Raw genomic sequence first — 57,671 nt, forward strand, 5'->3', positions numbered from 1 at the left:
GACATTGGCCGATCCGGACATCATTCCGCTTCCGACGGGGAGTTCAGCCATCCCAGGAGGCGCGACAGGAACTCCTCCCGGCTGGGCTCGAACTCCAGTGTATGCTCGGCCCCCCGGATGACGGCGAGTTCTTTTCGAATGGCCGGCAGGCGGTGGAACCAGTTGCGGGCCGCCGTATTGTCCACGATCCGGTCGTTCTGCGACAGAAGCATCAGGGTCGGGAACGGGATCGCTTCGGCGGAGTTCTCGGCCTCCCCGGCCAGTGACTCGCTGGCGGCGAGGAAGCGGAGCGTCAGGTCGTGCAGGGCCAGGAAGTCCTTGTGGATGAACTCCTGCCACTGCGGATCCGAGGTGAAGAGGGAGGGGTCCCGAAGCGGAATGGGCACGGTTCGCAGCCCCAGGCTGGAAAGCAGGGCCAGCCGCAGTCCCAGTCTCTGCCACCGCGTCGGGCGGATATGGGTGTGGATCCCCGGGTAGAGGAGCACGAGACGGTTGAAAAGGTCCGGGTGGCGCGCGGCTGCGACGGCGGCGAGACGGGCCCCCCAGCTCAGCCCCAGGAGGACGCAGGGGAGTTCCACCTCATGGATCTCGCGGGCCAGCTCGGCGACGTCGTCGATCAGCCGCTGGACGGAGGGGGCGTCGCCGCGCCGCTCACTGCTCCGGCCCGATCCGCGCCGATCAGGGAAGTGGACCGACCAGCCGGCCTCGGCCAGGCGGCCGCACGACCAGCGATACCAGCCGGAATGGCTCTGGATCCCGTGCAGGCAGAGGATCGTTCCCCGCCGCGAAACGAGCTCCGGGCCGCTCCACTTGCGGACCGGGTGCTCGACCCCGTCCGTCGTGCGGAACAGATACCGGTCTTCGACGACCATGCTGCGTCCGGGCCTCCGAAGGCCTGCCGTGCGGAAGCCCGCGACACTCCGTCCCGGCAGGTGACGGACCGCGTCAGTCTCGAACGTTCGGGGCGAGAGGCGCCCGCAGTAGCCCGCTCATACCGACCGGCGCCGATCGGCTCGGGCTGTTCTCAGCGTGTGCTGAGCTTCGCGTCGTACAGCCGGGCCACGTCGTCCGCGCCGACCTGGATCTCGCGGATGAAACCGGTGTGGGTCCGCTCGTAGGAGATCTTGCGGGCGAGCGCCGGCGTCTTGTGGATCGCCGCCGCCAGCCAGTGCCGGTCCTCCGGAGAGAGCCCCTGGACATCGTCGGCGAAGACCGTCCGGGTTTCGACGACGAGGGAATCGACACGCGGATCAAACTTGTTGTAGTCAGCCATGAAACGCCGGATTCCAGAAAAGTCGAGAAAATCTTCGTCGAGTGTACCGGCCGATTTCGCCGGAAACCATCCTCGGCCGGCTGCGTGTAACCTCTTTCTGTTAAGACGCTTGCGGAATTGTGTCGCATCCCGGCGCTGGTCCAGGGAATTGACTTGACTTTTTTTCTGAAAAGTCACTCGTTGACGGTCGGGAGGGGCAGGTCTACTATTTTGGTGTGTGGATGCACACTTGTAGAAAAACGCTGCATGGGGTAGTTGGCTGGGGTGGCTTCCACAGGATGAGGTAGAGCCATGTTGGTGCTGTCGAGGAAGAAGAACGAGAGCATTGTCATCAACGAGAACATTGTCATCACGGTCGTGGAAGTCCGTGGAGACAAAGTTCGCCTGGGGATTCAGGCCCCGCGCGACGTTTCGATTCATCGCAACGAAGTTTACGAAGCGATGAAGCACGAGCCGAGCACGGCCCCGCCGCCGGACAACGTTCCGGCCCAGTAATTTCTGATGCGTGTACTGCCGATCTTCAAAAGCTCTCCGTCAGGAGAGCTTTTTTCATGCGCCGGGTTTCTCGCTTCCGTTCTCTGCATCCTGGCCTCTTCCCGGGTGATCGCGTTCAGCGAAGCGACTCTAGGAAGGCGATCAGATCGAGGAACTCCCGGCGGGTCATCCGCTCCGCCAGCTTTTCGGGCATGACCGAGGTCTTCTGCGGGACCCGCTCCTCCACGTCGGCCGTCTTCACCGTCGTCGTCTTGCCGGTCGAATCCCCCAGGACCGTCGTCCCTTCGTTCTCGTGAACGATCATCCCCGTCAGGACCTGGCCGTCGATGCTGACGAGCGTCCATGACGTGAACTGCGGGGAGACCTCGCGGCTCGGATCGAGGATCGACTCGATCAGTTTCTCGAGAGTCATCGCCCCGCCGATGCGGGAGAGGTTCGGGCCGACCGCGCCTCCGCGTCCGTCCACGACATGACACTTCACGCATCCTGGTCCTTCCGGGTGGAAGAAGACCCGGCGGCCCCGCGCGGCGTCGCCCGCGGGAAGATCCTTTGGGGCGCCAGCGGTCTTGAGCCAGGCGGCCGCGGTCGGAATCTCGGTTGGCTTCTCCCTGGCGGCGAGCGAAAGCGTGAGCTGCTCCTGATCCCGAAGGGCCTTCGAGGGAGCGGCAATCGTCTTGAACCACGCTTCGATGGCCGCAGCAATCCCGGGCGTAACAACCGCGGGGCGGAGCGTCCGCAGGATCTCGACCTGCTCCTCCTCGTCGCCGCTCTTGGAGAGGCGGGCGAGCAGCGCTTCCTGTACGGCACTCGACGCCAAAGCCCGGGAAGCCAATCCGAGAATCGCTTCGAGCCGCAGCGGTTTGGGGCGGGCCTCTTCCTGTGCGATCCGCAGCAGAGCCGCTTCCGCCGCGGGATTGGGAACGGTCGCGAGCGAACGGACCGCTTCCACCGCCAGAGCGTCGTTCTGCGATTCCGCCCACTTCGTCAGCGCCTCGACCGGAACGCCGCCGGTTTCGGAGCCGAGGAGCTTCAGCGCCTGGGTGCGGACGGCGTCCGTCGTCTCGGGCTTCTGAAGCAGCGGCAGGACGTACTTTCCGGGAGGAGTCTTGTCGAAGTCCTGAGGCGACCGGCCGTCGAGCATCTCCAGCGCGGCGAGCGTCGCGAGGAACAGGTCGGCGGTCATCGAATCGGACTCAAGGATCTTTGCAACGCCCGGCCGCAGTTCGGTGAGCTTCTCTTCGGCAGCCCATTGCACGGCGAACCGTCGGACCGGCGGGGACTCGTTCGCCAGCAGATCCTGGATCGTCTTGGCGTCGCGGGGAGACTTTCGGCGGTGAAGAAGGCCGCGGTGGATGATCTCGTGCGGGCCAAGGGGTGTCTCTTCGCCCAGGGAAAACCCCGTTCGGATCATCTCGTCGATGGCGGTGGCCGTCACGAAGGGATCTTCGCCATACATCCCAAATTGATAGCACTCGGGACCGTCTTTCCAATCGCCTGTCCGCTGGCGGATGAGTTGTGCCGCCCCCAGGACGAGTGACCGCATCTGGTGCAAGGCCATGTTTTCGTCGGTCGAAAGTTCCTTCATCAGGGAGTTGAAGCGAACCTTTGCGTCGTCCGGGAACCCGAACTGCGGCACTTCCGCCAGAGCGACCACTTCCTGGTAGACCGGATCGTCGAAATGCTGGCGGATCTCGGTCATCGCCTCAGGGGTTCGGGTGAAGGGGAAATCGGCTGCCGCCTGCGGACTGCTGGCCAGCGCCCACACCGCCTCCATTCGCAGGCGGGTAGGCGACCGGCGGTCGAGAATGCGGGTCACGAGTTGCTTGCGGTCTTCTGCGGTTTCGACGAGCGACCGGGCCTGGCGGCGTCGGGCGCTGACGGGGAAGACCGCCTTCGGATCAGGTGCCGATGCGGCGACAGCCGCTTTCTTGGCGCGGTCCTTCGTGTGGACCCGCCAGATCCGGCCGTGGCCGTGGAGCTGGTAGTCGCGCTTCACCCAGTCGGTGCAGTACAGTGACCCGTCGGGAGCGAGCGCGATCCCGACAGGCCGAAATGTCTCTCCGCCGACGATGAACGGCTCCGCGACCGACTCGACCGAGGCCCCCTTGGGCTTCAGCCGGAACCGGTCGATGCGGTGGTCACCCCAGCTCGTCGCCATCAGATTTCCGAGGTATTCCTCGGGAAACGCGTCGTTCTCATACGCCAGGACGCCGGAGGGGGCTTCGCCCGTTCCCGCGACCATCGGCAGCGTTCCCGGGAGCTCGCCGTTCCAGGCTGTGAAGGGGTGCAGCCCCTTGCGGCCGTTGCGGAACCGGTAGCCGTAGTCGCCGCCGCGGATCACGTGCAGCAGGCGGCAGGGGGGGCGGCTGTCGGGATCGTTGTCGACGGTGAACAGCTGGCCGAAGGCATCGATGCACGACGCGTGCGGGTTCCAGAAGCCGGTGGCCCAGAACGTCATCTCCGTTCCGTCGGGGTTCATCCGGTAGATGTTGCCCCCCTCGCCGCCCCCTTTGATTGGCTGGTCCGGTGCCCCGCGGAAATGGATGGCGTACGGTTCCCCCAGGTTTTCGCCGAAGCCGAAGAAGAGTTTTCCCAGGGGATCGAAGGCGAATCCCGCCAGGCCGTTGTGCGGGTAGTCCCCCTTGGTGTCGAGCCAGACGAGCCGCGTCTGGCGGTCGCACCGGTCGTCGCCGTCGACATCCTCAAGCAGCAGGATCTCCCGGCGGGTCGCAACGAACACCTGGCGGTCGGCGGGCTTCGTTCCGGCTTCGACGACGATCGGGTCGAGCCAGGCGGGCCGGACCGCCACGCTCATGGTGTGCTTGAGGCCGTCCAGGAACACCTTGGGAGACTCTGCGCGGCCGTCGCCGTCGGTGTCCCGGAAGACGAGGAGCCGGTCGCTGGGGTGCCCTTTGTAGTCTTTGGGGGGGAAGTGGGTGTTGCTTTCGATGGCCCAGACGGTTCCCTGCTCATCGACATCGAGCCCGGTGGGGGTGACGATCTGCGGATTCTCGGCAAAGAGCGTGATGGCGAGCCGCGGATCGAGGGATCGGGGCGGGGCCTCCTCCGCGAAGAGGGATGGGGAGAGGCAGAGCAGGGACAGAAGGAGAATCGGCCGCATCAGATTTTCGCCAGCGGGATGTTGGGACATCGCTCGGGCGAAGCATCGCGGACGTGGTAGTGAGTGGCAACCGTAGGGATCTTAGGACCGAGTCCAGGGGCTACTCTGGTGGGGAGTGCAGAGGGGCAACGCCCCTTTGCCCGCCGGAGGCCTGGCTCGTCGGACATCGTCGAAAGGAGTGTGTGTCCAAGCGCGGACACCGTGCCGTATGCCCCCCTCAACTAACCCGCGGGAATTGCAAAGCAAGCGGTGTGGATTGAGCGAGTCCTCAACGCCGGTCCCACAAGGCGGACGCCCGTTGCTGCCAACGGTTCCTCACAGGAGTGCCTCCGGCGGCAAGGGGGTGAGACCCCCTTGACCCCAGCGGCCGTCGCACGTTGGGTTTGAGCGAACAGAGTCGTGCCGGCAAGCGCGGTTTGCTACTCGCGAACTTCGACTTCGTCTTCCAGAAACGTCGTCACTTCCGGGGCCGACGGAGACTTCTCATAAAGAGCCGGCTGCACAGCACCCGGTGCATCCCCCCGACGCGGCGTCGGAGAAAGCGGGACCGGCCCCAGCGAGGCCGAAGGCTGCAGCGTCGGCTCAATCACCGGAATCTCGGCGGACGCCGGGAGAATCTTGTCGTGATTGGCGTGGTACTGCCGCTGCATCGACGCGGCGATCTCATTGCGGAACGTTCGCAGTAGATGGACCTGCGCCGCTCCCGTGGTGTCCTCGTGGAACGTGATATCGTGTACGAGGTACCGATCCGCTTCCTTGACCAGCTTGACGTCGACGGTCTCCCTGCCGCGGCCGATCCGGACGACCGACCACGCGTCGACGGTCCGCATCGCTTCGACCGGTGCGGTCAGCCGCTTGACGACGTCGCTGTGGAACAGGTCGTTGAAGTCCGGAACGCTCCGGAGCTGGATCCAGACGATCTTGTTGAGCCCGTCATCGGAAGACTGCCGGAGAGCCTTCATGCTTCCGTGATGCACGCCGAGAGCGAACTGGTAGATCGGGATGAGCTGCTCGGCGTTGGCCTTGAGCGAACTCGGGCGGTCGAGGACCGGCATCAGGACGTCGTCGACGAGCAGTCCGGACTTGGTGCTGTGGAGCACATAGGTCAGGGCCCGCGAGCCCTGGGTGACGGTGACTTCGGTGACGTCCCCCTGGAAGACCGTGGCGGTCACTTCCGGGCGGGCCGCCTCGACCTCGGGGAACGGCAGCGACTTGAGCACCGACTCGTCCGCCCGGCCCCAGACGCGGCGACGGAAATCTTCCGTCGACATCTTTTCGAGCCGGATCTTGTCCCGGTTCGACAGGGCGTCCGCATAGACGTGCAGGAGTTGTTGCGAGAGGAACATCGAGGAAAGCCGCTTCACCTGGCTTCCCCCCTTCTCGAAGATCGTGACTTCGGCCACCTTGGGAGAGCTGTTCTCCGAGCCCGCCGGCGTTGAATCGCGCGGGGCCAGGTCTCCGGTTACCAGCGTGAACATGTAGATCCCGCCCGGGCCGTCCAGCAGGATCTCGGTCCGGTTCTTCTGCTGGCGGGCATCGTACTTGAGCCCCAGGAGTGCCTGAACGGGGAGCGGAACGGCGTCGAGGTCCGCCTCGGCGAGACAGGTCCCGTGGAAGTCCGGAGTCGTCACCTCTTCGAGCGTCGTCTTGATCTGGCTGCCGTACGCGGTGAGGAACGTCTGCGTCTGGACGAGGCAGCCGGCCAGCTTGCGGACGGAGCGGACTGTTTCATCCTTGGCGTCGGTCGCCGCGTCCTGGAGCTGCCACCGGCCGTCGATGTGGCGGAACTCGACCACCAGCTTGCCGAGCATCAGGAACGCGCGGTCCTTGTCGACGCGGGCGTCCGGCTGGAGCGACTTGTGCTTGGGCGCGTCGGCGACCACCTGGGAGCAGAGCTGCTTGAGCCACGGATCGGGGAGCCCTTCCAGCTCCTTCCGGAGGTCTGGACCGCACAGGCCCAGGATCTGTTCCCGTTCGCCTTTGTCCCACGCATTGAGGAATTCACGGAGCGAGAGGAGCAGGTCCATCTGCTCCGCCACGGAGCGGCTGACCGGAGCGGTCTTGGCGCTCGTCGACTTGGGAGGAAGGATGACGTCGTCCACCACCCACTGGTGCGTCTCTTCGCTGCGGACGAGCCGGTATTCGAGCTTCTGGGCCGCCTTGCCGACTTCGACGTAGACCTTCCGCTCGTCCTTGTTGACGTCCTGGACCTTGACGATCTTCGCCTTGTCGGTCGGGATCTTAAGGACCTTGAGGTCCTGCGTGGCGTCGGAAAGCCGCAGGGCCCGCTGTTCGAACTCGGGCGAGGAGGACGCGCGGAGCGAGTCGAGGTCCTTCTCCTGGATGCCGGCGGCAAAGCGGTCGATCGCCTGCTGGGTGAGGATCTTGGCGCAGCCGGTCAAGCTCATGCCGAACAAGGCGCAGGCCCACAGGTATCGAGAGCGGCGTCGCATGAGAGGTCCTGAAGGGCGGGACAGTGAAGGGAAGTGAGAGGCGAGGCGGCGGACAGTGCGGTGGGAACGGGGTTGGCCGGGAGGGCCCGAGGCGGACGTTCTCCACGAAGGGAGTGCCGTTCTCCTCCATCCACGGGGAACCGGTCAAGGCGGGGGAGAGAGCCGGCCGGAGCGACCGGCAAAAGCGGCAGTTGGAGCGGTCCGCCCGGAGGTCCTCACAGCGGCAGGAGCTGCCGAAGGAACGGTACGGCGCCGGGCGCCTGCCTGCGGGCAGGCTCGTGGCGGATCGCTGACAGTCCTTAACTCAGCAGCATTTGCAGATCGTCCGCCGTCAGTTTCCGGATCAGGCTCTCGTTCTCCGAGATGATCGCCTCCGCGAGATCACGTTTCTGCTTCTGCAGTTCGAGGACTTTTTCCTCGACGGTGTCGCGGGCGATGATTCGATACGCGAACACGCTCCGCGTCTGCCCCATCCGGTGGGCGCGGTCGATCGCCTGGGCCTCGACCGCCGGGTTCCACCACGGATCGAGGATGAAGACGTAGTCCGCGGCGGTCAGGTTCAGGCCGTGTCCGCCGGCCTTCAGGCTGATCAGGAACACCCGGCACTCCTCTTCCGACTGGAACCGGGAGACGCGGGCCTTGCGATTCGCCGTCTTTCCGTCGAGATACTCGTACGGGATCTTGCGGGTCTTGAGAGCCCTTTCCACGAGCGCCAGCAGCGTCGTGAACTGGGAAAAGACGAGGATCTTGTGCCCCTCCGCGGCCGCCTCCTCGACCTGCTCCAGCAGGGCCTCCAGTTTGGCGCTGCCGTCTTTCCCGCGGGCCGCGTCGATCAGGCCCGGGTGGCACGCCGCCTGACGCAGTCGGAGCAGGGCTTCGAGAACGTGGATCTTGGACTTCGCCAGACCCTCGGTCTCAATCGTGTCGGAGAGCGAGGCCCGGTAGTGGTTCCGGAGTTCGTTGTAGAGCTTCCGCTCCTTGGGGGAGAGATCGACGTAGAGCGTCTGTTCCGTCTTCTCGGGGAGCTCGGTCAGCACCTGGGCCTTGGTCCGCCGCAGGATGTATGGCCCGATCGCCCGTGCCAGGAGCGTGAGGGCAGTCGGGTCGCCGTCGGTCGAGCGGGAAAGGGCGTGGAACGCCGTTGACCGCCCCAGCATGCCGGGGTTGAGGAACTCGAACAGCGACCACAGCTCGCCGAGATGGTTTTCGATGGGTGTTCCGGTCATGGCGAGCCGGTGGTCCGACTTCAGCAGGAGACACGCCTTGGCGCTGTTGGAGTTGGCGTTCTTGATCGCCTGGGCTTCGTCCAGGATCACCGTGTCTAAGTCGACCTCTTTGAGCTTTTCGATATCCCTTCGGAGTGTCCCGTAGGTCGTGACGATCAGGTCCGCCTCCGCCATCGCCTCGAACCCTTCGTGCCGCTCGATGCCGTGGTAAGCCACGACTTTGAGGTGTGGCGTGAAGCGGGCCGCCTCGTCCTGCCAGTTGAAGACGAGGCTCTTCGGAACGACTGCCAGCGACGGCTTCCGGGGCTCCGACTCCTTCCGTGAGACGCGAATCGATTCGAGGTGGGCCAGGACCTGGATCGTCTTGCCGAGGCCCATGTCGTCGGCGAGACAGCCGCCGACCCGGAACTCCCGCAGGAACCTCAGCCAGCCGAGCCCCTGCTTCTGGTAATCGCGAAGCGTCCCCTGAAAGGACTTGGGAGCCGACTTGGACCGGACCCCATCAAACGCGCGAAGCCGCTTGCGGTAGGCGCGGAACGCTTTGTCGAGATCGGCCTCCGGCTGGGCGGAGAGCAGGGCGTCGAGGAGCATGGCCTGCGATGAGCGGAATCGGATGGCGCCGTCGGACGTCTCTCCCAGCCGGGAGAGCCCACCGTACTTCTTGAGCCACTCCTCGGGCAGGAGGCCCTGGCTTCCGTCATCCAGCAGAACGTACTTGCTTCCGGACTCGACGGCCCGGAGCAGCGCCGGCAGCCGGGCCGTGACTCCGTCGAAGTCGAAGGTCCCCTCCAGATCGAACCAGTCGACGCCGCTGCGGACGGAGAGCTGGAACGAGCCGGGCCGCCGGATCGCCCGTCCGTCGGCGACGACCGTCCATCCGCTTTCGGCCAGATGCAGGACGTGGCCCGCAACGTCGCGGCGGGGCATCGAAACATGGGGGTCGTCATCGGCGGAGCGCCGTGTCAGCTCCATCCCCAGGGTCAGCAGGTCCCGCAGGTGGCCCCGTTCCGCCGACGGTTCGCGGTCATAGGCCGTCTGTTCGGTCCGGGAGACGCACGCGGGGGCGGGGTCCGTCAGAGAGACGCTCCCCTCCCCGTAGTCGAAGCGGACCGCCGCCGTCACCTTCTGAGAGGCGGTGACGGGGCCGAGGACCAGCCGCGGCCTGGGCGCCACGGACCCGCGGGTCAGCACAAGCTCCGGGGGAAAATCGAGGTCCGGGAGTTCCTTTCCGGACCAGAGCAGGTCGAGGAAGCTGTCCCGGTCCGCAAAGGGAACGGCGAACTGGCCGTCGCGGCGGAGCAGTTTGACCCATCCCGCCTGCGAGCCGATGTCGATCTCGGCCACGCGGTCCTCAAAGATGACGATCCGGTCCATGATCAGGACCGGCGTCTTGAGATCAATCGCCGCTTCATCCTTGTTGCCGTCCCCCGTCGTCGGAGCGGCGTCACCCCGGGCCCGGACGAGTTGCCCCTGGATGGTCCACTCCTGGCGGGCGGTCTTGTTTCGCGGACCGCTGGCCGAGAGCCGCAGCCGGTACTGAGCTCCGGAATCCCAGCGGAGCAGCGGGGCGGTCAGGACCGGGACGCCGGTGTTGAGGATCCAGTGGAGCCGGCCGGTCTCGCACAGATCTCTCGCGAAGCTCGGCTCCGGGGAGAGGATCTGGGCGGTGTTCTGGGGAGTATTGTAGCTGTAGAAGTTGTATCCGGATTGCTGATAGGGATTGCGATCCAGCGACGGATCGAGTGCCCGAAAGCGGGACACGAAGCGTCGATCGACTTCCTCCAGTCCGTTCAGGCCGGCCGCGCCGTTCAGCGAGGCTGGCGCGACCATCACCGTTCCGTTCGCGTGCGTCTGGCGCCTGTAGGCCTCGACGACGAGGGCGGACGTCGAGACGCTCCGGCCGATGTTGATCACGTATTCCAGCGGACTCGTCTCCCGCTCGTGGGGCAAAGCGGGATCGCCGGCGGGGGAGCGCAGGAAAGAGAGCTGCGACTTCCAGTCGGCTCGGGCTGGCGGCGTGGACCTCAAATCGGCCGAGGAGAGATACCGCGGCTGCGGTCCGCTGACTCCAGGCTCGTCATCGTCGAAGTCGATCCTCTGGCCGAAGCTGTCCTCATCGCCATCCTCCTCGTCGAAGCGATCGTCTCCCATGAACTCCGCGAGATTGGCTGCCGTGATGACTTCGTGGTCGAAGTCGACGACACCTTTCGTGAACTGTTGGGTGCGGATGTATCCGCGTTGTTCGGCTTTGACGATCGAGGCCCAGATGTGTTTGCAGAGGGAGCCGTCGAGGTAGTGGGGGCAGTCGCAGGCGACTTCCAGGGATTTGCCGCTCAGCTTGAGGAACACGTTGTAAGGCTCATCGAGGCTCCCCTGGACCTCGCAGCCGATCCGCGGCAGCTTGACCGAAGTGAACGTAACGAGTCCGTCGCGGGCGTAGCTGTCCCCCTTGGATCGGACTGCCGCCGAGAACTGGCGGGTCAGATTCGCGGCGACAGGCATGGAGCATCCTTGCGGAGAGGCGGGAAACGGGGGCGCAGCCAATCATGTGGGATGGCGGCGGGGTGTCAATTGCTGGACGGGGGACTGGCCCTACGATTCCTGCGGGCGCGATCGATCTCGGATGACGTTGGGGAACCGTGCGCCTCCCAGCCGGGTCCAGGGGGACCCTGGTGGGGGATGCAAGGGGGCCACGCCCCCTTGCCCGCCGGAGGCCTGGCCGTCGAGAGATGTCTGAAGGCGTGAGTGTCCAAACGCGGACACCATGTCGGATGCCCCCTCACCAACCCGCGGGGATAGCAAAGCCAGCGGCGTGGGGTAGGGGAGTCCTCATCGCCGGTTCCACAAAGGGACACCCGTGACTTACCACGGTTCCTCACCGGAGCGCCTCCGGCGGCAAGGGGGTGAGACCCCCTTGACCCCAGGCTGCCGTGGCACGTTGGGTTTGAGCGGGCATCGTCGTGCCGGCAAGGGACGTGATCTGAGCCGGTGACGTATGACACGTCGCCTCACTGACCACCACTCGGTGAACACACCCGCACCATTCCCGACAAATCATTTCGCCAAAGCCCGCTTCAGCACGTTGGCCGTAATCTTCTGCACACGCTCATCCGGCCCGTGCGGCCGACTCCAGTGCGACCACGGCAACACGTGGCCCGGCGGAGTCGAGAGCCCCTGGACCCAGAAGATCGTTGAGGCGTTGAACACCACGTTCCCCTTCGGCCCGGTATAGACCGTGGCGGTCCACTGCTGCGGCTGCACGCCGCCGACCCACGCCGTTCCGCCGCCGACAACTTCCAGTCCAGGGATGTCCGCCGGCTGCCCGTGGTACTCCCAGCCGATGAGGCCGGGGATCCGGTCCCCCTTCTTCATCCCGGTCCCTTCGAAGATCCAGTGCTCGGGCTTCGTGCAGATCCAGTCGCCGCCGCCGTTGACCGGCTCAATGTTCCGGGCCCCCATCAGGAGCCCCTCGTCGGGACCGCGCTCGGGGAAGGGGCCGTTGTCCTTCTCCCGCCCGACGGCGTAATCGTTGTCCGCTCCGTAGGGGCCGCCGCGGAACATGATCCGGTGCGGCCGGCCATCGGCACTGTCGCGGTACGGCGTGACCCAGCAGATCGAGTTCCCGGAGAGGAACATCAGGCTCACCCCCTCGTCCCGCATCTTTTCGACGCTGCGGAACTGACGGATGTCCCAGTATTCGTCATGCCCCACGCTCACGAACGTCTTGCACTTGAGTCCGCGGTCCGGCGTCAGCAGGTCGCTGTTCGTGCAATAGGTGACGTCATAGCCATGCTGTTCGAGCCAATAGGCCATCGGGAATTCGAGCGGGAGGTATTCCCCGGCTCCCACCGTCAGCGGATCGTTCACGACGCCGTCGAACTGTGCCTCGCGGCCGTACGGGCGGTCGAAGCTGACGTCGGCCCACGGGCCCTGGTTCCCCTTGGGGTGGGTGTAGACCGAGTAGTTGTCCGGCCAGCGGTTGTAGGCTTGCCAGGTGTTGTCGGAGCACTGGAAGAGGATGTCGGCCGGCCGGTCGTCGGTCACGATGAAGATAACGTAGCTCTGCCAGTACGGCTCGTTCTCGGCCTGCGGAACGGTCGTCAACCGGCCGAGGTACACACCGCTGAGCCAGTCTTTCGGGATGGTCAACTTGTGTGAAACGTCCCACCGGCACTCATGGAGGTTCTTCTCGCCCGGCTTGGGTGTTGGCTGAGTCTTCCCTTCGAGCGGTCCGACCTTCGTCATCAGCCGTGCCCCCCGTCCGCCGTAGTAGCCGGTCCGGAACACCTCGAGGGTGTAGGGGAGGGGAGGATTGGTCGAGACGCAGATCTCGACGGTCTCGCCCGCCTTGACACTCTGTTGCCGGCAATAGCCCTCGATCCACGGCGAACGGAACTTGCCGCCATCGACGCGGACGCGGGTCAACTGCCAGTCGGTCGACCCGGTCTGCTGGTTTTCGGCGACGATAGGAGACTCCGCTCGGACCTGCCGTGGTGCTCCGCAGGCAATGGCGAGCAGGAGGAAGAGGAGCGACCGAACCCGGTAGGGGGGAACGGCTGTCTGATGAATGTTCAGCATCGTTGTCGATCAGGCGGGAGACGCTCGTTCGCGTCGGGAAGGACTTGGCAGCGGCGGCGCGTGATGCGTGGCCCAGTCTGGCAAGTCGTCGGTGGTCCATCAAATGTTGTCGATGGATTGCCCCGGTCGAGAGCAGGCTCGAACCACGTCCTTGCCGGCACGACTATGCTAGCTCAAACCCAACGTGCCACGGTCGTCTAGGGTCAAGGGGGCCACGCCCCCTTTCCGCCGGAGGCACTTCCATCAGGAACCGTGGTAAGTAACGGATATCCCCTTTGTGGGACCAGCGTTGAGGACTCCCTCAAAATTCACCCCTGGCGATGCAATCCCCGCGGGTTGATGAGGGGGCATACGACACGTTGTCCGCGTCTGGACACGCACTCCTTCCCGTGATTTCCGACGAGAGGGCCTCCGGCGGGCAAAGGGCCATAAAAATAACGCAGGCCCCTCTGCACTCCCCACCAGGGGTACCCCCTGGACCCCGCCAAATGACGTTATTAGGAATCGTTGCGTTCACCTCGCCCGCCCCCTAAAACGGGGCCGCATTCGACTGCCGTTCTGTCCCCGAAAGCTCGACCGTTCCATGGCGCAGATCAACGAAAACTACCTCAAGCTCAAGGCCGGATATCTCTTCCCCGAGATCGCCCGCCGGGTGAAGGCCTTCGCCGAAGCCAATCCTGCTGCCAAGATCATCCGCCTCGGCATCGGCGACGTCACCGAACCGCTCCCCCCCGCCGTCATCCAGGCGATGCACAAGGCGGTCGACGAGATGGCCGATCGAAACACCTTCAAGGGGTACGGCCCGGAGCAGGGGTACGACTTCCTCCGGGAAGCGATCGCTAAGCACGACTTCCAGGCCCGTGGCTGCGACATCGCCGCGGACGAGATCTTCGTCTCCGACGGCTCGAAGTGCGACACGGGGAACATCCTCGACATCTTCGGCGAGAAGAACAAAGTCGCGGTCCTCGACCCGGTCTACCCGGTGTACGTCGACACGAACGTCATGAGCGGCCGGACCGGCGCCGCGGACGACAGCGGCCGCTACGGTGGACTGGTCTACCTCCCGGCGACGGCAGAGAACGACTTCACGCCGACCCTCCCGAAGGAAAAGGTCGACCTGATTTATCTCTGCTATCCCAACAACCCGACCGGGACCGTCGCGACGAAGGAGACGCTCCAGCAGTGGGTCGCCTACGCCAAGGCGAACGACGCGATCATCCTCTTCGATGCCGCCTACGAGGCGTTCATCACCGATCCGTCGCTCCCGCACTCGATCTATGAGATCGAAGGGGCCAAGGACGTGGCGATCGAGTTCCGGAGCTTCAGCAAGAACGCGGGCTTCACCGGGACGCGGTGTGCGTTCACGGTCGTGCCGAAGCAGCTCAAGGGGACGACCGCCAGCGGCGAGAAGAAGGAGATTCATCCGCTCTGGAACCGCCGCCACACGACGAAGTTCAACGGCGTCTCCTACCCGATCCAGAAGGGGGCGGCCGCGGTCTACACCCCGGAAGGGCAGGCGCAGACGAAGGAACTGATCCAGTTCTACCTGACGAACGCCAAGCTCCTCCGCGAGGGGCTGGAGAAGGTCGGGATCAGCGTCTACGGCGGGGTCAACGCCCCGTACATCTGGCTCAAGACCCCCAAGGGAATGAAGAGCTGGGAGTTCTTCGATGAACTCCTCTCGAAGGCCCACCTGGTTGGGACGCCGGGAAGCGGCTTCGGTGCGTGCGGCGAAGGCTACTTCCGTCTGAGCGCGTTCAACAGCCGGGCGAACATTGAAGAGGCCGTCGCGCGGTTCCAGAAGGTTGTCAGCTAGATCCGCGAGGGAGTGTGCAACGCCGGTCCTCGCTCGGGGACCGGTTTTTCTCAGTGAGCGGCCGTCGGAGTGTCGTTGGACACCGGGCCGTGATGCCCGTTGCCGTTGCCGTTGACGGCCGGCGTCGGCAGAGCGACGCGTGACGGGACTTCCGCGGGGGCGGCCGCGGGTGAAGATGACGCCTCCCGCTCAAGCTCGTGCCCGAGTCGCCACGCCTCCGCTTCCGCGTGGCAGGCCACGATCCGGTCCCGGATCAGGGCGACAAGGTCGTCCTGGCGTTCGCGGCTAAAGCTGTCGATCGTCTCGACGCTGATCGGCTCGCCGTACACCACGCGAATTCGGCCGGGCCGGGGGAACAGGACGTTCCGCGGGTACGATTCAAAAGCCCCGGAGATTCCGATCGGAATGACCGGCACGCCCGCCCGCCGGGCGATTGCCAGGAAGCCCGGTTTGAACACGCCGATGGAACCGTCGCGGGTCCGCGTCCCTTCGGGAAACAGCCCGACGTAGTAGCCCTGCCGGCAACGCTCGATCGAGAGCCGCATGCTCTCAGTCCCGGCTGCTTCCCGCCGGATCGGCATGACGTAGGTGGCGCGGAGGATTGAGCCGATCACCGGGACGCGGAACAGGTTGTCCCGGGCCAGGTAGCTGACCGGACGATGCAGTCCGGCGGCGGCGAACAGCGGATCGAGAAAGCTCTGGTGATTGATGAGGAACAGCGCTCCGCCAGGGGGGAGCCGCTCCAGTCCGCGTACCCGATATCCGAGCCAGAACGTGAAGAAATTCTGCATCAGGAACTGGAGCACGCGCCAGGTCCAGTTGCGGTATTGCGGATCAGCGGGTGACGTTCGAGAGCCGGACATCCTGCAGCGCAGCAGAGAGGGGAGGGTGGGCCGCATGGTAGAACGGAGCGTCGCTGCGGGACAGCCCCGATGGTGTTTCGTGAAGGTGGCCGGGCGGAATGGCTGATCGAGCCGCGGCCTTGCCGGCACGGCTCCCATAGCTCAAACCCAACGTGCTACGGCAGCTGGGGTCAAGGGGGAAACCCCTTGCCGCCGGAGGCGCTTCCATGAGGAACCGTGGAACACAACGGACGCCCGCTTTGTTGAGCCAGCCATGAGGACTCCCTCAATCTACCCCGCTCGCTTTGCAATCCCCGCGGGTTGGTGAAGGGGCATTCGGAACGGTGGCCGCGCTTGGACACGTGCTCCTTCAGACATCTCTCGAAGGCCAGGCCTCCGGCGGGCAAGGGGGCCAAGAAAACAACACAGGCCCCCTTGCATCCCCCACCAGGGTGCTCCTGGACCCGGTTCTTGACGACGGAGTGGCAAGTGTCCTCTATCGCAACTCCGCGGCTCCGTTCAGGACCGACACCCGTGGTCCGGACTCGGGAAACCGGGTCAGCGTGACGATCACCGGCTGCGGCCGGGCGTCGCGGAAGAACTGGACGAACTGCGAGCCGTCCGAGAGGGTCCGGACCATCGCAATCTCGCGGGAGGAGAACGGAGCGGCCTGCGGATCGCTCTGGCGGAGCTGCGTGGTCCCTTCATGGGCCAGCAGATCGGCGGCAGCCCCGCCGCCCACCTGCTGTACCGCCATGACGTTCTGAAGACGGGTCTGGATCGCGGCCAGTCGCTGGAGGTCGGCGATCTGGGGATAACGGCGCGCCAGGAGGCCGACCGCGGGACACTCGACGCGATGCCGGAATTCTCCGCTCTGGACTTCGATCACGGTCGTCGCGGCACCCGCGACGTCCGGGCGGAGGCCAGTCGTCCGGGCGGACGATTCAATCTCCTGCCAGAGGATCGGCGTCGAGATCTGGAGCAGTCCGTGCCGCTCCGTCAGCTCGGCCGCCAGGCTGCGAAGCTCAGCGTCGGTCAGGCCGCCTGCGGGAGTCACCCGGCGTCCGTCGGTGCTCAGGAAAACGTCGCCGTTATGACGGATGTCGAGGGCCGGGACGGTCGGAACCGGGTTGCCGGGATCGACGAACGTGAGACGCAAGAGGGAGGGGGAGGCCGACGGCGTGGCGAGTCCGGCCGGCGGTTCCACGGCCGCCGCAGAGCGCGGCAGGACCATCGGAAACGTGCCGAACAGGCAACACAGGAACAGCGCACACCGAGACGGATGGGACATCATGTCGATCCGTTGAGGCGTCCTCGCCGTGTCTCGCCGCTTCGGGCCGCTGGACCTGCTCGCCCGATGGCGTGCTGGTCCGGGATCCGTCGGCAGTGACTTCAGGCCGGACGCTCCCCTACGTGGAAGGAATCCATTCCGCAGATCGTCCGCAGAGAGCGGCGAAGATTACCGGAAGAGCGACGATCGTCACAACCCGAAGGGTTTTCGCTCGCGCCGTGGACGGATGGATACGTCTTCGTGGCTTCCGGGTGGGACCTGGCGCAACAAAAATCCCCCTGAGAGACTCAGGGGGATTGGGCGATTCAGTCGATTTCTGAAGCTCAGTTGCTGTTGCCGGGCGACCGGGTTTCCACGGTGCTGGCCGGCGTTTCCTGAGTCTGAGCGGCGAGCTCCTTGGCCCGGGCCTGGGCTCCCTGGACGAGCTGATGGGCCGCCACCAGCTGATCGCGGGTGAAGTAGGGGACGTCGGCCGCGGCAGCGCGGTCGAACATCTTGCTGGCGAGCTGATCCCAGCTCATGTTGCTGGAAAGGTGCCACGCGGCCGCCTGGGCGACATTGCGATCGAGCTTGCCCGTGCCGATGGCCGAGCAGAGGACTTTGAGTTCCGGCTTGTCGCTGAACTGCTCAACGGGGACCAGGCGATAGGTCGAGCGGGCCGTCGGGTTCTTCTTGCCATGCTCGAGGCAGACCGAGTTCATCTGGACCTTGACGGTCTCAGCAGCGGGAATCGAGAAGAATCCCCCACCCATTCCGCCGCCGCCCATGCCTCCCATTCCACCGCCGCCCATTCCACCCATACCGCCGCCCATTCCGCCGCCCATTGCCTGCTGACCGCCGCCGCCCATTCCGCCCATTCCTCCGCCACCCATCCCGCCCATTCCGCCGCCGCCCATGCCTCCACCGCCGAACTGCGGGTGGACCTGGATGCCGACGACGGCGTCGGGAAGGACAACGGTGATCGGCTTGTCGGTGTTGTTCTTGATGAACACGTTGCCGACGAACTCGTTCTGGGGACGCATGACGACGTCGAGCGACTTGCTCTCGATGCCGTCAAACAGCTCGACCTTTTCGGCCGAGGGGTCGTACTTGGGCTTGGTGATCGGCTTCTTGAATTCGCCCGCGCCGGCCGAAGCCATGCTTGTCAGCAGGGCCAGTCCGAAGAGAACGCTTCGCTTGAACATCATGACCGATACCTCGTGCCTGCGACGGACGGATGAAACAGGGGGAGACGGGCGGACCGACTGCGCACGAAACGGCGCAAGGGCGGCGTGGCTCAGTGGATGTTATCGTGCCCGGGAAACCCTCTTCAACGAAATCTTTGGTGGGACCGGGGGATTCGGCCGGAGATCTGTGGGAATGCTCGCTCTGTTCGGAACGTCCCGCACAAGGCGAATTGCTGGAAACGGTGGGATCCAGCTGGGTCCAGGGGCACCCTGGTGGGGGATGCAAGGGGGCAACTCCCTCTTGCCCGCCGGAGGCTTGGCCGTCGAGAGATGTCTGAAGGAGCACGTATCCAAGCGTGGACACCGTGTCGCATGCCCCCTTACCAACCCGCGGGAATTGTACAGCGTGAGGGAGTCCTCAACGCCGGTCTTGTAATCCGGCGGTCCGTTCCAAACTCGGTCCGAAACCTGCGATCCATTGGACTTTTCGGATGGGGTGGGGCATGCTCAACGGGTGATCCGTGCGGGGATTCGGGAAAATCCGATCTCCGGCGCGGTCTCTCAGGGGAGTCAGACGCATGCAGTTCCGGTCCGTTCGGCGACAGATTCCCGCGGTGTGCGCCTGGAGTCTCCTGGGTCTGGCCGCGGGGAGCCGGTTCGGTCTGGCGGACGATGCGAAGAAGCCGGACACGGCTCCCACCGCGGCCGCCGCGGAGACGTCGACTCCGAACGGCCCCCTGCCGGGGCACTCGTACCACGGCGAGGTCTTCGACGAAGGGCCGCGGCAGAAGGGGACGCTGCTCGGGACGAGCGGGACGGTTTCGTTTCCGGCGACCTCGGCGGTCGCCGATGTCCAGGCCTTTGTGAACCAGGGGGTCGCGCAGCTTCACGGGTTCTGGTACCTGGAAGCGGAGCGGTCGTTCCGTCAGGCGGCGATGCTCGATCCGGACTGTGCCATCGCCTACTGGGGGATGGCGATGGCGAACACCGAGAACGCCAAGCGCGCCGCCGGCTTCATCGCCGAGGCGGTGAAGCGGCGGGAGAAGGCGTCGCGGCGGGAACAGCTCTACATCGACGGGCTGAGCGAGTTCCTCAAGAGCTCGCCGGAGGCCAAGTCGGCGGAGAAGAAAGAGGACGCCAAAAAGGACGAAACAGCGAAGGACGGGGCCAAGGAGACGAAGTCCGAAACCGCCGAGTCCGCGAAACCGGCCGACAAGAAGCCGCCCGAGAAGCTGACCGCGGAGCAGAAGAAGGAGAAGGAGCGGGAGCGGCGGCAGAAACTGGCCGACAGCTTCGAGAAGATTGTCTCCGAGTTCCCGGACGACCTGGAAGCGAAGGCCTTCCTTGCCCTGCATCTCTGGCAGAGCCGGACCAAGGGGCTGCCGATGCACAGTCCGACGGCGCTCAACGCCCTCCTGCAGGAGGTCATCGCCGCCAGTCCGATGCACCCCTGCCACCACTACGTCATCCACTTGTGGGACGAGAAGGAGGCCAAGCGGGCCCTCAAGTCCGCTGCTATGGGGGGGCCGTCCGCGCCGGGAATCGCCCACATGTGGCACATGCCCGGCCACACCTATTCGAAGCTGCACCGCTACCACGACGCCGCCTGGCAGCAGGAGGCGAGCGCGCGTGTCGACCATGCCCACATGATGCGGGCCGGGCTGCTTCCCGATCAGATCCACAACTTCGCCCACAACAACGAGTGGCTGATCCGGAACCTGATCCATAACGGCGACGCGCATGCCGCCGTGGCGCTGGCCAAGAACATGATCGACCTGCCGCGGCATCCGAAGTGGAACACGATCGACGACGGCGGCTCGAGCGCCTTCTTCGGCCGTGTCCGGCTCTACGACGTCCTCCAGCAGTTCGAGATGGGTTCGGAGGTCCTGCGACTGGAGTCGACGCGATACCTGGAGCCGGTCGCCAAGGAGGCGGACGAGCGCCGCCGCCAGTCGCTGATTGCCGCGGCCGCCTTCCAGACCGGCGACGGGCTGCGGGGCTCGGCGATCCTGACCGACTTCATCGAGGCCGAACGCAAGCTCCGCGACGAGCGGGACGCCGCGGTCCAGAAGGCCAAAGACGAGGCGGCCAAGGCGAACAAGAAGTCGGAGGAGATCGAGAAAGCGGGGCAGGCGGCCGCTGGGAAGTTCGACGGTAAGATCAGCGCCCTGCAGCCGTTCCTGTATGAACTCAAGGGACAGCTCCATCTCGCACACCGGGCCTACGGCGATGCCTTGACCGCCTTCGAGAAGTCCGGCCGGGCCGACAAGGGGCTGCTGGCGGTCCTGCAGGTCCGCGCTGGCCAGACGGAGAAGGGGATCGAAACCGCCCGCAAGAACGTCGCCGACAATCCGAAGGAGACGATCCCGCTCGTCCGGCAGGTCGAGGCGCTCTCACTGGCCGGCAAGAAGGACGAGGCCCGCAAGGCGTTTGATGAGCTCAAGGCGATCTCGTCGATGGCGGCGCTCGACACGCCGCTCTTCGGACGGCTCCGCCCGTTCCTCGCCGACCTCGGCGCCGCAGAGGACTGGCGCGTGGCGCTCGAACCGGCTAAGGACCTCGGCGAACGCCCGCCCCTCGACACCCTCGGGCCCGCGCACTGGAGCCCGTCACCGGCGCCGTCGTGGGAACTCGCCGATCACCGCGGCACGGTCCGGTCGCTTGCCTCCTACCGCGGACGTCCGGTCGTGGTCCTGTTCTATCTGGGGCACGGCTGCCTGCACTGCGTCGAGCAGCTCCAGAAGTTCGCCGCCGCCGAAGAGGAGTTCGAGAAGTGGGGCGTCGGCCTCATCGCCATCGGAACCGACGATCCAGCCAGTCTTCAGCTCGCCTGCAAGAGCTACGGCAGCGAGTTCCCGTTCCCGCTCGTCTCGAACAGCTCGCTCGACGTCTTCAAGACCTACCGCTGCTACGACGACTTCGAGTCCCAGCCGCTCCACGGGAGCTTCCTGATCGACGCGGACGGCCTCGTCCGCTGGCAGGACATCTCCGCGGAGCCCTTCGTCGACACGAAGTTCCTCCTCGAAGAAACGAAGCGGCTCCTCGGAACGCCGTGACTCCCCTCCTATCCGTGTTGATCTGTGTTCATCTGTGGCTAAAAACCATTCTGAATCAGCCACAGATAAACACAGATGGACACAGATAAGAGTTCGGAGAACAGAGTGTCGGATCACGCAGCGGCGCGAAGGGCCTGTTCTTCTTGCCAGATCGGGTGGCGGAGCTTCCATTCGCCACCTTCCTGCTTCCACAGGTGCGGCGAGCGGAACTTGTCGCACAGCTCCAGGAACCGCTCCGGGGCGAGGCCGATGTAGTCCATGACCTCCTGGAAATACTTCTTCGGGAACTCGCCGTCGAACCGCTTCACCAGGGCCACGCCGTCTTCGCGGGTCAGGTGGCGGTTGCGGATCTCCTGGGCGGCGTCGTACGTCGTGCGGCCGATGCCGAACTTGATGTACGTCGTGTAGTAGTGAAAGCCGTCGATCTTGTCGTCGAGGCTGTTGTACTTGCTGTAGGTCCCCTCGGTCCGGAACGGATTCGCTTCGAAGCCCGTGTTCTCGACCGCGTAGTAGTACGCCTCCTGCGGCGTCCACTTGAGGTAATAGCCGAGGTAATGGACTTCGACCGGGCAGCGGTCGTAGTCCGACGCTTCGGCCGGCAGGTACGCCTTGAGGTCGGCGAGGTCGACGTTGTGCTCGCTCATAATCTGGCGGATCGGCAGACCGGCGAGACGGATCTCGTCGAAGTTCTGCATCGAGTGGAACGCCTTGTCCCGCAGCGAGGCGTTGTTGTCGGCGATCGGGTTGCCGTACTCCGCTTCGTTCTCGCCGTAGAAGACGAGGGGAATGCCGTACTTGAGGGCCAGCTTCGGCCCCAGGTTCTTCTGACCGAGGATGAAGGTCTGGAACGGGTGCAGGAGGTTCTCGATGGAGAGCCGCGTCAGGAGCCGCATGACCTTGCCGTTCTGGTTGAACGACAGGTTGTCGAAGCCGCCGACGTCGAGCCACGCGCGGAAGTTCTTCCAGCCGATATCCGTATAGAGGATTGGCGGCCAGGTGACCGTCAGCGGGTGCATCCCGTACTTGTACTTGAGGACGTGCGCCTGGACGCAGCTGTCCTTGCCGCCGCTGCCGGGGACGATGCAGTCGTACGAGCCATCCTTGCTGCGGTGCTTGTCGAGGAGGGCCAGGAGCTGTTCCTCGCGGACCTTCCAGTCGATCGCCTCCTTGACGTCGGCGTAGCGGCAGGAGTCGCACACGCCGTGGTCATCGAAGTTCATCGTCCGGATCTTGCGGTCCGGCGTGTTCTTGAACTCGGGGGTCGAGGCCGGACGCTGGTTCGACATGACGCAGCGGCGGCAGTAGCGGACCTCGTGCGGGAGGCCGTAGTAGGCTTCAAGCTTCTCAGCAGGCATTCTTGACGTCCTTGTGCAACCGGCACTGTTCAATGAACGAAGCGATCTGGCGGTAGATCCGCTGCCCCTCGGCGCCGCTCTTTTCCGGGTGGAACTGGAAGGCGATCGTGTTTCCCGACCGGACGCTCGAGCAGAACTCGACGTCCCCATACTGCGTCATCGAGAGCCGGACCCGCGGATCGGTCGGGCAGACGTAGTACGAGTGAACGAAGTACATGTGCGTCCCGTCCCGCAGGCCGTCGAGCGGCGTGCCGGACCAGGGATCGGCGGTCTTCGCGACGGAGGGGCGGGGGCGCTGGACCCGGCTCCAGGAGACGTGCGGGACCTTGAGCTCGCGGTGGGCAGCGTCGCGGGGGGAGCGGAAGCGGACCACGGTCCCCTCGATCAGGCCGAGGCCCGCGTGGTGGCCGAACTCTTCGCTCTCCTGCATCAGGAGCTGGAGGCCGAGGCAGATGCCGATGATCGGCCGGCCGGCGGCGTGGAGAGCCCGCAGCGGCCCGACGAGGTCGGCCGCTTTGAGATTTTTCATCGCGTCGCCGAAGGCCCCGACGCCGGGGAGCAGGACGGCGTCGGCCGCCAGGACGTCGGCCTTCTTGTCCGTGATGGCGGCCGAGAGGCCGGCCCCTTCGCAGGCCCGGAGAACGCTGTGGAGGTTCCCGAGGCCGAAGTCGACGAGAGCAACGCGCGGTGAGTGGTGTTCGGACATCCGTGTCCTCCGGCCCGGCCGGAGCTTAGGCGTATTCGAGGCAGCGACAGTCGATTCCGTTCGACGTCAGGAACGATTTCAGTTCGGGGAGGGAGAAGCACGACAGGTGCTTCGCCGCGGCCGCCGAGCCGCCCCCCTGCTTGCGGAGAAACTCGGTATTCCCTTCGCCGCGGTAGTCCTCGGCGAGGGCATCGTACTGGCTCAGGAAGTGGTAGTGCAGGGACGAGGCGAGGCTGACGGCGTCGGCCCGCCCCTCTTCGATGACCTGCTGCACGTGTTCCTTCTGGCCGGCCCCGCCGCAGGCGATGACCGGGATCGGAGCGGACTCGGCGATCCGGCGGGTCAGCTCGATGTCGTAGCCTTTTCCGGTTCCCTCGCGGTCGACGGAGGTGACGACCAGCTCGCCGGCGCCGAGATCGATCGCCTCGGCGGCCCATTCGATTGCGTCGCGGCCGGTCTCGTTCCGGCCGCAGTCGGTGTAGGCGTACCAGCGCCCGTCGGGGTGTCGGATCGCTTCGATCGAGACGATGATCGTCGACGATCCGAAGCTCTCGGCCGCCTCGCGGATCATCGCCGGTCGGGCGATCGCGGCGGTGTTGATTGCGACTTTGTCAGCCCCGCAGCGGAGTGCCTGCCGGACGTCGTCGACGCTCCGGATGCCGCCGCCGACGGTGAGCGGAATGCGGATTTCCTCAGCGGTCCGGCGAATGATTTCGGCGAGGCCGTTCCGCTCGTAGAGGCTGGCGACGGCGTCCATGTAGAACAGCTCGTCGGCCCCCTGGTCGTAGTAGTAGCGGGCGAACTGTTCGGGTTTTCCGAGGACGCGCAGCCCCTCCAGGTGAATCCCCTTCACCAGGTTGGGACCCTTGATGTCGAGCCGGGGAATGATGCGAATTCCCACGCCGTGACCTTTGCTGCTGTCGTGATCCGGAACCGTCGAGGCCGGCTCACGCGGCACTCGAGACGCCTCTCCGGTCCGGATCGCCATTGACCGGCCGGAAGGGCCCGGGGACGGTACTCGAAATCCCGAAAATCGGGCAACACGAGGTTCCGGCCCAGGTTCCGACTGCGGATAGAGAAGGAGTTAAACACCAAGGCACAAAGACTTCACCAAGAACACCAAGGTTTGACGTCTGCTGAAATCCTTGGTGTTCTTGGTGCCCCCCTTGGTGTCTTGGTGTTTAATCCGACGGCGCTACGCTTCGGAAGCGACTGGAGCCATCCAGGGGCTCAGGTCTCGTCCCAGCCACACGGAGAGGGCCTGCAGGTCGTCGCGGTAGTAGTCCTCCAGACGCAGCCGGAGCGGCTCGGGGAGGGGCGGGTAGTCTGCGAATCGATCCTGGTTGAGCCGGTGGTAGGCCCACAGGTAGTTCCCGCGCCGCAGCCGGAGGGCCATCGGGCCGAGCAGGGGCCAGTGAAGCATCGTGTGGTACCCCGACCGGAGCACCTGATGGACAAAGGGCCAGCGTTTGAGGGGCTTGGTCTCGTTGACCCGCCCCCGGAGCTTCGACTCTGGAAGCGTGCTGGAGATCCCGAGGAATTCCCGGACCTGATTAAAGAACGAGACCGGATCGGCCAGCAGGTCATCGTAGAGGAGGACCAGGATCTGCTCGCGCGGGAAGTGTTCGAGGTACCGCTGGAGATGCTCGTAGTAGAGGCCGTGCTGAACCATCGGGGAGTCGATCGTCAGCTCGTCCGCGATGGACGGGGTGAGCTCGCCGTGGTTGAGGCGGCGGCAGTAGTCGCTGTAGGCCCGCTCGACCGGGCTTCGAAGGATGGCAATGAGCCGCGCGTCCGGGCAGTACTCCTGGATCCGCGAGGGGACTTCGGGGGAACCGAGATAGCTTGGCGTCGCGTCCAAGACCCAGCGGGCGCGGGAGTCGCGGGGGAACTGGTTCCGATACCACTCCAGGCCGAGGTCGAAATGGGTGTTGAAGAAGTGCGTTTCCTTCTCGACCAGCGAGACCGCCACCTCCGGGAGCTCCGCCAGCGTCGCGTAGAGCCAGGTCGTCGCGCAGCGAATTCCGCCAATCAGAAAGCAGTTGGGACTCCGCAGCTCTCCCGGGGCGGCGGGGAACCGCGTCACCTTGAGCGTGTTGTCCATCTCTTCGGCCATCACCAACTCCGTCACTCCATCCTGGCCGCGGCGCGTCATACCACTCCTTTCGGATGAGGGGCAAGACCGACAACGGCTCTTTTCGCAATCTCCTTTCGAACACCGGAAACGCGCCGAAGTGTCGCCGCGGTGCTCGCGGATTCAGGTTGGCGGTGACAGGGGAAGGGGACGGTCAGCCGCACCTGAAGAGACGGTCAAACGGGAGACGGCGCTGTGATGCATCGGGCCTGATTCGGATCGCTACAGACTCGCCAGGAGGTCGCAGATCCTGCGGGCGGAATCGCGATCTCCCGCTCCAGTCGCCTGTCGATGGGAGGCGGAATCGAGCGCGGTCGCGATCCGAGACTGCAACTCGCTGAGATCTGCGGCAAAGTGATACGGGGGCCGCATGACTCGGGGGAGGGGGAAGCGGTCCCCGCGGAGGTGGTTATAGGTCACCGCCGGCTTGCCGCACGCTTCGGCCTGGACGGCGATCGTGGAGTAAGAGGTGACGACGACGTCCGCGATCGCCAGCGACTCGCACAGATCGAGCGCGGCATTGATCGGCCGAATGTGCGGGTGGGCCGCGAGCCACGGGGCATAGTCCTCCAGCCGCTCGTTCGGGTGATGTCGCAGCAGGACCGCGGCCCCGCGCTCCCGATGAATGGCATCCAGGGCACCGAAGATCTGGGGGCCGATCGTCTCGTGCGGGATGGAGCTGTGGATGGAGAAATCGTCGCGGAACCGGCAGGGGGGAGTGGTTGCCATCAGGACGACCGGGGCGCCGTGAGGGATCGCTAATCGGGTCCGGAGCGCGTCCCCGTCGATCGCCGCGGTCCGCCGGGCGGTATCGTCGAACACCGGCTGTCCGAGGTTGTGGAACCGGCAGCTCGTGATCCCCTGGGCCTGCAGAGTCGCGATCGAGTCGTCATCCGAGGTGACGACATGCCGCGCTTCGGGGAGGGGATAGAGCTCGCCGAAGAGGTCGAGGATCTGGACTGTCTGGAGTCCGAGTGCATTCCCCGCCCGGATCGCCGCCTGCTCGCACCGGGGAGAGGTCGTCGACAGGACGATGTCGGCCTGTTCGCTCTCGAGGATCCGCCGCAGGGTCTCGACGGGCAGGAACGCCTGCCTTGCCCGCTCCCGGTATCGCTCTGCGGCCCCCTCCGGCCCGAGGTCGCGGACGAGATCCGAATACGAGAGCCCCAGGTAGGCGATCGACTCGATCCGCGGGACCGGCCCCTTCGGATTGTGGTGTTCGGCGGCCAGTCGCCGGCCGTGGTCGAGGACCTCGTCGAGGCGGTCGTCGAAGAGGGGCAGGTAGTCGCTGATCCTCCGCACCGTCCCGGCCGGGTAGCGGTCGACCACCTGGGCATAGGCGGCCGTGAGGGCTAGGATCCGGAAGCGGAGGTCACCTCGTTGTGCCAGTTCCCGGCAGACGAGATCGACGATGGTGATGTGGCCGCCGCCGTAGGCCACACAGAATACGGTCTTCACGATGCGCTCCCTCGTTCGTTCCTGTGCGGCGGTGCTGTGAATCCGGAAGGCGTTTGTCGGTTACTCGCGGGACGCCGGATGAAGTACCGTTCGGCCACCGTTTCCTCAAGAGGATCTGCAGCATGCCGCGTCACATCCCGAAGCCGACCCGAATCGAAGCCGCCGGAACGCCGCCGAAGACGATCGAAGAGTTCGTGGGGCGGGTCAATTCCGCCACGGACTCCGTCAGCGTGGCCCGGATGGTGAGTCCTCAGGGTTGGAGTGAGCCGGGGCAGACGCCGGAGTTTGACGAGTACACGGTGGTCCTGAAGGGATGTCTCCGTGTGGAGCATCGCGGGGGAACGCTCGATGTCCGGGCGGGTGAGGCGGTGATCACGAATGGCGGTGAGTGGGTGCGGTACAGCAGTCCCGAGGCGGGCGGGGCGGAGTACATTGCGGTTTGTCTTCCGGCGTTCTCACCGGCGACGGTTCATCGGGATGCGTGATACCGCCCGGATCGCGTTCTTGCCGGCACGACTCGATAGCTCAAACCCAACGTGCCACGGCAGCCTGGGGTCAAGGGGGTCTCACCCCCTTGCCGCCGGAGGCACTTCCGTGAGGAACCGTGGTAGACAACGGATGTCCCCTTCGTGGAGCCAGCGTTGAGAACTCCCTCAAAATACACCGCCTGCGACGTAATCCCCGCGGGTTGGTGAGGGGGCATACGACACGGTGTCCGCGTTTGGACACGATCTCCTTCAGACAGCTCCCGACGAGACAGCCTCCGGCGGGCAAGGGGGCGTGGCCCCCTTGCATCCCCCACCAGGGTGCCCCTGGACCCGGTGGTAGGGCCTTGTGACTGCTCAGGCGAAGAAGCGGCCCATCAGGTCGTGACCGTGAATCAGGACATCCCCCGTCCCGGCCGCCGCAACTTCGTCGTACGTCCGCGCGCCATTATGACCAAAGCCCCGCCCGCACATCGTAAACGGCACAAACCCGTGGCTATGCGTCTTCGTCCGCAGGAACGTCGGATGGTCCGGCGACACCAGAATCCGATAGTCCCCCTGCTGCCGGAGATACTCGTGGACGGGACCGACGATCTTCTGGTCGATCTCCTCGAGCGCCTTCACCTTCTCTCTCACATGCCCCTCATGAGAGGCCTCGTCGGTCGCCTCGACATGCACGACGACGAAGTCCGCTCCGGCCTGGAGCGTCTGGATCGCATGCCGCCCCTTGGCGGCATAGTCGGTGTCGAGGTATCCCGTCGCCCCCGGAACTTCGACGACGCTCCACCCGAGGAGCCGCCCAATCCCGCGGAGCAGGTCCACCGCAGTAATGACTGCCCCCTGAACGCCGTACCGCTCCTTGAACGGCGTCAGCGACGGCGCCTTCCCCTGTCCCCAGAGCCAGATCTGCGTGGCAGGAAGGTCGCCGCGGGCGATCCGGGCCGCGTTGACCGGCGATTCAGCGAAGATCTTCTGACTCTTCTCCATCAGCGCCCGTAGGTCGCAGGCGCCGCTCCCCATCGGAAGGTGCTCGGCGACCGCCTGATCGGTGATGTCGTGCGGCGCGACGGTGTGGGTGTCGTCCGAGAACGGGGCCTTCCGGTCGCGAGGCCGGTAGAGCAGGAGATTGCGGTAGCTGACGCCGGCGTGGAATTTCCAGTACTCGTCGCCGCAGCAGGCCTTCTGCATCTCGGTGATGAGGGCGGCACCGTCGCTGTTCGAGATCTGCCCCGAGGTGAAACTCTTCATCCGGCCGTTCTCGACCGTGACGAGATTGCAGCGGATGGCCCAGTCGTCCGGTCCGAGGGCGATCCCCTGCGCGGCCGCTTCAAGCGGCGCCCGGCCGGTGTGGAAGACGAGCGGGTCGTAACCGAAGAGGCTCATCGTGCCGACGTCGCTCCCGGAGGGGAGGGACTCGGGGACGTTGTCGGTGAGGCCGGTCATCCCATGGCGGGCGATCTCGTCCATGTTCGGGACGGAAGCGGCTTGGAGCGGTGTCAAACCGCCGAGCTCCGGCTGGGGTTCGTCTGCGCAGCCATCCGGGATAATCAGCACCGACTTCATGAACGCTCACACCAATTCGGGAACGCGAAACGCCGTCGTGCTTCCGGTGGCAGACCGGGGCCCAAGCGGCGCGGCCCCTATGGTGGTTCATCGCGAGAGGGGAGGGAAGCGAGTCAATTTGAATTCAACAGGCCGCGCGACAGCACCGGCGCGGCGGTCCAATTCCCGACCGCCGCGATTCTCTCTGTGTTCCTCGGTGTTTCAAAATCCAGAGATTGAAACACCGAGGGCACGGAGAGGCACAGAGGTAGGAGGAGAGGGAAGAAGTTCGGGACGCCAACGAAAAAGCCCGCCGGAACCAAGGCTCCGACGGGCTGCATTCTTCGCTTCGGAATTCAGCGGGTCACGAATTCGATGTCCAGGACATCGAACACCACCCGCGTCCGGGCATACTTGTCCGGGCTCGTCTTGAATTTCTTCCGGTTGTCTTCATTCGTGAAGATATACAGCTCGTCGTCATAGAAGGCGGCAAAGCGGGTATCCCCCTTAATCGCCCGGTCGCTCTCGACCACCATGATCGGGTCGCACCCCATATACCGCGGGGCATACCGCTCAGGATTGTCCTTGAACTCCTTAAGCACTTCTTCATCCGCGAGGTAGTAGACCTGACCGCGGTGCTCAAACTTCAGCTCGCTGCTTCCCTTCACCCAGCGACGGTTCTTCCACAGCGTCACCGGGCAGTATCCCCCCAGCATCAGCCGGTCCTCCGCCGTCATCTGGGCCACCTTGGGAGATTCACGGTTCGCCTTCGCCAGGGCGTCCTGGTTCGCCTTCTGCTGCCGCTGAGCCAGCACTTCGGCATACCGGTTCGCGCCGCGAACGATAATCTCCCGACGGTATTCCTCCATCGGATGAAAACCCTGCGATTCCAGCAGCTGCGTCCCCGCTCCGCTCGGCTCGACGATGATGTCGGTCGGGAGCTTCTCGACGCCGAACCGCTTGGCCAGCTTAGGGTTCTGGTCAACGTCCAGCTTGACGGCCACCACCCGCTGCTGAATCTCCTGCTTCACCGAGGGCTGGTAGAGGACCTTGGCGTCCATCTGCTTACAGGGACCACACCACTCCGCATAGAAGTGGACCAGCAGCGGTTTGCCGGTCTGGGTCGCGATTTCCCGCGCCTTCTCAAAGTCGCTCATCCAAACCGAATCGTCGGCTCGGAGCGTGCCCGGGAGGGCAAACGCGAGAACAGTCCAGACACTCAGCAGCAACGTACTACGCATGACCAGGCGACTCCTGGTTGCGCGTCCGGATCGGATTTGACGAGGAAAATCCTCGCGACAGGACGTAGTCGAGGGGCGCGCAGGCCGTGTTTCCGATCCATGAGATCGACAGTCCCTCCGTGAATATCGGCGCAGAGGTTCTCTCCTGAACGAGGGCGATTGGATCCTTCCCGAAAGTCCCGACGACCGGGTTAGGAAGCTAACGGTTGTAGGGACAAGGGCCCGGAGTGCTAACTGAACGGCCTAGACCAGTTCGGGATATTCCTGAAATCGCGAAATTGTGAAATCTGGGGGATCCACGACGTCGCACGCTTGAGTTCGACGGGATGTTTTGTCCCGGCCCTGAGGTTTCCTTCATTCCTGACGGTCGCGTTGCCGAAGTTTTCTGCCAAGGGGCGGCGGATTCTCTTCTCCGACGGGCGTGATGCTTCATGGACCTCGGTCGTTCCAGGGACGGACAGGCTATTCGCTCAGCAGGCTCAGCCTGCTTTGGAGCGACCCTCGTCGCGTTCTGCGCCGCCGGGATCCTCCAGATCTCGGGCTGCGCCCGTTCCGCGGCGGACATCGTCCAGACCGGGGGAACGGCTGACTCCCCCTACGTCGAGGCCGCCACGCGGGTCGAATACCCGGAACTGGACGAGCCGATCCCGTCCGACCACTCCGCCCGGCGACCGCTGAGCCTCACTCTCGACGATCCGCTCCAGTATGAGGACATGACCCTCGAGCGGACGGTCCAGGTCGCCCTGCAGAACTCCAAGATCTTCCGCGACCTCGGCGGACTCGTGCTGCGGAGCCCCGCGGGAACGAGATCGACTATGGATCCGGCGGTCGTCGAGACCGACCCCCGCTTCGGGATCCAGGCGGCCATGTCGAACTTCGACGCGACGTTCGCCACGAGCCTGTTCTACGAGAACAACGACCGGGCCCTCAATAACGTCTTCTTCGGCGGGGGAACCCGCATCCTCCGGCAGCATGCGGCGGTCTTCCAGTCGGAGATCAACAAGCGGACCCCCTACGGCAGCGAATACTCGGTCCGCCACAACGTCAAATACGACGAGAACAACGCCCCCGGCAACGCGTTCTACTCCGCCTGGGAAGCGAACTTCGAGCTCGAATACCGCCAGTCGCTCCTCAAGGGGGGCGGGCTGGACTTCAACCGCATCGCCGGGGCGAGCCGGATTCCCGGCGTCTACACCGGCGTCCTGATCGCCCGGGCCAACGCCGACATCAGCCTCGCCGACTTCGAGCTGGCGTGCCGGGACTTCATCAGCGAAGTCGAGAACGGCTACTGGGACCTCTACTACGCCTACCGCGACCTCGACGCCAAGATCGCCGCCCGCAACTCCGCGCTCGAAACCTGGCGCCGCGTCGCGGCCCTCCAGGAAAAGGGACGGGTCGGCGGCGAGGCGGATAAAGAGGCGGAAGCCCGCGAACAGTTCTACCGTTTCCAGGAAGACGTCGAGAACACACTTGCCGGCCGCCTGACGGACGGAACCCGGGCCAACAACGGCACCGCGGGGGGAACCTTCCGGCCGACCGCCGGGGTTCAGGTCGCCGAGCGGCGGCTGCGGTATCTCATCGGCCTGCCGGTCACCGATGGCTCTCTGCTCCGCCCGGTCGACGAACCGCCGCGGGCCATGATCGTCTTCGACTGGGACATGTCGCTCAGCGAAGGCCTGACGAAGCGGACCGAGCTCCGCCGCCAGAAGTGGCTCGTCAAACGCCGCGAAATGGAGCTGCTTGCCAGCCGAAACTACCTCCTGCCGCAGCTCGACGCCGTCGCGCAGTACCGCATCCGCGGTCTCGGCGACGACCTCCTCGATCCGCAGCGCAGTCCCGACCCGTTCAATTCCGCCTATCAGAACCTGACCGGCGGCGACTACCAGGAATGGCAGTTCGGCGGCGAATTGTCGTTCCCCTTCGGAAACCGGCAGGGGCACGCCGCGGTGCGAAACGCTGAGTTCCTCCTCGCCCGTGAGCAGGCGGTCCTCCACGAGCAGGAAAAGCGGGTCGTCCACGACCTCAGCAACGCCATGGCCGATACGGAGCGGGCGTTCCGCGTCGTCCAGACGGTCTACAACCGCCGTTCGGCCGCCAAGGACCGCGTCTCCGCGCTGCAGGCCGCCTTCGAGGCGGACAAGGCTCCGCTGAACCTCGTCCTCGACGCTCAGCGGCGGCTCGCCGCGGCGGACAGCCACTACTACGACGCTCTCGTCGACTACGGCCTCAGCATCCGCAACATGCACTTCGAAAAGGGGACGCTCCTCGAATACGTCGGCGTCGCCCTGGCCGAAGGGCCGTGGCCGGAGATCGCCATCGAGGACGGCCGCGAGCGGCAGTCTCTCCGCGTGCCGGCCCGCTTCTCGCCGCCGCAGCGGACGATCGCGACTCCCGTTCCTCAGTAGCGGCAGGTATGTTCTCCTGAAGCCGCGCGCCGTCCGGCCGCCGCCCAGGAGAGACGGATGACGACAGGGTCTGGCTACGGCCTCAGCGCCGTGCCGAATGCTCAGGATCAGGCGGCCCCCGAACTCGCGTGGCGCCCCCCGCGGCCCCGTTCGTACTCGCCGGGGATCGCTCTCATCGGGGCAGGGGGAATCACAGAGTTCCACCTCGCCGCCTATCGCCGGATGGGCCTGCCGGTCCGGGTCATCGCCAACCGCTCTCTCGAACGGGCTGCCGCCCGCCGGGACCAGTTCTTCTCCGAGGCCGCGATCACCGACTCCTGGGAGACGGCGTTCCGTCATCCCGATGTCGAAGTGGTCGATATCGCGCTCCCGACGGAGGTCCGCGCGCCCGTCGTCGAGGCCGCGATCGCTGCCGGCAAACACGTCCTGAGCCAGAAGCCGTTTGCCGAAGACCTCGCGACGGCCCGCCGGCTGGCGGACCTCGCGGATCGCCAGGGAGTCCGGCTGGCGGTCAATCAGAACGGCCGCTGGGCTCCGCACTTTGCCTACCTGCGGAAGGCGGTGCAGGGAGGACTCGTCGGCGACGTCGCGACGATCGACGTCCAGCTCGCATTCGATCACTCGTGGACGGTCGGGACGCCGTTCGAAGAGGTGCCGCACCTCGTCCTCTTCGATTTCGGGATCCACTGGTTCGACATGGCCGCCACTCTGCTGGGCGGTCGGCCCGTCGAGACTGTCTCCGCTTCCGCCACGTGGGCCCGCCACCAGACGGCGCGGCCTCCCTTTCTCGCCTCCGCGCTTCTCCGCGGTCGGGACTTCGAAGTCCGGATGTCGTTCAACGCCGCCACGACCTACGGCCAGGTCGACCGGACCACCGTCGCCGGCTCGCTTGGGACGATCGTTTCGGAAGGCCCCAGCCTCTCGGTCCAGACCGTCCGCCTGACGACAGCCAGCGGAACCTCCTCCCCGGTCCTCGAAGGCTCGTGGTTCGAGAACGGCTTCGAAGGAGCCATGGGCGAACTGCTGTGCGCTCTCGAAGAGGGGCGGGAGCCGGAGAACTCCGCCCGGAACAACCTCACGACGCTGGCTCTCGCTTTCGCGGCGCGGGACAGCGCGGACCGCGACCTTCCGGTGGCTCTCTCCGACGGGTAGAGCCCTCAGCCGTCAGCTCAACGGACTGGGTGCATTCGCCGATTGGTGGTCGCCAAAGTTCGACCACCGGGTCCAGGGGCACCCTGGTCGGGGATGCAAGGGGACCTGTGTTGTTTTTCTGGCCCTTTGCCCGCCGGAGGCCTGGCCGTCGAGAGATGTCTGAAGGAGAGGGTGTCCAAGCACGGACAACGTGCCCGGATGCCCCCCTCACCAACTCGCGAGGATTGCAACACCAGCGGTGTGGTATGAGGGAGTCCTCAATGCCGGTCCTACAAAGGGGACATCCGTTGTTTCCCACGGTTCCTCATGGAAGTGCCTCCGGCGGCAAGGGGGCGTGGCCCCCTTGACCCCAGGCTGCCGTGGCAAGTTGGGTTCGAGCTATGGGCGCTGCGCCGGCAAGGACGCGGTTGGAGCCAGCGGGACAAGCCATCCCGTCCCAGCCACTCTGGAAACCGCACACCAAATTGACGGCCAGTCCGGGCCACGCGACACTGCCGGGAGCCTCTCCGATCCCCTTCGAGGGTCACTATGCGCCGCTTCGTAAGTGCTGTTCTGACGCTCTGTCTCGTCGCGGTCATCTCTCGACCCGCTGTTGCTGATGAGCCCAAAAAGAACGTCCTGTTCATCGTCTCGGACGACCTCAACTGCAGCCTCCACTGCTACGGCCATCCCAAGATCCAGTCGCCGAACATCGACCGCCTCGCCAGCCAGGGAGTCCGGTTCGATCACGCCTACTGCCAGTTCCCCCTCTGCAGCCCCAGCCGGTCGAGCTTTCTCACCGGGCTGCGGCCGTTTACCACGAAGGTCTTGACGAACCCCGGCCAGAAAGAGTCGCCCCATTTCCGGGAGGCGGTCCCGGACCACATCACGATGCCGCAGTGCTTCCGGCAGAACGGCTACTTCGTGGCCCGCGTCGGGAAGCTGTACCACTACAACGTCCCTAACGGGATCGGGACCGACGGCCTCGATGACCCCCCGTCGTGGGAGTACAAGTTCAACCCCAAGGGGCGGGACAAGGCGGAAGAGGACAAGATCTTTTCGCTCGTCCCGGGCCAGTTCGGCGGGACGGTGAGCTGGCTGGCCGCGGACGGCACCGACGAAGAGCAGACCGACGGCCTTGGCGCGACCGAAGCGATCCGCCTGCTGGAATCGAACAAGGACCGCCCGTTCTTCCTGGCGGTGGGACTCTACCGACCCCATACGCCCTACGTCGCTCCGAAGGCCTACTTTGACCGCTACCCCCTCGCGGAGATCGAGCTCCCGGCCCTGAGCGACCTCGACCGCAGCCGGACGCCGAAGCCCGCCTACGGGAGTGCGAAGAAAGACCAGGACGCGATGACGGACGATCAGCGGCGTCAGGCGATCCAGGCTTATTGGGCCAGCGTCACGTTCATGGACGCCCAGGTCGGGAGCATCCTCGACACCCTCGACCGTCTCAAGCTCCGCGACCGGACGATCGTCGTCTTCACGAGCGACCACGGCTACCACCTGGCCGACCACGGCCTGTGGCAGAAGCAGAGCCTCTTCGAGAATTCGGCCCGAGTCCCGCTCATCATTTCCGCCCCTGGCATGGCCGGAAACGCCAAGGGGGCCAGCACGATGGCCGAACTGATCGACATCTATCCGACGGTCGCGGACCTCTGCGGTCTTAAGGCTCCCGATTCACTGCAGGGGACCAGTCTCAAGGGAGCTCTGCAGGATCCCGAATATCAGGTGAAGAAGGCGGCCTTCACTCAGGTCCAGCGCGGGAAGAACCCGGGCTACAGCGTTCGGACCAAGAGCTACCGGTACATGGAGTGGGGGAACGGCGAGGAGCAGCTGTTCAACCTGGCGGACGACCCGCTGGAGGCCCGCAACCTGGCCGGCCTGCCGGAGAACGAGTCCGCCGTGCAGACCTTTCGGACGTTGATCGCCGACACGCTGAAGAAGGATGCGCCGGCCGGGGAATAGGCGAGCAGAGAGAGGCCATCTGCGGCTAGAGAGCTTGACGGGCCTGGCAACGACATCGTTGCGACGAGACTGGTGTCTCTCGATTTCGTGTAGGAGACACGTGCTTAGAACGTTTTTGGGCCATTATTCAGGTTGCCGGATTCTGGATGAAGCGGGCGAACTTGGGTGTTGACGGGTCGATGCCCGCATGTAGGATCACCGTCAACCCTTCATCATTGCGGTTCACCTTCTTCGGCCTTTTGTTCTCACGCTTTTCTCGCGCCAATCGCGCGGCAAGTTCAACCAACTTAGCGGGTCAACAGATGCGTGCATCCGTTGTTGTGCTTTTGCATCGTGTGTTTGTACTCGGAGCTGTTTCGATAGGGCTGTCCGGCTGTGGGAAGAGTGAGTCGGCGCCAGCGGTAGCACCCGGTCAGCCAACGGAACAGTCAGCGAGCAGTACCAGCGCCGTTCCGGCGCCGGCATCAAAGAAGTAGCAGGGCATTCGCGGTCACGGCATTATTGAGGCCTGTTTTCCCGATCTCGGGGCCAGCATTTGTACGGATGGTTAGCGGGGCTGCCCCGTCGGTTGTTCCGCGCGCGTTCTTGGGGCCGTCGCTCCCGGAGCTGTTGCAACTGCTTTTTTGCGTTTCAACTACTTGAGGCATGGAAATGCGATTCTCTCATCGGCAGCGGAGCGGATTCACTCTCATCGAGCTCCTGGTTGTCATCGCGATCATCGCGGTCCTGGTCGCCATTCTCCTTCCGGCTGTCCAGCAGGCCCGGGAAGCGGCCCGTTCGACGCAGTGCAAAAACAATATGAAGCAGATTGGAGTCGCGCTTCATAACTATCATGAAGCCTTCAATGTATTCCCCCCCGGTCAGATTCGCGGGCGCATCGCGTCGATCGATCGGGAGTTGGGCAACGGATTCAGCTGGGGGGCGATGATTCTCCCCCACATGGACCAGTCTGCACTCTATAACAAGCTGGACTTCGGCGTTCCCGTGTTTGAGGGAGTGAACAAGACAACGATTCTGGCGACCACCGGAATCAACGGGACGATTTGTCCGAGCGACGCCAACCGGACGCGGACTCGGAACGTCCATGCGGTTGGTAATACCAACTACATGGACTCGATTCCAAACACCAGCTATTTCGGGATCAGCGGGGCGTTCAACACCTGGAGCGATAGCACGAACGTCAACTTCTCCGGGGGCTTCTTCACGACCGATCCGGGACCGGAGTCGAGCCTCTCGAAAATTCCGGACGGGAGTACGAATACGATTGCCGTTGTGGAGCATTCCGCACGGATTTGGACCGGAGGCTCCTGGCTGGGAGTTCAAAACGCGACACAGGGGACGGCTTCGCCGGGGCCCGATGTGGCATGCTGCCAGAACTGGTGGATGATGTACGCGGTCTATCCGCCCACGAACGACCTGCGCAAGTATCCGACGCCGAGTGTTCACACGGACTATCGGGCTTCCAGCGATCACACCGGCGGATTGAACATCCTGATGGCGGACGGTTCGGTTCGCTTTCTCGGCGAAAACATCGAACATATCCTGGATACCACGGCCAATACGAGCTACCCCGCTGTCCACGGAGCGGGGTGCCTGTGGGTGACCGGTGGCTGTGCGGATGGGAACTTCACCGACAAGAATGCTCTCGGATCGCGGATGGGACTTTGGCAACGGCTCAATCACAAGAATGACGGCCTCGCTGTCGGAGAGTTCTGAAGCCGAGCAACTGGAACTGTCGGCGAGGCGGATTGAGAGGGGAGAGTGCTGGATCGTCGTCGGATGATCGGTTCGTCGCTGGCCGCGATGCTGTCCCTCGTCGCGACTGTTCCGGCGTGGCCCGCCCCCGCTTCCTCCCCGCCGGCGGACGGATTTCCTCCGCCGGGCGAGCGGCCCCCGGCCCGGCCGGACGGCGTCCAGGTCCTGAACCCCCGCGGACGGGTTCCGGTGAGCCTGATCATTGACGACAGCACGTGCCTGGTGAATCTGGCGCACTTCTGCATTCCGCACTTCGCCGAGGTGTACCCCGACCGCTACCGGCAGGACTGGAGAAAGCTGCCGCGGGAGATCCCGGACACCTTCGTCCGCTCGTTCGGCGAGTGGTGCCGCGAGCACGGGGTCAAAGGGAAGTACAGCGTCGTGCCGTATCCCGCCTGCGTGGGCTGGGTCGATCGGGACATGCCGGGCTGGTCCCGCCGCGAACTGCTCGACAGCCTCAAGCTCATCCGCGAGTTTCTGATGGTCGACTGGGACATCCATCCGGAGATGGTGACCCACACCTTTGCGATCGACACCAAGACCGGGCGGCCGTATCCGGATCGGACCGATCCCTTTCTGGAGAACACGGGCTTCAGTGTCGGAAAGAGCGCCGACGAGCTCGCGGACTACATGGGTTACGCCCTGCGGATCTTGAAGAACGCCGGGATGACGTGCGAAGGGGTGACGACGCCGGGCGGGTTTGGCAACCGCAACCGGCTGAACCTCGCGATCGGTGCCGGCGAGGCGATCCGCGACGTCTTCGGAGCGGAGGTACCGCACTACTTCCGCTACCTGTTCACCGACGAGCAGAGCGTCGCCCCCCGTGTCGAGAATGCCGCGGGGCTCGGAACCGACGATCCACGGTGCGTCGTCTCGATCATCGGCTGCACCGGGGACTGGTTCGGAGGCTGGGACGGGCTGGAGAAGGGGACAGTCGACCAATTCATTACGGCGGACCTGCGAGGCGGACGGCTTCCGCAGGTAATTGACCGGGGCGAGCCGGCGGTCCTCGTCTGTCATTGGCCGGGGCTCTATTTCAACGGCGAGCACTACGGCTTCCACGTCTTTCAGGAGGTCGTTCGCCGGCTTCATGCCCGCTATGACCATCTGGTCTGGATGAAGCTCAGTGAGCTGTCGCGGTACTGGGCGGCCCGCGAACTGACCGCCATCGCAGCGGATCCGCCGGCGAAGGAAGCGGGGGCGGAAAAGGGGGCCGCCGCGGGCTGGAGATTCCGGGCCCCTTTTTCCTGTCCGGCCTTCACGGTCCGGCTTCCGGGGGAAACCAGGAAAAACCCGGTGGTGGCCTTCCGGGGCGAGAAGACCACCTTGCGGCGCGTCGATCGCGCGTGGGATCTGACCGGCGGGGCATGGCGGCCGGTTGAGGGGGGACTGGAGCTTTGCTTCGACCTTTCGAAGGGGGAGTCGTCCGTCTCGATCGAGGGCGACTGAATGCCGCGTGATGGTGGCGCGGGGAATTGATTGGACAAAATGCTTCAAACGCGGAACACTGCGGCTGCAATCGACGCCGACAGATCGAGTTCTGTTGATCGATGATCGCGAATCGGCACTTGGGGAGAACCGAACGCCCGGACTGGCGCTTGGAATTCGCGCCAAGGGTTTAGGATGGGGGGGCACGATGAGCAGCCGACAATCCGTTGGCGGACCGATCACTCAGTTCATTACGCATCACTACCGACATTTCAACGCCGCAGCCCTGGTGGATGCGGCGCGTGGGTACGAAGCGCATCTCGCCTCGGGCGGGAAGATGATGGTCACGCTGGCCGGCGCGATGAGCACGGCCGAACTCGGATTGTCGCTGGCGGAACTCATCCGGCAGGACAAGGTGCATCTCATCTCATGCACCGGGGCCAACCTGGAAGAGGACGTCTTCAACCTCGTCGCCCACAACCACTACGAGCGGGTCCCCCACTACCGCCATCTCTCCAAGCAGGACGAGCAGGCGCTGCTGGACCGGCACCTCAACCGCGTCACCGACACCTGCATCCCCGAGGGGGAAGCGATGCGCCGCATGGAGTCGGCGATGCTTGAGGTGTGGGGGGCGGCCGACAAGGAAGGGCAGCGGTTCTTCCCGCACGAGTTCTTCTACAAGGTGCTCCTCTCCGGCAAGTACAAGGAGCATTACGAGATCGATCCCAAGGACTCCTGGATGCTCGCCGCGGCGGAGAAGAACCTCCCCATCATCGTGCCGGGCTGGGAAGACTCGACCCTGGGGAACATGTTCGCAGCGGCGGTCCTCCGCGGCGAGATCAAGAACGTCCACACGGTCCGGACCGGGATCGAGTACATGACGTGGCTGGCGGAGTACTACACCCAGACCACCAAGAAGACTTCGCTCGGGATGTTTCAGATCGGCGGCGGGATCGCCGGCGACTTCCCGATCTGCGTCGTCCCGATGCTGCACCAGGACCTCCAGCGGGACAACGTGCCGTTGTGGGGGTACTTCTGCCAGATCAGCGACTCGACGACGAGCTACGGCAGCTACAGCGGCGCGGTCCCGAACGAGAAGATCACCTGGGGAAAGCTCGGGGCGGAGACGCCGAGCTACATCATCGAGTCGGACGCCACGATCGTCGCGCCGCTGATCTTCGCCTACCTGCTCGGTTGGTGAAGACCGCGGTCCTCGGGCCTAGCGCTGTGCGCGGGCGGCTGGTGCTTTCACCGCCGCCTCCACAGGGATGACTTCTTGAGCCACCGAACGGCGGAACCGACTTGGGGATCACGCGGACCACGGCCCAGCTCCTGCTTTCCGAGGCGGCGAAGCGGCCGTTTCGCGGCAGCGTCGCGACGCTTGGCCGCCAGCACATCTACTTTTCCCTGGACGACCTGCGGGGCTGGGCGGCGCGGGATGGCGTGACGCTCACCTCCGGCGTGCCGATCCAGCCGCACCGCGAGCCGCACCTCGCCGAGCGCGGCTGGGTCTCCGATGAAACGGTGCTCCGCTCGCTGGGCTTCGAGCGGATCGTCCGGATCGACGTCTCGAACTACGAAGAGGTCGAAGTCCTCTTCGACCTCAATGTCCCGGAGACGCCCCCCGAACTGTGCGGGCAGTTCGACGTGATCCTCAACCTGGGGACGCTGGAGCACGTCTTTCACATTCCGAACGCCCTCGCGCACCTGCACCGCATGCTGCGGCCGGGGGGGCGGATCGTCCACCTGTTTCCCAGCGCCAACTGTCTCGACCACGGGTTCGTCTGCGTCTCGCCGACGTTCGTCACCGACTACTACGCGGCGAACCGCTACCGGATCCACGAAGTCTCGCTGCTGCGGTACCGGACGGATCATGAGCTCTCCGGGATCGACGTCTACGACTACCTGCAGCCGGATCCCTACGGTTGTCCGGTGGGTGGTCTTGACGATCGGATATATCACACGTTCGCGGTTGTTGAGCGGGGGCCGGATTCGACGGCCGCCGTTGTTCCGCAGCAGTCGTTTTACACCGCGCGTTGGGGGGCTGACGGTGTGTCGGACGGGCCGGCTGGGGAGGCTGCGACGAGGTCTCGGGCCGACCGATTGCGGGAAGCGACGGCGGGTTGGCCGGTCGTGCGGAATGTGGCTGCGGCGGCGATTGACGGCTGGCGGTGGCTGCGGCGGACGGTGATGAAGTGGCGGAATCCGGTCCCGTGGAAGTGGGTCCGCCGGCTCCACTGAGCGTTACCGGCCCAAGAACCGGGGTCCAGGGGGAACCCCTGGTGGGGGATGCAAGGGGGCAACGCCCTCTTGCCCGCCGGAGGCCGTCTCGTCGAGAGATGTCTGAAGGAGCACGTATCCAAGCGCGGACATCGTGCCGTATGCCCTCACATCAACCCGCGCGGATTGCAAAGCCAGCGGCATCGGGTGAGGGAGTCCTCAATACCGGTACCGCAAAGGGGACGTCCGTTGCTTACCACGGTTCCTCGCCGGAACGCCTCCGGCGGCAAGGGGGCGTGGCCCCCTTGACCCCTGGCTGCCGTGGCACGTTGGGTTTGAGCTACGGGAGCCGTGCCGGCAAGGACGTGGTTCGAGTGAGGAGGCGAAGCCTGCGGCGTCGGATATTCTGCCTCCAGGGATGAGGACATTGACGTGGTCTTCGAAGCCCGAACCTTGTGTCGATCGACCTCGCGTCCTTAGGAAACAGTCACTTGAGCCGCCGCAGCGTCCTGTTCGTCGTCGGCTCGATGGGAGGGGGCGGGGCGGAACGGCAAATCGTCGAGATCCTGAAGCGGCTCGACCGATCGCGGTTTCGCCCGGTGCTGTACCTGGCCCACAAGCGGGGCGAGCTCCTCGGCGAAGTCCCGGCCGATATCCCGGTGTACTCCTTCTGGGACGACTTCGCAGGGACGATCCGCTCCAAGTTCCACTACCTGCTCGGAACCACCGACCGCGCCCGCTGGCGGCAGATGGCGGAGGTCATCCGGCGGGAGCAGATCGACCTCGTCTTTGACCAGCTGTTCCTGGCGACGCTCGACGCCGCCCAGGCCTGCCACCGGGCAGGCCGGCCGCGGATCTCCGTCTGCCAGTACGAACCGATGGCGGACGTCCGGGAGTACGCCCGAGGCGGTTCGCTCGATCAGGCTATCGCCGTCGCCCGCGATGCCTACTCGTCCGCAGACCGGGTCGTCGCGGTCTCGAACGGGGTCCGCGAGTCACTGATCCGCGACATCGGCGTCCCGCCGGAGCGGATCGAGGTCCATTACAACCTCGTCGATCTGGAGGAGGCGGAACGAAGGTCCGGCGAGTCCGATCCCGGCTTCGATCCGGGGCGGTTTCATCTCCTGACGGTCGCCCGGCTGGCGGAACAGAAAGGGCACGTCTTCCTGATCGAAGCGGTCGATCGCCTTGTCCACCGAGAGGGGCGATCGGAGCTCCTGTGGCACATTGTTGGGACCGGCCCGCTCGAAGAGTCGCTCCGGGCCGAAGTCCGCCGTCGCCATCTCGAAGAGCACATCCGCTTCGAGGGCTTCTGTCCGAACCCGTATCCGTTCTACCGGCATGCGAACCTGTTCTGTCTGCCGTCGAAGAACGAGGGGCTCCCGTGCGTTCTGCTGGAGGCCCTGGCCTGCGGCTTGCCGGTCCTGTCGACCGATTGCCCCAGCGGTCCGCGCGAAGTCCTCGACGGAGGCCGCGCGGGACGTCTCGTTCCTCCCGGCGATCCTATCGCGCTGGCCGAGGCCATCGGCGACTGCCTGGCCCATCCCTCCGCATGGGCTGAACAGGCCCGCATCGGAAAAGGATCCGTCGAGCGGACGTTCGCGATGAACCCGGGCGTTCGCCGGCTCGAAACTCTCTTCGATGAAGTGGCGGCCCGCCCGCGGGAGAATCCCCGTGGAGCGGGCACTTCGCCATGATCCGCCGCGCGTGTCCAGGGACGGTCAGCGCAACTCCAGCGTAAAGTCGTTCCGCTGACCCTTCTCGACCTTCTTGCGGAGGTTCGATTCCATCGGCGAGTTGTACCAGGCGGGAATGACCGACTTCCGCGGCGAGTAGGGATCGTCCGGCTTCGTCGGGACCGACTTCTCGACGAGGATCAGGTGGTCCCCTTCGATCGCGCCGTCCTTGGGGGTGATCGTCGTCAGCGCGAACAGTCCTGCGGCGTCGGTCGTTCCGGTCGCCCGCGGCCCCTGGGCCGGGATGAAGAACACGTTCGCGTCGGCGACCGGCTCCCCGTTGAAGACGATCTTGCCGGTCACCGGCACGGTGCCGATGGACGAACTGCTGCCGCAGCCCGATAGCGCCGCGATCACGGGGAGGGCCGCCAGCACGGACTGGCGAGAGAGAGGGAAGCGCATCATGGGGCTCAAGGAAGCGGGGTGATTTGGAGTCGTGTCAGGACGGGAGAGCCGACGAGCCGCCAATACGGAGGCGCCGTCGTGGTGGGCCAGGCACGGTTCGAGCGGCTTGGACGGAGCTGTCAGAAAGATTGGCCTGCGACGCCCGTCCGCATTGAAAGAGAGGAGGGGCCGTTGTGATTCCAACGGCCCGCTGCTGCCGATCGCAGCCCTCCTGAATAGAACGCGTTAGAACTCGCCCAGCGGCTTGCCGTCCCGCCGGTCTCCGAGCATCTGCAGAGTGGCGTAGTTGATTTCCTGCGCCAGGAACCGCACGGAGCCGTCGCACAGCGTGACGTGGGCGCCGCCCGCGTGCCGCGACTTGAACGCCTGGGCGGTCCCCCAGCTCGTCGTCGTGTTGCAGCCGGTCCCGTAGCCCGGCTCTCCGGGGCAGGTGGGGGCGTTGATTCCGCCGGTCGTTCCGATCCAGAGCGAGTTCATGTGCATCCAGCCGTTCTGAAGATGTGTGGAGCACTTCGGCCGGACTTCGCCCAGGGCGATCGTGTTGCTTGTCCCGTCGACGACGTCGCGGATCTTAGCGGACCAGGGATAGTGCCCCAGGACGCCGGAGATCAGGTTGGCATCGAGCGAGTCCCCGTGAGTCTGGCTGCCGTTCGTGTTGACGGTGTTCCAGCCCGTTCCGCAGACGGAGAAGTTCTGGGCGCCCAGGTTGCCGCCGTAGCTCGTGCAGGCTCGCATGCCGCTCGATGTGTTCTGGCCGCCGCTGAACTTGCCGTCGGTATCGTCGCTCGGACAGAGCAGGTTCGAAATCACCGTCTGGCAGAGGAGCTGCGTCGTCCCGGGTTGGGTCTGCAGGTCCAGATGCTGCGCAAAGGTGAAGTCGATCCGGTTATAGAGTGCCGTCTGATCAAAGTGCGGCAGGAGCATCACCAGGAAGTTGCCGCGGTTATAGGACCAGTTCTGGGCGGCGATGATATTGCCGTTATAGAAGCCTCCCGGGGGAAACTGTCCGGAGGTTTCCGTGTAGTTGTGCAGGGCCAGCCCGAGCTGCTTCAGGTTGTTCTTGCACTGCGACTGCCGCGCCGACTCGCGGGCCTGTTGGACGGCAGGGAGCAGGATGGCGACCAGCACCGCAATGATGGCGATGACGACCAGAAGTTCGATCAGCGTAAATCCACGTCGACGCGCAACCAGCATGGATCAACCCAGGAAGAGAAGAATTGTTCGGCCACGAAGGAAGAGCCTTCACCGCGGGGAGTCTATCGGGCGACTCCAGGGGACGCATCTTCCATAATGATAAATTTTGATGCGACAAAACTGCTTGCGGTGGCGAAATTTCCGGCGTCGCATGTCACCGCTGTGATGCGAATTGCTCCGGTTTTCCGGGCGGTTGGCGTTTGCGCTAACAATGGCGCTGTCGGTCGCTGATTCTCCGACGAGACCATTTGCGAATGCCACGGATCGAATCATACTGATGCAATGCGCTTCACTTTGCTTTCCACTCTTTTGGTCCTGATCTCGGGTCTGGCAACGGGGGCTCCCCCCGATTTTGCCCGCGACGTCCGTCCGATCCTGGAGCAGAACTGCTTCCGGTGTCACGGCGCCGAAAAGCAGATGAGCGGGTATCGGCTCGACCGTCGCGAAATCGCGTTGGCCGGCGGGGAGCTTGGCGAAGCGGCGATCGTCGCGAAGAAGGCGGTCGAGAGTCCGCTGATCCGCTACGTCTCGGGCGAAGACGAGTCGATGCTGATGCCGCCGAAGTCGAGCGGCCTGGCGCGGCTGTCGCCGGAGCAGGTCCAGGTCCTGCGGGACTGGATCGAAGCGGGAGCGGTGTGGCCGGATGACCTCGCCGGCGGACCCGATCCGCGTTTCGACCACTGGGCCTGGAAGAGCGTCCAGCGGCCGTCGATCCCGGCTTCGAACTTCGCGAATCCCGTCGACGCGTTGACCACTGCCAAGCTCGCCGAGAAGAACCTGCGTCTCTCCGAGGAAGCGGACCGGCGGACGCTGATCCGCCGTCTCTCTTACGACCTGATCGGCCTCCCGCCGACTCCCGCCGAGATCGACGCCTTCGTGAAGGACCCGGACCCGCGGGCGTACGAGCGGCTCGTCGACCGGCTCCTGGCCTCGCCGCAATACGGCGAACGGTGGGCCCGCCACTGGCTCGACGTCGTGCGGTTCGCCGAAAGCCACGGCTTCGAGATGAACCAGCCCCGGCCGAACGCCTGGCCGTACCGGGACTATGTCATTGCTGCCTTCAACACCGACAAACCCTACGACCAGTTCGTCCGCGAGCAGCTCGCGGGGGACGTCTATGGCGTCGATGAGGCAACGGGCTTCATCGTCGGCGGACCGTGGGACCAGGTGAAAAGTCCTGACCCGGTCCTGACCGCCCAGCAGCGGGCGGACGAGCTCAACGACATGGTCGGGACGACCGGCAGCACGTTCCTTGGGCTCACTGTGAGCTGCGCCCGCTGCCACGACCACAAGTTCGATCCGATCACGGCGGCGGAGTACTACGCGCTGACGGCCTGCTTCGCCGGCGTGCAGCACGGCGAACGTGGAATGCGTCCGGCCGACTGGGACGAGCGGCAAAAGCGAGCCGGCGAGCTCCGCCAGGAGCTCGCGGCCGTCCAGGCCCGGACGCGGCGCTATCAGCCGCTCGCCCGGACCACCCGGTCCGTGCTGCTCGACAACACTCCCGAAGGGAGCCGGGCGCAGGATGTCGAGGAACTCGAAAAGCCGCGGGGTGTTGCCGCGCACGCCCCGGGGGCGGGGAAGGGGCAGCTCGGATTTGCCGGAGGCCTGGCCGAGCTCCCGAACGTCGGGGGTTCGTACCACTGGTGGACCGGAGTGAAGGACCGCCCGGTGTTCGCCTACCGCCCACGGCTCTCCGGGAATTTCCGCGTGTGGATCTCCTGGGGCTGCGGGTGGCACACGCATGCCCACGACGTGCGATACCTCCTCGACCAAGACGGCGACCCCGCCACGACGGAGGACCAGCGGGAGATCGCCCGCGTCGACCAGCGGATGTTCGCCGACGGTAGCGGCGAGCCGTTCGTCGACAAGCCGTCGTGGAGCGGCTTCCGCGATACGGGCCTCCATCTGCTCCAGCCGGCAACCCGGTTGCTGATCGTGGCGGATGGAACCGGCGACCCCGTGACGGCGGACGCCGTCCTGTTTGAAGAGGTTGCGTCAACGGAGATCGCGGAGCGCGTGACGCCGCATCTGCGTTCCCAGGTCGACCGTGGTGAGAACGTTGAACGCTTTCCGCCCGTGATGGCCCGGTTCGTCCGCTTCCGGATTCAGGAGACGACGGATGCGGAACCGTGTCTCGATGAGCTGGAAGTCTTCACGGCCGAGCCCGGGCCGAGGAACGTGGCCCTCGCGTCGGCCGGCGCCAAAGTCACGTCGTCCGGCGACTACAGCGGGAATGAATTCCACAAGCTTGAGCACGTGAACGACGGCCGCTACGGCAATGAGCGGTCGTGGATCTCAAACGAGCGTGGCGCGGGGTGGGTTCAGATCGAGCTTCCCGAACCGGCTCTGATCGACCGCGTTGTCTGGAGCCGCGACCGGTCGGACAAGCCGAAGTACGCGGACCGGACCGCGAGCCGCTACGAGGTCGCCGTTTCGACGGACGGTGAAAGCTGGACGATCGTCGCTGGCGATCAGGACCGGCTCTCCAGGAACTACCCGCACCGCGTCCCCCCCATCATCGCCTCGTCGGAGATCCGGGAGGAGGAGCGGGAAAGCGTCGCGGCCCTTGCGGCGAGGCAGAAGGATCTGGAGACACAGCTACGCGACGCCGAAACCTTGCCGATGACCTACGCGGGCCGGTTCGTCGCCCCGGGCGAGACGTTCCGCCTCCACCGCGGCGACCCGATGCAGCGGAAGGAGCCGGTGACTCCCGGCGGACTCAAGACGTTCGGCGGGGGATGGGCTCTGCCGGGGAACGCCTCGGACTCCGACCGCCGCGTGGCGCTCGCGAAATGGATCACCGACCCCGCCAACCCGCTCACGGCACGGGTTCTGGTGAACCGGATCTGGCACTATCACTTCGGAACCGGAATCGTCGATACGCCGAGCGACTTCGGGATCAACGGCGGGCGTCCGACGCATCCGGAGCTCCTCGACTGGCTGGCGAGTGAATTCGTCGCCTCCGGCTGGAGCATCAAGGCCCTCCACAGGACGATCCTGACGAGCCGCACGTACCGCCAGGGGAGCGAGGCCCGCGCGGATGGGATGGCGATCGACGCCTCGGACCGGCTGCTGTGGCGGTATCCGCCGCGGCGGCTCGAAGCGGAGCCGTTGCGGGACGCGATCCTCTCGGTGGCGGGGACGATGAATCCGAAGGCTGGGGGCCCCGGCTTCAGCCTCTTCGAGCCGAACACGAACTACGTCCGGGTCTATACGCCGCGGACTGACTTCGGCCCCGATGAATTGCGGCGGATGGTCTACCAGGCCAAGCCCCGCGTGGAGCTCGACACGCTCTTCGGCGCGTTCGACTGTCCGGACGCCGGTCAGATCGCCCCGCGGCGGAACCTGAGCACGACTCCGCTCCAGGCGCTCGGGATGCTCAACAGCGAGTTCATGCAGCAGCAGTCGCAGGCGTTCGCCGAGCGGATCCAGCGCGAGGCTCCCGACTCGGTCGACCGGCAGGTCCGGCTGGCGTTCTCGCTCGCCTTCGGCCGGGAGCCGGAAGCGACCGAGGCGACCGGAGCCGCGGCCCTGGTTCAGCAGCACGGCCTGCCCGCCCTGTGCCGCGCGATCTACAACACGAACGAGTTTTTGACCGTCCGGTAGAAGACCAAATACCAAGACAGAAGATTAAACACCAAGACACCAAGGAGGCACCAAGTTCACCAAGAAGCCACGGGAGTCAGGGCTGGTCCGCTTTGCTCTGTCTCCTGAATCCTTGGTGCCGTCTTTGTGCCTTGGTGTTTCACTCCGGCCTTCCTGAGAACCTCGACTGATGATCGGCCGACAGATCCTGACCCGTCGCGATTTCCTCGACCATGCCCTCACCGGCGCTGCCGGGATGGCTCTCTCATCGCTGCTGGCGCGGGAGACCTTTGCCGCCGCCCCGATCCGGCCAGTGATCGACCCGTCCCGGCCCTATGCCCCCCGCGGCGCGCACTTTGCCTCGCGGGCTAAACGGGTCCTGCTGATCTTCGTCTCCGGGGCGATCAGTCACGTCGACACGTTCGACTACAAGCCGGAACTGGTGAAGCGGCATGACATGCCGATGCCCGGCAGTTCGGGGCTGATCACGTTTCAGGGAGAGAACGGCAATCTCATCAAGCCGATCTGGGACTTCTCGCCGCGCGGTGAGAGCGGAAAGCCGATCAGCAACCTGCTTCCGCACCTCGCTCAGCACGCGGACGACCTCTGTTTCCTCCACGGCATGACCGCCAAGTCCAACACACACGGACCGGCGGAGAACCAGATGTCGACCGGCTTCACGCTCGACGGGTTCCCGAGCGTCGGGGCCTGGGTGACCTACGCCCTCGGTTCGGAGAACGCGAATCTGCCGGCCTTCGTGGCGATCCCCGATCCCCGCGGCGGCCCGCAGGTCGGCCCGCGGCAGTGGGCCTCGGCCTTCCTCCCGGCGGCGTTCCAGGGGACCGCCTTCAACGCCGACAAGCCGATCCCCAACCTCGCCCGCCCGGTGGAGATGAGCGCCGAGAACGACGTCGCGACGCGGGACTTTGTGAAGTTCCTCAATGACCGGCATCTGGAGCGGAACCCCGGCGACACCGACCTGATGGCGCGGATCGCCTCGTACGAGCTTGCTGCGCGGATGCAGCTTGCCGCGGCCGACGTGGCGGACCTGTCGCAGGAGTCGGAATCGACGCTCAAGCTCTATGGGGCCGACGACGCGGAGAACTCCGTGAAGGCCCGGTTCGCCAAGAACTGCATGCTGGCCCGCCGGCTCCTGGAACGGGACGTCCGGTTTGTCCAGGTCATCAACGGCTCCTACGCGATGGGCGAAGGGGTGGGGAACTGGGACGGCCACAAGACCATCGAGAAGCAGTACGGCATTCACGGGCCGATCCTCGATCAGCCGGTCGCCGGTTTGCTGGCGGATATGAAGCAGCGGGGGCTGATGGAGGACACGGTCGTCGCGTTCGTCACCGAGTTCGGCCGGATGCCGACGTTCCAGAAGGGGGCGAACGGCCGGGACCACAATCCGAAGGGGTTCACCTGCTGGCTGGCGGGGGCGGGGGTGAAGCGGGCTTTCAGCTATGGGGCGACGGACGAGTTCGGGTATCAGGCGGTCGAGAACCCGACGACGATTTACGATCTGCATGCCACGCTGCTGCACCTGATCGGCCTCGATCATGAGCGGCTGAGCTTCTACCACAACGGCATTGAGCGGCGTCTGACCGACGTCCACGGGCACGTGCTGCGTGACGTCCTGGCGTGACGGCCGTAATCGCTCTGTCCCATCTGTGTGCATCTGTGTTTATCTGTGGCTAAAAATCTGATCAGCCACAGATAAACACGGATAAACACAGATCAGAAGCTGACTCAGCCGTTGTTGAGATGACCGAGAATCCACTCTCGGCCCGCCTCATGGTTGACGATCGGCAGCTCACCATAATGGTCGCAGAAATATCGGAACCGCTGCGGCCCCAGCTCCGCCTGACGATCCACAAGCTGAACATCATTCGCCAGCTTGCGAACGACACCAACGCCGTGGTCGATCTTGAACAGCCGAAAGTCGAGCCCCGGCGTCGTGGCGAGCTCGAAAGCCACCTTCCAGACATCGCCGGTCCACGTCCGACCAATCGAGATGTCCGGCACATGCTCCTCAATCCAGGTCCGCGGATGCAGGTCGTGAAGAGCGATCCACCCCCCCGGCTCCAGAGCCTTGAGACTGTTCACCACATCGCGGCGAACCTGCTCGTACGTATGAAGCCCGTCGATGAACACGACATGGAATTTCTCCCCCGTGTGGCCCCGAAAGTAATCGTCGCTCGGCATCCGGTGCGTCCCGCCGCGGACCGGATCGACACCGGTCTTATGGCGGGCCATCACGGCATCGAACAGGGCGTTCCAGAAACAGCCGATCTCCAGATACCGCCCCTCGACCTGCTTCGAGAGCAGGAGGTTCACGATCGCGATGCGGTTGTAGGGGATCGCGTACCAGTCGATATCGAACCGGTGTGCCTCCGCGTGGCCGCGATGGGCCCACTCCCGGAACTGACGGCGGACCGATCGGATGAGGGACAGCATGGGGGCGGTGGCGGGGCAGGGGACTCGACGTCGGAACTCTTCACGAAAGAGATCGGACACTACGGCAACGGGTGAGGGAAACGCCAGCCCGCCGGCAACAAGTGCAGGGCTCGCCAAGTGTCCAGAGATCGGCCGACCGGCGCGGCCGGCCCGCGCCGCCCGTCGGCCGCGGGGACCCATCGCAAAATCATTGCTCCCATCGGCCTCCGACGGGGACTGGAGGTTCCCAGCCTTGGAATGCCGTGATACCATCCGCCTGTTCACCATGAACGGCCTAGGATTCTGAGACCACGGACCAGGAACTCGACGATGCAGCTGCGTCTCGCGTTGATCGCTTTGCTTCTAGGACTCTCAATGACCAGCAATTCCAGCGCGGCGGAGCCGCAGAAGGTGACAACCGTCGAGGGGATCACCGAATACGTCCTCGAAAACGGGCTGCGGGTTCTGCTGTTTCCCGATCCCTCCAAGCCGCAGGTGACGGTCAACCTCACGGTCTTCGTCGGCTCCCGCCATGAGGGCTACGGCGAGGCCGGGATGGCCCACCTCTTGGAACACATGCTCTTCAAGGGAACTCCGGCCCATCCGGAGATCCCCAAGGTTCTCAAGGACCACGGGGCGGACTTCAACGGGACGACCTGGCTCGACCGCACCAACTACTTTGAGACCCTCCCGGCGAGCGACGACAACCTCGAGTTCGCCATCCGCCTCGAAGCGGACCGGATGGTCAACAGCTACGTGAAGGGTGAGGACCTCGCGAAGGAAATGACGGTCGTCCGCAACGAATTCGAACGGGGGGAAAACAGCCCGTCCCGGATCCTCGATCAGCGGATGACGTCGGCCTGCTTTGAGTGGCATAACTACGGCAAGTCGACGATCGGCAACCGGGCCGACATCGAGCGCGTGCCGGTCGTGAACCTCAAGAAGTTCTACGAGCGGTTCTACCAGCCGGACAACGCGATGCTGATCGTCGCCGGCCAGTTCGACGAGCAGAAGGCCCTCGAGTTCGCCAACAAGTACTTCGGGATCATTCCCCGGCCCGAGCGAAAGCTCGACGACACCTACACCGAAGAGCCGGCCCAGGACGGCGAGCGCCGCGTGACCCTTCGCCGGGTCGGCGACGTGGCGATCGTCGGGGCGATGTATCACATCTGCGCGGGGCCGCATCCGGACTACGTCCCCATCGACGTCCTGGAGCACGTTCTGACCTCGTCCCCGTCGGGCCGCCTCTACAAGGCGCTCGTCGAGACGAAGCGGTGCGCCAGCATCAGCGGAGCGGCCTACGCCCTCCACGACCCGGGGATCTTCAAGGTCAGTGCCGAGGTCGCCGCCGGGAACGATCCCAATGACGTCCTGACGACGCTCCTAGAAGTCGTCGAGACGGTTGGCGAAAAGGGAGTCACCCAGGAAGAAGTCGAGCGGGCCCAGCGGTACTGGCTGAAGAACTGGGAAAACGCGATGAACGACTCCGCCCAGCTCGCGGTGCAGCTCAGCGAATGGGCGGCCCAGGGGGACTGGCGGCTGCTGTTCCTCTACCGCGACCGGCTGGAGAAGGTCACCCCGGCCGACGTTCAGGAAGTGGCCAAGAAGTACCTGCAGCGGAACAACCGCACCGTCGGCATCTTTGTCCCGACGAAGGAAAGCCAGCGGGTCACCGTCCCGCCGACGCCCGTCCTGGCGGAAATGATCGGCAACTACGAAGGGCGGGAGATGGTCGCCCAGGGTGAGGCGTTCGACGTCTCCGCCGAGAACATTGAAAAGCGGACCAAACGGACGAAGCTCGACAGCGGACTCAAGGCGGCCTTCCTTCCCAAGAAGACCCGCGGGGAGTCGGTCAGCCTCGTGGTCCGGCTGCGGTACGGAACGGTCGACGCGCTGAAAGGGAAGAACGCCGCCAGCGAGATCCTGCCGGCCCTGATGCTGCGGGGAACGAAGAAGCTCTCCCGGCAGCAGATCCAGGACATCCTCGACACGAACAAGGCCCAGCTCATTCCGAGCGGGAGCGCCGGAGAAGCGAGCTTCACGATCGAGACCCGGCGGGCCAATCTGCCGGAGATTCTCGACCTGCTCCGTCAGGTCCTCCGTGAGCCGACGCTGCCGACGGACGAGATGGAGATCATCCGCAACCGCAAACTGGCCGCTCTCAAGCAGCAGCTCACCGATCCGCAATCGCTGGCCCGCGTGGCGGTCTCGCGGTACCTCGGCGAATACCCGGCGGACGATGTCCGCTACGTCCCGACGGTCCAGGAAGAGATCGACCGCTGGACGAACCTGAAGCTTGAGGAAGTTACGAGCCTCTACTCGACGTTCCTCAACGGCCAGTACGGCGAAGTGGCGGTCGTCGGCGACTTCAATCTGGAAGAGGTCGGCCCGGCTCTCGACAAGGCCCTGGCCGGCTGGACGACGAGCGAGAAGTATGAGCGGATCAAGCGGTCGGGACAGGTCGACATCGCTGCCAACACCCGCCAGCAGATCGAGACGCCGGACAAGGAGAACGCCGTTTACCTCGCCGGGACCGTGATCCCGATGGGAGACGCCGCTCCGGACTATCCGGCAATCCTGATCGCCAATCAGGTTCTTGGAAGCAGTGGCCTCTCCTCCCGCCTCGGAGACCGGATCCGCCAGAAGGAAGGGCTGTCGTACGGGGTCGGCTCGATCCTGCGGGCGAGCTCGCTCGACGACCGCTCGACGTTCCTGCTGTACGCGATTACGAACCCGGTCAACATGCCGAAGGTCGAAGCGGCGATGAAGTCCGAGGTCGAGAAGCTCGTGGCCGACGGGGTCACCAGCTCGGAGCTGTCCGATGCTCAGAAGGGGTACCTGGAGAACCTCAAGGTGACCCGCACGAGCGACAACGAGCTCGCCAGCACGCTGGCGGACACGCTCAATACGGACCGGACGATGGAGTACTACACGAAGCTGGAGAAGGCGATTGCCGGACTCAGCACGGAAGTCGTCGCCGATGCCCTCAAGAACCGCCTGATCTGGAAGCGGATCGCGGTGGTTGAGGCGGGCGACTTCGCCAAGGCCGCGAAAGAGGCCAAGGAAGCGGCTCCGCAGTAGTGTTCTGTCCGAAGACACGTCCCGTCACGCATCGCGGATGTCGTGACGGGAAAGCGAAGATGTTGTCTGTTTCTTCGTTGTGGATTGGCGGTCCTCGGCGAATGTTCGGTATGCCGCCGGGCAATCCGTCTCGCCTGGCGGAAGCACCAGCCTCACTTTTGTTCCTCTTCGTTGCGTCGCACCATGTCGTTCAAGCCTGCCTACAAGCGCATCCTCCTCAAGATCAGCGGCGAGTGCTTCTGCCGGAATCGGGAAGGGGGGATCTCGATGTCCGAAGTCGGGGCCGTTTCGGAGCAGATCCGGAAGGTCGCGGAGTCGGGAGTCCAGCTGGCGATCGTCTGCGGCGGGGGGAACATCCTCCGCGGCAAGCAGTTTTCGGCGGTGAGCGCGGCGATCCAGCCAGCGACAGCTCACTACATGGGGATGCTGGCGACGATCATCAACGGTCTCGCGCTGCACGACGCCCTGGAGAATATCGGCGTGCCGACGCGGCTGCAGACGGCGATCCGGATGGAGAGCGTGGCGGAGCCGTTCATTCGGCGGCGGTGCATTCGGCATCTGGAGAAGAACCGCGTCGTGATCCTTTCGGGGGGGACGGGGAGCCCGTTCGTGACGACGGACACGGCCGCTGCGCTCCGGTCGCGGGAGATTGAGGCGGATGCGCTGCTCAAGGCGACGCGTGTGGACGGGATTTACTCGGAGGATCCGGAGAAGAATCCGCATGCTGTCCGGTACAGCGAGATCAGTTATCAGGACGTGCTGACGAAGCGGCTCGGTGTAATGGACCTTCAGGCGGTGCATCATTGCATGGAAGGGAAGATTCCGATCGTGGTGTTCAATTATCTCCGCGAGGGGAATGTGGAGCGGGCGGTGGCTGGTGAGCGGATCGGCACGCTGGTCCATGGTCAGGCGCAGAGCGTCTGAAGGAACGTCGTCCTATACCGGGGTCCAGGGGGTAACCCCTGGTGGGGAGTGCAGAGGGGCAACGCCCCTTTGCCCGCCGGAGGCCGTCTCGCCGAGAGATGTCTGAAGGAGTGAGTGTCCAGGCGCGGACACGTTGTCGGATGCCCCCTCACCAACCCGCTGCGGATTCCAGTGCGAGCGCTGAGTCCTCAACGCCGGTTCCACAAAGCGGACGTCCGTTGTTTGCCACGGTTCTTCATTGAAGTGCCTCCGGCGGCAAGGGGGCGTGGCCCCCTTGACCCCAGGCTGCCGTGGCACGTTGGGTTTGAGCTATAGAGTCCGTCCGGCAGGGACGATCGCTTGAGGAACGCACCTCGCGGTCGCCACACTCCTGAGACAGTCACAGCTCCACCGGTTCCCCAGCAAGGCTCCGGACTGGTCGACAGGAGGCGGAAATGACGCGGTTCCTATCAGCCCTGCTCCTCACAGGACTTCTCGTCGCGGGAGCCGCGGCTCCCCAGCCCGCCCCGGCCGGCGAGTTCAACGAAGTCCTCTCCGTCGGCGATACCGCCCCGAAGTGGGAGAACCTCCCCGGCACAGACGGGAAACAGCACTCCCTTACCGATCTGGCCGACAAGCCGGTCGTGGTCGTCGTGTTCACCTGCGCCAGTTGCCCCTTCGCCGTCGCCTACGAGCAGCGGATCGGCGAACTGATCGCCCAGCGCGGCGGCCCCGAGGGGAAAGTCGCCGTCGTTCCGATCTGCGTCAACAACGTCACGGGCGATGACCTTGAGGCCCTCAAGAAACGGGTCGAAACCAAATCGCTCCCGTTCCACTACCTGCACGACAAGTCCCAGAAGATCGCCAAGGACTTCGGAGCCAACTTCACCCCCGAGTTCTACGTCCTCGATAAGGACCGCAAGGTCGTCTACATGGGAGCCATGGACGACAACGCCGACGCCGCCAAGGTGAAGACCAAGTACCTCGATGCCGCGATCACGGCGGCCCTCGAAGGAAAGACTCCCGAGAAGAAGGAAGTGATCGCCCACGGCTGCCGGATCCGCTACGCCCGCGAGCGCCGCTCCTGAACCACGCTCTCCGCAACTGTCCGCCCGCCTCTCTCCCCGAGTCGTTCGTCCCGATCAAGCCATCTTGCTCTCCGAGAACCCGCTCAGCGTCCTGACCTTCATCGTGGCTCCCGCGATCCTGACCAACGCGTCGTCGGTCATGGCTCTCGGCACGTCGAACCGCTTCGCCCGGGCCATCGACCGCCTGCGGACGCTCGTCTCGCAGGTCGAAGGGAAAGACCCGCGGCTGAGCCCCGAGATCGCCCTCAAGGTCCGCCAGCTCCGGGTGGCCGAGCGGCGGGGACTCTACCTGGTGCGGGCCCTGACGGCGTTCTACGTCTCCGTCGGTTCGTTCTCGGCGGCCGCCCTCATGTCGCTCCTGGCGGCGGGGCTGTTCGTCGGGACCCTGGCGAGCGCGGGCTACTTTCTCCTCGCCACGGCTCTGACATCAGGCTGCGTCGGCGTGGGAGGGCTCGTGACGGGGACGTCGCTGCTCGTCCTCGAGACGCGAATGACGCTCCGCATCCTGACCGAGGAAGCGGAGTTCATGCTGCAGCGGGCGACATCCCGTGGAGAGAGCGGCGAAGTCCTCGGTCCGGGGCGACCCGGCGAAAACTGGCCGACCCCGCCTTGAAACGCCGCCGCAATGCATCGTCGCGAGACGCAGCCCTTACCGGTAAGAAGCCGGCTTCCCCTTGATGGCGTCCTTGATCGCCTGGTCACGGATCGAAGACATTCGCTTCTCAGCCTCGAATTCCTTCCGCTTCGGGAGCGGAACGAGACCGTCCTTGTCCTTGGCCGGCGCGTTGGGCTTACGGAGCAGAGCCTCGCGGATCTTGTCGGCGGTGGCCTTGGACTCCTTCATCGCCTTGGCCTGCGTGTAGGTGTCGTGATAGACACGAGATCCGCGGGCGATGACACGGCGATCCACGAAGTCCTCGATCTCCTCCCGTTCGGCGGCTTTGTCAACCGGGGCGGGGGCGGAGGCGGGCTTGTTCGCGGCCATACAGATCGGTCCAAAAACTTCACAGCGAATTGTTTCCGGCAGTATAGCGTGATCGGGGTCAATCTCACAGGACGGGCAAAAACCGCCTTGACGATTTCCGAAACGATGTGCGTATAAAGATTGGCCTCGCGGGTTTCGGTGATTTGGGGCGGAACGATGGAAACGGACGATCGACCGCAGGGAACGACACGGGCCGGGGCGATTGTCCTGGTCGGTCTGGCGGCCCTCGTGTCGGCCGAGCCGGCCGCGGCGGGGATGCCGTCGATCACCCTCACCGACGTTGCCCGGGCCCGTCTGGACGCCATCTCGTTCTTCGCCATGGGCCTGCTTCTGGCGGCGGGAGCCTTCCGCTGGCTTTGGAATTCGCTCGTCCGGGACGTCCCCTGGCTGCCGCAACTCAGCTACCGCCGGGCCCTGGGCTGGACGGTCCTGTGGGGCCTCCTGTTCCTGATCGTCCTGACGATGATCTCCGGAGCCCGGGAGCTGCTGACGCCAGGAGCGTGGGAGAAGGTCGGCTTCACGTACCGGGTCAAGGAATCGGCCACCGCGCCGGCCCCCGGAGTCTCCAAAGAGGACCGGATCCGCGGGCTCGAGACGCTGCGGCTCGTGCTCTGGAGTCACGCTGCCCGCCATGAAGGCCGCCTCCCCTCTTCGAAGGAGGAGGCGGAGTTCGCCGCCGAGTTCTGGAGGCAGCCCGGCCATCCCGCGATCGAATACATCTACCGCGGCGGTCTCGAGATCGGCAAAGAGGCCCGGCCGCTGGCGATCGAGTACGACCTCTACGGCGACGGGCAGTGGGCCCTCTATTCCGACGGGGCCGTTCGCCCTTTCCCCGGCGTCGAGCCGGTCTCCGCCGCCGCTCCCGCCGCGACTCCAGCGAGCCAGCCGCGAGAGGCTCGGGGGGAACAGCCATGAGAGGGCGACCTCTGGGATGCGCGGCGACTCTCGGCGTCGTGGGCCTCCTGCTGGCGTTCATCGGTCTGGTCGTCCCGCTCGACGCCGCCTTCGCCCTCGCGTTCGGCTGGCTGCGGCATTCCTGGCGACTGGCGAGCCAGGTCCGCCTCGAGCCGATCCAGCTCGGAACGTTTCTCGTGCTGACGTTCATCG

General features: G+C 65.1%; 41 protein-coding genes (2 of these 41 cut by a window edge). 20 read left to right on the plus strand and 21 right to left on the minus strand.

Annotation, left to right across the window (positions count from 1 at the left end; translation table 11 throughout):
• The 3 genes from VT03_RS25720 to VT03_RS25730 form a co-directional block, all read right to left on the minus strand.
• Positions 1–24: the beginning of a hypothetical protein gene (locus tag VT03_RS25720; protein ID WP_156514752.1), read on the minus strand. 489 nt of this gene lie to the left of the window's left edge; only the first 24 of its 513 coding nucleotides appear in the window; it begins with the start codon at positions 22–24; its stop codon lies off the left edge, out of view.
• The gene (locus VT03_RS25725; protein WP_075095651.1) at positions 21–872 is read right to left on the minus strand and encodes an alpha/beta fold hydrolase; all 852 of its coding nucleotides are present in this window, start codon (positions 870–872) and stop codon (positions 21–23) included. Before VT03_RS25725 ends, VT03_RS25720 begins: the two co-directional genes overlap by 4 nt.
• A 152-nt stretch (positions 873–1,024) precedes the next feature.
• On the minus strand, positions 1,025–1,273 hold the full coding sequence (locus tag VT03_RS25730) for a hypothetical protein (protein WP_075095652.1): 249 nt from the start codon (positions 1,271–1,273) through the stop codon (positions 1,025–1,027).
• A gap of 291 nt (positions 1,274–1,564) precedes the next feature.
• Here VT03_RS25730 and csrA point away from each other — a divergent pair, with 291 nt between their 5' ends.
• A complete protein-coding gene (gene csrA / locus VT03_RS25735; RefSeq protein WP_075095653.1) occupies positions 1,565–1,768 on the plus strand; it encodes a carbon storage regulator CsrA in 204 nt (67 codons plus the stop codon).
• Positions 1,769–1,883: 115 nt separating this feature from the next.
• On the opposite strand, the gene VT03_RS25740 is transcribed toward csrA, so the two are convergent.
• The 4 genes from VT03_RS25740 to VT03_RS25760 all read right to left on the minus strand — a co-directional run bounded on the left by VT03_RS25740 (position 1,884) and on the right by VT03_RS25760 (position 13,146).
• Positions 1,884–4,889 (minus strand): PVC-type heme-binding CxxCH protein, encoded by a 3,006-nt coding sequence (locus tag VT03_RS25740; protein WP_075095654.1) that lies wholly within the window; start codon positions 4,887–4,889, stop codon positions 1,884–1,886.
• A gap of 419 nt (positions 4,890–5,308) precedes the next feature.
• Positions 5,309–7,342, minus strand: coding sequence for a hypothetical protein (locus VT03_RS25745; protein WP_156514753.1), 2,034 nt, complete (start codon positions 7,340–7,342; stop codon positions 5,309–5,311).
• A 299-nt stretch (positions 7,343–7,641) separates the two neighbouring features.
• Complete coding sequence (locus VT03_RS25755; protein WP_075095657.1) at positions 7,642–11,070, minus strand: SNF2-related protein; 3,429 nt, start codon at positions 11,068–11,070, stop codon at positions 7,642–7,644.
• A gap of 552 nt (positions 11,071–11,622) precedes the next feature.
• Positions 11,623–13,146, minus strand: coding sequence for a N,N-dimethylformamidase beta subunit family domain-containing protein (locus VT03_RS25760; RefSeq protein ID WP_075095658.1), 1,524 nt, complete (start codon positions 13,144–13,146; stop codon positions 11,623–11,625).
• Positions 13,147–13,729: 583 nt separating this feature from the next.
• On the opposite strand from VT03_RS25760, the gene VT03_RS25765 reads away from it, so the two are divergent.
• Positions 13,730–14,962, plus strand: a complete 1,233-nt coding sequence (locus tag VT03_RS25765) for an LL-diaminopimelate aminotransferase (RefSeq protein ID WP_075095659.1) — start codon at positions 13,730–13,732, stop codon at positions 14,960–14,962.
• A gap of 50 nt (positions 14,963–15,012) precedes the next feature.
• Here the strand turns inward: VT03_RS25765 and VT03_RS25770 are convergent, their stop codons facing one another.
• The 3 genes from VT03_RS25770 to VT03_RS34365 form a co-directional block, all read right to left on the minus strand.
• Positions 15,013–15,825: a lysophospholipid acyltransferase family protein gene (locus VT03_RS25770; protein WP_082846541.1), complete on the minus strand. Its 813-nt coding sequence runs from the start codon at positions 15,823–15,825 to the stop codon at positions 15,013–15,015.
• 475 nt (positions 15,826–16,300) lie between these two features.
• Positions 16,301–17,095: a hypothetical protein gene (locus VT03_RS25775; RefSeq protein WP_156514754.1), complete on the minus strand. Its 795-nt coding sequence runs from the start codon at positions 17,093–17,095 to the stop codon at positions 16,301–16,303.
• A gap of 323 nt (positions 17,096–17,418) precedes the next feature.
• Positions 17,419–18,282: a hypothetical protein gene (locus tag VT03_RS34365; RefSeq protein ID WP_197489083.1), complete on the minus strand. Its 864-nt coding sequence runs from the start codon at positions 18,280–18,282 to the stop codon at positions 17,419–17,421.
• A 557-nt stretch (positions 18,283–18,839) separates the two neighbouring features.
• Between VT03_RS34365 and VT03_RS25790 the strand changes: the two genes are divergently transcribed.
• Positions 18,840–21,317 (plus strand): peroxiredoxin family protein, encoded by a 2,478-nt coding sequence (locus tag VT03_RS25790; RefSeq protein ID WP_075095663.1) that lies wholly within the window; start codon positions 18,840–18,842, stop codon positions 21,315–21,317.
• Between the two features lie 113 nt (positions 21,318–21,430).
• Here VT03_RS25790 and VT03_RS25795 read toward each other — a convergent pair whose 3' ends face one another.
• From VT03_RS25795 to VT03_RS25815, 5 genes are all read right to left on the minus strand, one after another.
• Positions 21,431–22,672 (minus strand): N-acetyl sugar amidotransferase, encoded by a 1,242-nt coding sequence (locus tag VT03_RS25795; RefSeq protein ID WP_075095664.1) that lies wholly within the window; start codon positions 22,670–22,672, stop codon positions 21,431–21,433.
• A complete protein-coding gene (gene hisH / locus VT03_RS25800; RefSeq protein WP_075095665.1) occupies positions 22,662–23,378 on the minus strand; it encodes an imidazole glycerol phosphate synthase subunit HisH in 717 nt (238 codons plus the stop codon). The genes VT03_RS25795 and hisH overlap by 11 nt, the downstream gene beginning before the upstream one ends.
• Positions 23,379–23,403: 25 nt before the next feature.
• Entirely contained in the window at positions 23,404–24,336 is a 933-nt protein-coding gene (hisF, locus tag VT03_RS25805; RefSeq protein WP_197489084.1) for an imidazole glycerol phosphate synthase subunit HisF, read from the minus strand.
• Positions 24,337–24,573: 237 nt separating this feature from the next.
• Positions 24,574–25,533 carry a sulfotransferase family protein gene (locus VT03_RS25810; protein ID WP_075095666.1) on the minus strand — a complete coding sequence of 320 codons (960 nt, stop codon included), beginning with the start codon at positions 25,531–25,533 and terminating at the stop codon, positions 24,574–24,576.
• Positions 25,534–25,734: 201 nt separating this feature from the next.
• On the minus strand, positions 25,735–26,970 hold the full coding sequence (locus tag VT03_RS25815) for a CDP-glycerol glycerophosphotransferase family protein (protein WP_156514756.1): 1,236 nt from the start codon (positions 26,968–26,970) through the stop codon (positions 25,735–25,737).
• 122 nt (positions 26,971–27,092) lie between these two features.
• Between VT03_RS25815 and VT03_RS25820 the strand changes: the two genes are divergently transcribed.
• On the plus strand, positions 27,093–27,455 hold the full coding sequence (locus tag VT03_RS25820; protein ID WP_075095668.1) for a cupin domain-containing protein: 363 nt from the start codon (positions 27,093–27,095) through the stop codon (positions 27,453–27,455).
• A gap of 357 nt (positions 27,456–27,812) precedes the next feature.
• On the opposite strand, the gene VT03_RS25825 is transcribed toward VT03_RS25820, so the two are convergent.
• Both VT03_RS25825 and VT03_RS25830 read right to left on the minus strand, forming a co-directional pair.
• Positions 27,813–29,018, minus strand: coding sequence for a cofactor-independent phosphoglycerate mutase (locus VT03_RS25825; RefSeq protein WP_075095669.1), 1,206 nt, complete (start codon positions 29,016–29,018; stop codon positions 27,813–27,815).
• Positions 29,019–29,353: 335 nt separating this feature from the next.
• The gene (locus VT03_RS25830) at positions 29,354–30,238 is read right to left on the minus strand and encodes a thioredoxin domain-containing protein (RefSeq protein WP_082846545.1); all 885 of its coding nucleotides are present in this window, start codon (positions 30,236–30,238) and stop codon (positions 29,354–29,356) included.
• A gap of 431 nt (positions 30,239–30,669) precedes the next feature.
• Here VT03_RS25830 and VT03_RS25835 point away from each other — a divergent pair, with 431 nt between their 5' ends.
• The 8 genes from VT03_RS25835 (at position 30,670) to VT03_RS25870 (ending at position 42,845) form a co-directional block, all read left to right on the plus strand.
• Positions 30,670–32,643 carry a TolC family protein gene (locus VT03_RS25835; protein ID WP_075095671.1) on the plus strand — a complete coding sequence of 658 codons (1,974 nt, stop codon included), beginning with the start codon at positions 30,670–30,672 and terminating at the stop codon, positions 32,641–32,643.
• Positions 32,644–32,700: 57 nt separating this feature from the next.
• A complete protein-coding gene (locus tag VT03_RS25840) occupies positions 32,701–33,795 on the plus strand; it encodes a Gfo/Idh/MocA family protein (RefSeq protein WP_075095672.1) in 1,095 nt (364 codons plus the stop codon).
• Between the two features lie 528 nt (positions 33,796–34,323).
• Positions 34,324–35,745: a sulfatase gene (locus VT03_RS25845; RefSeq protein ID WP_075095673.1), complete on the plus strand. Its 1,422-nt coding sequence runs from the start codon at positions 34,324–34,326 to the stop codon at positions 35,743–35,745.
• 651 nt (positions 35,746–36,396) lie between these two features.
• A complete protein-coding gene (locus tag VT03_RS25850) occupies positions 36,397–37,461 on the plus strand; it encodes a DUF1559 domain-containing protein (RefSeq protein WP_197489085.1) in 1,065 nt (354 codons plus the stop codon).
• Between the two features lie 45 nt (positions 37,462–37,506).
• A complete protein-coding gene (locus VT03_RS25855; protein WP_156514757.1) occupies positions 37,507–38,949 on the plus strand; it encodes a hypothetical protein in 1,443 nt (480 codons plus the stop codon).
• Between the two features lie 187 nt (positions 38,950–39,136).
• Positions 39,137–40,129 carry a deoxyhypusine synthase family protein gene (locus VT03_RS25860; protein ID WP_075095676.1) on the plus strand — a complete coding sequence of 331 codons (993 nt, stop codon included), beginning with the start codon at positions 39,137–39,139 and terminating at the stop codon, positions 40,127–40,129.
• Between the two features lie 101 nt (positions 40,130–40,230).
• Positions 40,231–41,169: a class I SAM-dependent methyltransferase gene (locus tag VT03_RS25865; protein WP_075095677.1), complete on the plus strand. Its 939-nt coding sequence runs from the start codon at positions 40,231–40,233 to the stop codon at positions 41,167–41,169.
• 470 nt (positions 41,170–41,639) lie between these two features.
• Positions 41,640–42,845, plus strand: a complete 1,206-nt coding sequence (locus VT03_RS25870) for a glycosyltransferase (RefSeq protein WP_075095678.1) — start codon at positions 41,640–41,642, stop codon at positions 42,843–42,845.
• A 24-nt stretch (positions 42,846–42,869) separates the two neighbouring features.
• Here the strand turns inward: VT03_RS25870 and VT03_RS25875 are convergent, their stop codons facing one another.
• Both VT03_RS25875 and VT03_RS25880 read right to left on the minus strand, forming a co-directional pair.
• Complete coding sequence (locus VT03_RS25875; RefSeq protein ID WP_156514758.1) at positions 42,870–43,289, minus strand: hypothetical protein; 420 nt, start codon at positions 43,287–43,289, stop codon at positions 42,870–42,872.
• Positions 43,290–43,514: 225 nt separating this feature from the next.
• Positions 43,515–44,483, minus strand: a complete 969-nt coding sequence (locus tag VT03_RS25880) for a DUF1559 domain-containing protein (protein ID WP_075095680.1) — start codon at positions 44,481–44,483, stop codon at positions 43,515–43,517.
• Positions 44,484–44,765: 282 nt separating this feature from the next.
• Here VT03_RS25880 and VT03_RS34370 point away from each other — a divergent pair, with 282 nt between their 5' ends.
• Together VT03_RS34370 and VT03_RS25890 are read left to right on the plus strand one after the other, a co-directional pair.
• Complete coding sequence (locus tag VT03_RS34370) at positions 44,766–48,092, plus strand: DUF1553 domain-containing protein (RefSeq protein WP_075095681.1); 3,327 nt, start codon at positions 44,766–44,768, stop codon at positions 48,090–48,092.
• A 169-nt stretch (positions 48,093–48,261) separates the two neighbouring features.
• The gene (locus VT03_RS25890) at positions 48,262–49,716 is read left to right on the plus strand and encodes a DUF1501 domain-containing protein (protein WP_075095682.1); all 1,455 of its coding nucleotides are present in this window, start codon (positions 48,262–48,264) and stop codon (positions 49,714–49,716) included.
• 104 nt (positions 49,717–49,820) lie between these two features.
• Here VT03_RS25890 and VT03_RS33805 read toward each other — a convergent pair whose 3' ends face one another.
• On the minus strand, positions 49,821–50,528 hold the full coding sequence (locus tag VT03_RS33805; RefSeq protein ID WP_075095683.1) for a class I SAM-dependent methyltransferase: 708 nt from the start codon (positions 50,526–50,528) through the stop codon (positions 49,821–49,823).
• 354 nt (positions 50,529–50,882) lie between these two features.
• Between VT03_RS33805 and VT03_RS25900 the strand changes: the two genes are divergently transcribed.
• The 4 genes from VT03_RS25900 (at position 50,883) to VT03_RS25915 (ending at position 56,192) form a co-directional block, all read left to right on the plus strand.
• Complete coding sequence (locus VT03_RS25900; RefSeq protein ID WP_075095684.1) at positions 50,883–53,588, plus strand: M16 family metallopeptidase; 2,706 nt, start codon at positions 50,883–50,885, stop codon at positions 53,586–53,588.
• A 183-nt stretch (positions 53,589–53,771) separates the two neighbouring features.
• Positions 53,772–54,512: a UMP kinase gene (gene pyrH / locus VT03_RS25905; RefSeq protein ID WP_075095685.1), complete on the plus strand. Its 741-nt coding sequence runs from the start codon at positions 53,772–53,774 to the stop codon at positions 54,510–54,512.
• Between the two features lie 434 nt (positions 54,513–54,946).
• Entirely contained in the window at positions 54,947–55,579 is a 633-nt protein-coding gene (locus VT03_RS25910; RefSeq protein WP_075095686.1) for a thioredoxin family protein, read from the plus strand.
• A 64-nt stretch (positions 55,580–55,643) separates the two neighbouring features.
• The gene (locus VT03_RS25915; RefSeq protein ID WP_075095687.1) at positions 55,644–56,192 is read left to right on the plus strand and encodes a DUF2721 domain-containing protein; all 549 of its coding nucleotides are present in this window, start codon (positions 55,644–55,646) and stop codon (positions 56,190–56,192) included.
• A gap of 36 nt (positions 56,193–56,228) precedes the next feature.
• On the opposite strand, the gene VT03_RS25920 is transcribed toward VT03_RS25915, so the two are convergent.
• A complete protein-coding gene (locus VT03_RS25920; RefSeq protein ID WP_075095688.1) occupies positions 56,229–56,564 on the minus strand; it encodes a hypothetical protein in 336 nt (111 codons plus the stop codon).
• A 156-nt stretch (positions 56,565–56,720) separates the two neighbouring features.
• Between VT03_RS25920 and VT03_RS25925 the strand changes: the two genes are divergently transcribed.
• Both VT03_RS25925 and VT03_RS25930 read left to right on the plus strand, forming a co-directional pair.
• Positions 56,721–57,479 carry a hypothetical protein gene (locus VT03_RS25925; RefSeq protein WP_156514759.1) on the plus strand — a complete coding sequence of 253 codons (759 nt, stop codon included), beginning with the start codon at positions 56,721–56,723 and terminating at the stop codon, positions 57,477–57,479.
• Positions 57,476–57,671, plus strand: the start of a protein-coding gene (locus VT03_RS25930; RefSeq protein ID WP_082846547.1) for a DUF1559 domain-containing protein. It continues 866 nt past the right edge of the window; 196 of the gene's 1,062 nt are visible here — the first part of the coding sequence; it begins with the start codon at positions 57,476–57,478; its stop codon lies off the right edge, out of view. The genes VT03_RS25925 and VT03_RS25930 overlap by 4 nt, the downstream gene beginning before the upstream one ends.

Source organism: Planctomyces sp. SH-PL14, from assembly GCF_001610835.1.
Taxonomy (GTDB): domain Bacteria; phylum Planctomycetota; class Planctomycetia; order Planctomycetales; family Planctomycetaceae; genus Planctomyces_A.

Coding starts and splice junctions, on each gene's coding strand:
- VT03_RS25745 (WP_156514753.1), bottom strand. CDS start 7,342: ATGCGACGCCGCTCTCGATACCTGTGGGCCTGCGCCTTGTTCGGCATG.
- VT03_RS25925 (WP_156514759.1), top strand. CDS start 56,721: ATGGAAACGGACGATCGACCGCAGGGAACGACACGGGCCGGGGCGATT.
- VT03_RS25740 (WP_075095654.1), bottom strand. CDS start 4,889: ATGCGGCCGATTCTCCTTCTGTCCCTGCTCTGCCTCTCCCCATCCCTC.
- VT03_RS33805 (WP_075095683.1), bottom strand. CDS start 50,528: ATGCTGTCCCTCATCCGATCGGTCCGCCGTCAGTTCCGGGAGTGGGCC.
- VT03_RS25725 (WP_075095651.1), bottom strand. CDS start 872: ATGGTCGTCGAAGACCGGTATCTGTTCCGCACGACGGACGGGGTCGAG.
- pyrH (WP_075095685.1), top strand. CDS start 53,772: ATGTCGTTCAAGCCTGCCTACAAGCGCATCCTCCTCAAGATCAGCGGC.
- VT03_RS25875 (WP_156514758.1), bottom strand. CDS start 43,289: ATGATGCGCTTCCCTCTCTCTCGCCAGTCCGTGCTGGCGGCCCTCCCC.
- VT03_RS25880 (WP_075095680.1), bottom strand. CDS start 44,483: ATGCTGGTTGCGCGTCGACGTGGATTTACGCTGATCGAACTTCTGGTC.
- VT03_RS25830 (WP_082846545.1), bottom strand. CDS start 30,238: ATGCGTAGTACGTTGCTGCTGAGTGTCTGGACTGTTCTCGCGTTTGCC.
- VT03_RS25790 (WP_075095663.1), top strand. CDS start 18,840: ATGCAGTTCCGGTCCGTTCGGCGACAGATTCCCGCGGTGTGCGCCTGG.
- VT03_RS25900 (WP_075095684.1), top strand. CDS start 50,883: ATGACCAGCAATTCCAGCGCGGCGGAGCCGCAGAAGGTGACAACCGTC.
- VT03_RS34370 (WP_075095681.1), top strand. CDS start 44,766: ATGCGCTTCACTTTGCTTTCCACTCTTTTGGTCCTGATCTCGGGTCTG.
- VT03_RS25770 (WP_082846541.1), bottom strand. CDS start 15,825: ATGTCCGGCTCTCGAACGTCACCCGCTGATCCGCAATACCGCAACTGG.
- VT03_RS25850 (WP_197489085.1), top strand. CDS start 36,397: ATGCGATTCTCTCATCGGCAGCGGAGCGGATTCACTCTCATCGAGCTC.
- VT03_RS34365 (WP_197489083.1), bottom strand. CDS start 18,282: ATGATGTTCAAGCGAAGCGTTCTCTTCGGACTGGCCCTGCTGACAAGC.
- VT03_RS25825 (WP_075095669.1), bottom strand. CDS start 29,018: ATGAAGTCGGTGCTGATTATCCCGGATGGCTGCGCAGACGAACCCCAG.
- VT03_RS25910 (WP_075095686.1), top strand. CDS start 54,947: ATGACGCGGTTCCTATCAGCCCTGCTCCTCACAGGACTTCTCGTCGCG.
- VT03_RS25755 (WP_075095657.1), bottom strand. CDS start 11,070: ATGCCTGTCGCCGCGAATCTGACCCGCCAGTTCTCGGCGGCAGTCCGA.
- VT03_RS25820 (WP_075095668.1), top strand. CDS start 27,093: ATGCCGCGTCACATCCCGAAGCCGACCCGAATCGAAGCCGCCGGAACG.
- VT03_RS25775 (WP_156514754.1), bottom strand. CDS start 17,095: ATGTCCCATCCGTCTCGGTGTGCGCTGTTCCTGTGTTGCCTGTTCGGC.
- hisH (WP_075095665.1), bottom strand. CDS start 23,378: ATGTCCGAACACCACTCACCGCGCGTTGCTCTCGTCGACTTCGGCCTC.
- VT03_RS25920 (WP_075095688.1), bottom strand. CDS start 56,564: ATGGCCGCGAACAAGCCCGCCTCCGCCCCCGCCCCGGTTGACAAAGCC.
- VT03_RS25795 (WP_075095664.1), bottom strand. CDS start 22,672: ATGCCTGCTGAGAAGCTTGAAGCCTACTACGGCCTCCCGCACGAGGTC.
- VT03_RS25760 (WP_075095658.1), bottom strand. CDS start 13,146: ATGCTGAACATTCATCAGACAGCCGTTCCCCCCTACCGGGTTCGGTCG.
- VT03_RS25835 (WP_075095671.1), top strand. CDS start 30,670: ATGGACCTCGGTCGTTCCAGGGACGGACAGGCTATTCGCTCAGCAGGC.
- VT03_RS25890 (WP_075095682.1), top strand. CDS start 48,262: ATGATCGGCCGACAGATCCTGACCCGTCGCGATTTCCTCGACCATGCC.
- VT03_RS25730 (WP_075095652.1), bottom strand. CDS start 1,273: ATGGCTGACTACAACAAGTTTGATCCGCGTGTCGATTCCCTCGTCGTC.
- VT03_RS25810 (WP_075095666.1), bottom strand. CDS start 25,533: ATGACGCGCCGCGGCCAGGATGGAGTGACGGAGTTGGTGATGGCCGAA.
- VT03_RS25845 (WP_075095673.1), top strand. CDS start 34,324: ATGCGCCGCTTCGTAAGTGCTGTTCTGACGCTCTGTCTCGTCGCGGTC.
- VT03_RS25840 (WP_075095672.1), top strand. CDS start 32,701: ATGACGACAGGGTCTGGCTACGGCCTCAGCGCCGTGCCGAATGCTCAG.
- csrA (WP_075095653.1), top strand. CDS start 1,565: ATGTTGGTGCTGTCGAGGAAGAAGAACGAGAGCATTGTCATCAACGAG.
- VT03_RS25765 (WP_075095659.1), top strand. CDS start 13,730: ATGGCGCAGATCAACGAAAACTACCTCAAGCTCAAGGCCGGATATCTC.
- VT03_RS25860 (WP_075095676.1), top strand. CDS start 39,137: ATGAGCAGCCGACAATCCGTTGGCGGACCGATCACTCAGTTCATTACG.